The organism is Pseudomonas sp. PS02290, from assembly GCF_029960075.1.
Lineage (GTDB): Bacteria > Pseudomonadota > Gammaproteobacteria > Pseudomonadales > Pseudomonadaceae > Aquipseudomonas.
In genome coordinates this window covers 55053-107823 of record NZ_JASCOY010000004.1, presented here as the reverse complement: position 1 = coordinate 107823, position 52771 = coordinate 55053, and the positions used below count along the sequence as shown (strand labels likewise).

The following is a 52771-nucleotide window of genomic DNA, read 5'->3' as shown; positions in this document are numbered from 1 at the left end:
TTCATGCGCTGTGTTGCGCATCTCCCAGTACGAAGATTACAACCTCCCGGAGACGCCCTCATGAATCTGCTGAACGCTAACGATCTCACCTGGCCAGAAAAAATTGCTTTCGACGATTTCAAGATCTTCGAAGGTCGAGTTCCCTGCGAAGGTGTTGCCTCAGCCGAACGATGGCTCGAAAAAAAACGCAGCGAGTTCATCGCCCATATCATGCACGTCAATGAAGAGGCAAGTTACATCGCTTTCCTCGCACGATTGAACAACGAAACTCCATCGCCGGCGGTCCGCCCTGCTGAACTGGTCGCAAAGCAATGAGAACACGACTGCTGGTGCTGGTCTCGATAAAAGGTAAGCCGCAGATGACACATGTCCGTGGCCTATTCCGGTTAGCGATCACCGCACGCAGTACAGACGAATATTTGTGCTGCGTGGTTTCTTTTCAATAAACGTACTACCCACCCCGACCATCTCTATGGTCGGGTTTTTCTTTGTGAAAACCGTAGGTTTATCAGCAAAAGGGCAATTTAAAAACGGCTTTGACAGGTGCCTTAAACGCACCTAAAATGATCTCATAGGCATTTCTGTGGAAAAACAGCGATGAGCACACCTACTGCATTTCAAGCCAGCAAAATATTGCCCATTAGCACCCACGCTATGCCACCTAGCCAGACCAGGTGGACGCTATGCGAGCAGGACAACAGAGTAGCTGTGATGAAAGATGACAAACCAACGTTCATCAAAGATGTTCGAGTTGTCCTCGGCAGCGAGTCCGGCACTGTTGGGTCGTGCATCGGCTGCGGTGAAGAAAAGGTGCGTGACGGTGCACTGGGTAGATTGAGCATTTGACCACAGAATGGTTGTGCAGGGCCTGCTCCGAAGGCCCACCAGCAGCCAACGACGAATGAAAGGAAAGACGTGATGAACACTCGTAACAGTTCCCGCTTGATTGATGCCGATGGCCACGCAGCTTGGGTTACTCGCGAAGCAGCAGCTCGCTATCTGCGCCTTGGTCGGCAGCTCGGCTATACCTGGCGTCAAACCGAGTTTGGTTGGAAAGCCAACTGATCAGGGAAAAGCCGCTGAACCTCAGGCCTTGGCCCACTAACTTGTGCCAAGGCAGCGAAGTCAAATTAGATTTTGAGCTACCCAGGAACAAAACGGAGCAGTAGCCAAGCAGGCCGGGTTCGGTTTCGTCTGGTGTGGCAGATCGAAGTTAAGTAGGAGAACTACGATGCCGATGAAACCACTTTGTCTTTGCTGCGATCGCTGCCGTACGCAGCAGCCAACGGCCAGAAGCTACATGACGGCCGGTGTTTGTTACACATTGTGCGATCCTTGCCGTGAAGAGTTTGATCGTCCAGCGACGCCGGATCGTCCTCTTGACGAGCGCAATGCCTCCCTTAATTGGTTGTTTTAAACTATCCGTCCCTTGTGAGGAGCAACAATGAAGACTGACATTCGAATCGCGGCGGTGAAAATGATCGGCCTCGCCTTGGATGAGGTGAAAGCCTTCGACGGCCTGTTACCTCCCGCTGATCCGGAAGTGAGAAGTGCCGCTCCGCAGACTTTCCTCGATCTGGTTAAGCAATACTCCGGCGATCGATTACCAGAGCATGAGTTGGTTGTTGCGATTGATGCGATAGCGCCCCTGTTCCCTTTCTATCAGTTCGCCTGGAGGTAGAGGGGGGGGGCGCCCAGGTACACTACAAGCCCAGCCGTCAAACGTTGGGCTACCCAGTAAAAGGATGCTCCTCTGGCGTCCACAACATCGAAGGAATGACCGGATATGACCACCAAACCTGATACATCGTTGCGATGCTCCCCGATTGCGTCACGCTGCAACTTAGAAACGGACAGCTTCATCGCGACGCCGGCCCTCCTGATTCACTGCGGCTGAGATAAGGGTATAGACCGATGGCGGATCAGTTTAAGCATCACCTACGGCTCAAGCGTCCGTGCGCAAATTGCCCGTTTCTCCCGAAGGGTGCGATTGAGCTTGCATCAGGGCGACTTGAGGAAATCATCAGCGAGCTCCTCGAAGATGACCACAAAACGTTCCCTTGCCATAAGACGGTTCACTCGGCAGGCGGGGGCGAATGGGACGATGACGGCAACTATATGCCGTCTGGCCATGAGGCCATGTGCGCAGGCGCAGCGGCCTTCCTCATGAAGCACCACCGACCAACTGTCGGCATGCGCTATGCATTCGCAACTGGGGCCGCTTCACCAACCGATTGGGATGAAGCCAAGACTATGACAATTGAGTGAAAGGAAACAGGCTGTTTGAGTAGAGCCGGGGAGGAGTAGGACTGGTAGCCCAAAATTAGAGAAAACTCGATCGGTTACATCCAAGCCCTGGCCTAAAAACTGGGGCCAAGTCAGTGAAGAGGCGCGGCTTTCGTGTCTGTCCAAGAAAGGAGATCATGTGAGCACTAATGCAGATTCCGTGGAGTTGACTCTGATTTACGGAAAGCCGGGCGAGTTGGGTCGTACGTCAGAGCCCCAGAAATATTCAGTGTTGATAGGGCGCCTAGATAGCTGCTACTCGGTTCTCATCACGCCTTCAGAAATTGGCATTGAACTACTTAAGGCACCTGGTCTTTCTCGCGCACGGGTCAAGCTTACAGACGGTACTGTGCTTGAGGGTGCAGTGCGCGCTGTTCAGTACAATTATTTCGAGCTGGTCGAGGACTGGCGTTCAGCGTAAGAACTGCACAGAAGGCCAAAAGCCGAGGTCAATTAGCTTGCGTTTATTGTCAGCACGCCGCCTTGCGGGCTTCGTCAGTGAAACAAGGCGCTTTCGGCGCAAGGGAAGAGAATGATTTTCAGCGAAGAAATAACCGGCCAAATCTGCAACGCCGTCCCAGGCATTACGCCCACCGTGTTGCGCTCCGTACTCAGCGTAGCGGGGGAGGGGAGTCAGCTGCTGTTCATCCAAGGTCAAGGGAAGCAGGTAATCGATGAGAAATCGAAGTATCCCGACTATCTTCAGATTGAAATCGGCGACGCTCAAGAGGCGATGGCGCTGTCACGGCGGCTTTTAGAAGCGTGTACTGCTGCCATTGGAAACGGCGGTGCCCTACCGTCTCCAGTCACCTTGTTGATTGCCGGACAAGCAATCATCAGCGAGTAGGAGAAGCGCATGCTGATCAAAATACGAGAGGGAGACGTATTCCCCCTGAATCGGCCTCAGCAGGTCTGGTGGGGAGATAGTCCCGAGGTGATGCAAGTCGCTCGTTTCGCAGGCCAGGAAATGCTCGCGATTACTGATGATGCTGGTGCTTTCGAGTTGGACTATTTGGGCCATATTGGAAGCGGTTTTGTCAGCATCGAAGACGCTAAAGCGGCAGCGCCCGAGTTTGCTCGGAGCGTCTTAGAACGGCTCCGCAATACTGTCCAGGACGTTTAGAACCCTAGCTGCCTAAAAAAAACCGTCCCGCCCATGCCCCGCACTAAACGTGGGGCTGATTCCGTAGTGGAGGCTCGCTTTAGTGACTCCGATCGAGTAGGTAAAATCATGAAATCCAAGTTTTTGTTTTTGCTTTTCACAATTGCATTTGGCGCTCAGGCGGAGATGAAACCAGGTACCCCAGAAGCAGCTGGTGCAATGGCCATACCGTATTTGACCAACCGATTCATTGTCGTTGCGCCTCCGGAAGTTGAAGGCGATGAAGCAACTGTAAAGGCGCTGATCATGGGGCAGGAATGCACGCTGAATATGGTTCGAGCTCCAAACTCACAGAATGCATACGGTTGGTCTGTTTACGGATCGGTCTGCGGAGCAAGAACCGCTGCGCAGCAAGAAAAGTGGTTGAAGGATTACAACGCCAGCAGTATGTCGCACCATGAAGTGGGCGTTAAACTGAGCGGTCCAGGTGCTAGTTCTGAAACCGCTGAGAAATGAGCTGTCGCCGGCGGCATAACATGATGCGACCTTCGGTAAAGCTGTACGAACCTCATTTTCTTGATCGGTGTTGGCCATCTCATTCCACACACCAACTCGTCAGGAAATACACGCCATGCGAAAACAACCCCAACTCGTTTTCAAAAATGTGACCGGCATTGAGGCTGCAAAAGCTCTCGCTGAAAAGCTTTTGGAGGAGTCCGCTTTTTATCAGGTAACACCACTACCAGCAGGTGAGTATGAATTTGCTGTCAAACTTGACCGCCAATGCATGTTCGATGATGGTCAAGAAACAGAATCTCGGACTTACGAGGATGCCGACTTCTCGACCATGGACATGAATGGGCTGGTCAAGTGGTACATCAAAAATGTCGGGTACGACCCAGTTGAAGATGACCCATCCACAGACGTGGAGGAGCTTCGGGCGCGTTGTACAGAAATGCTCGAAATTGATCGCGCAGGCGGTCTCGACTCTGAATGAACGCCGTGGCACCTTCATTGAATAACGCAACAAAGCCCCCGGCCGAGCCCGGGGGTTTTTTTTCACCCATGGATTCGTGCTCGAACATCTATCAACTGGGCCGTTAATTTCCGAGACTTTCGGAATGGTCTGACATCATTGACTATTTGCACGCTTTATACTCGACCAGCCCAATCTATAGGACAGGAGTCTCAACATGAGCGATCACAACCAGGCTGTGCAGGATATGGAGGCTGAAGAAATGCGGCGGCAGCACATGGATGTCGCGCTCGCCGGTGCAGACAAAGTCCAATTGCGTGCCTTGTGGACGCGCACGGAGGATCTGCGCATGGCTAAGGACCAGGATGGTTTCAGCGCGAGCATCCTGGAGCTGTATTTCACCATTCGTGATCACGTCTTCAGCCGGGCAGTTCAGGATAAGGATGGTGAAGGGGCTCATCTGGAACATGTCGACTTAGCGCTCGGTGGCGCTGATATTAGCCAACTACGCGGCCTATGGGCGCACGGGGAAAATCTGCGCTTGTCTAAGGACGAGGAGGCTTTTGGTGCGTACGTATTGGAGCTGTATTTCAACATCCGCGATTACGTCTACGACCTGCCAAAGGTACTACTTCCCGATCTTGACGAAACATGCATCTCTGAGGTCTCTCCGGTTATGCACGGAGGCAGAGAGGAGCAGCCTAATGTCTGATGAAAAACGAGATGGAATGGAGAAGGCAGATGCCGTCGACACATTGGCCATAAAGCTGCCGGCCTATGAAGCCCGGTTCGAGGATGATCGCTCGCGCAAAGTCGCGCTGATCGTTCAAACGGATCGGTTTCGGCAGGCACTCAGGTCTTCACAACCACAAGGCTCGGCTGCCTTGGGAGGGCGGTATACGCCGATCACCACAAAGTGAGCTAGGCGAAAACCTGATAAAAAAAGCCGCCTTGGTGGGCGGCCTCGATCAAACGTTATTCGGGTATCACACCTCTGAAGGCTGATTTATGTTTTCTGAGCAAAGCCATTCATGAAGAGAATCTAGCAACGCGCCGGTCCATTTCACTCCTGATTTACTGCTCTCGCCGTGATACACGTTGAAGGTCTCACCTTTTTTGATGTCGGGCGGAACGCATGCCCTTCGCAGTACACTGTGCCCTTTGATGTCGTAGTCTTGATAGCCATGATCTGACGTGAACAAGACAACTTCAAATCCCTCGGCGTCCTTCACCTGGTCTGCACGCATCATGCTGCTGTCTCCGTTTTTCGTCCAAGGTACAGTTTCCGGGCATAGGACATGTCCACCTCCCGATCGACGCGAGCGGCGAAATCAAGTGTTCCCTTTTCCAATTGCTCAGGTGTCCAGGAATTGCCGATCGTGAGCCAGGTGGTACTCAGTACATTTCCACCCTCGCTCAAGTAATTGCCCATCGCTTTGAAACCGCCCTCAGATGTCGGAATGAGAGAGATCTGCGCGGTTTTGACACCCACCTCTGTTTCGTAGTCCTTCGAAGAGACAGCGATTGTGTACGCCATATCAAATTCACAAGGGGTCATCCAGCCGGCGGTGGCCAGGTGAACCGCAAGTTGCTTTTTCAACGCAGTGTATTGCTCAGTCATGTGCATGGTTACGCCTCTGTTTGCATGGTTCTGTGATATGCAACTCAGCCGGCAATAAAGAACCGTGGGGCAGCGTTCATGGAAAAATATCGTGTGGAGGACGGGGTGTCCGACGGGACATGTCATATCAAATGGTGTGTATGAATTTGGCTTTGACAGGTGCGTTAAACGCACCTATAGTGCTCCCAATAAGTCACTCGTTGGGATTGCTCATGAATTATTACGTCGTTGCCACAGAATCTTGCTTCTTGGACAAAACCGTGGAGGAGGGCGAGATTGTTTCCACCCATACGGCCTCTCACACTGCAAAGGAAAAGGCTGCAAAGCTCAACATTCGTAAGCTGTCATCCGGCAAAGGCCAGTTTGTTTCTGTTCAATCCGATACAACTTATCGTAAGGGTGATATCGCGATGGACCTCGTTGAGAAGCATCATGCTGATCAACGTGAGAACCTTTGCATGCGACTCATGGAGGCAATTCTTTCTGTCGAGCTGACTGGCATTGCTGCACGAATGGCCGACGACGCAGGCTACTACCTGCAAGATCTCGGACTGAGCATCGAGGAGCTTCGCGCCCAGTACGAACCTGTCGTTAGAAAGAACCACCAGGACGCTATAGCGTCTCGCCAAGCTCAGGCTCAGAAAAACGCTCGAGCCTATGTAGCGCAAAAGAGCGTAGACGAAATCAGAAGTGAGCCCTGCTTCGCTGTTCCAGCAGTCCGTGGCATTCAGTCGGGTGAAGAATATTACCTTGCCCAAGTACCCTATCCGATCCTCGCCAAGCTTTTTGTTTTCGACGAGGAGTCGGTCCCCGCTGAGTTGCGAGCTCAGCGCAATTTGAACAAAAAACGGGCGGAGGACATCAGCGACTACATCCTTGCCAATAGGCACGATTACGTTTTGCCGGCCCTGACTGCAAGCGTTGACACTGCGATGGCTTTCGAACCAATGGATGGGGGCAAACAGCTCGGAACCCTACACATTCCGATGAGCGCCATGATGCTCATCAACGATGGCCAGCACCGGCGTTTCGCTATCGAGCTGGCGCTGAAATCTGATCCGTCACTACAAAACGAGACAGCTCCGGTTCAAATACACTTCGACCAGGGGCTTCGTCGATCTCAACAAATTTTTGCGGACATCAATAGTAAAGCCGTCAAGCCTTCATCAGCGCTGAACGCACTTTATGACCACCGCAATCCTTACAACGCCTGGATTCAAGAAATTCTCAAGGCCATGCCGGAAATTAAGAAGCGGATCGATTTCGAGAACGCTACACCCGGTCAGCGTTCATACAAGCTCTGGAGCCTGGTTGCGTTTAAAAAGTTTGTGACACTGCTCACCGGTGTCAGCGAAAAGACCATTGGCCAGCAGGATCCGCAGCGATTGGCCGGCATTGCGGAGATGGTGAAGCGCTTCTTCGATGAGTGCGCCGAGCACTTGCCCCAGTGGGCGCATATGGTCAGCGGAAGTATCCCGGCGTTCGATGTGCGGGAAATGATGATCATCGGTCACGCCGTATTTTTGGAAGCGCTGGGGATATTCGGCCGCGAAGCATTGTTCACAGGCAATCGGTTACTGACGTTCGATCGACATGCCAAGGTTTATGATCCAGGTTTCGCCAACTGGGAGGTGATGGAGCGCTTGAAAGGGGTCCAGACCGGGAAGGTCGATCGGATGTGGGAAAATCGCTGCGTGGTCCTGGGTAAAATGCAAAAGACCACAGATGGCACTAAATCGACCGCAGCAAAACTTCTCGAAGTGACCGGTGTGCCACTGCCAGCTGATCTGGCGGAAGTGAACGCCCGCGTCGAAAGCTTGGCCTCAAGCCCTCGATAACCAGAATTTTCGGACATCAAAAATGGCAAATTTAAAGACAATTCCCCATCCCAAGCTAAAACGGGACTACACAGGGAAGCGGGTGCGCACTGTGCGAGAACTCTGCAACGGCTGGGGTATTATCCCGGCAGGCTCTCTTGCGGTGATTGACCATCAGAGTCCTAAAGGGTCCTCGCTGATAATCGAGGCCTGTAACTGCTGCGGTGTTAAACCGATCATCAGCGCCGTTAGTGCATCCGACATTGAATTTGTGGAATGACTCGGCCAGGTATTGTACCTACCATGCACTGCTGCGTATTACCCGGGCGTGCATGATCGATGAGTTAGAGGTAGCAACAATGGAAACGGTTGTACTCGAAACGAAAGACGCCCGCGGGAAGGATCTTTGGATCGCCATGAAAGAGGACGGCCATCCGGTCCTTTTCTGCTTAGACTGTAACTTTCACTCGCAGGGTGGTCGTGACTACGACGAGCTCCCCCGCTACTACCGAACCGAGCGCGGCGCACGCATGGCGGCTGCTCGGCTTACGGGAGAAAAGCTGGTTTGGACAAGAGTCGGTTCTGCATATCCCGCAGAGAGAAAAGCATCGCCAACTAGTAAAACCGTTATGAGGCCTCGGCGTCCCCGCAAACCGACCCAACTACAGCAAGGCATTTTGTACGCCGCAGCTGATTTGGCCCGGTTTATCGTTCAGGTTGAAGATGCCGCCGCTCTTCTTCAGCGCCAGGGCTTGGCCGATGCCGACTGTTCAGACATCGAAGAAATGGATAAGGAGCAGCTGAGGGTGCTGCGCGATGATTTTGGTCTGCCCCTGCGCGGTCTCGACTGAGATATTCGTTATTGCTTCAACGGTTTATTCACGCCCAGTCATGCTGGGCAGCGGCAGTAGAGAGGCACGGCTGCGCGCCCGCGCAAAGCGACCTCGCGGCAAAACACTCCAAAATTCTTTTCAATGATTCACGGTCTCATCAGGAAAGCGGCAGATGAATAATCCATTTTTCACAAAGTTCGAGGCTAGAGTGACCGTCGAGGGCGCATTTTCATCGGACGCCAAGGTTTTCAACCCAAAGTCACTATTAGAGTTGGCCCTTCAGTATGCACTGGTCAACATGTCTCCCGATGAAGTGTCGAACCTTGTCGGTGACGTTTCCAAAAAAATGCTGCACTCCTTATCGTGCAAACGTCGCCGCGAGGGTGACATTGTGCGCGTTGACCCAGAAGGTGACTCGGGCCTGTATCTGATTTCGACTGGGCGAGGCGATCCGGATGAATGCACAAGCTGTGGCAATCCTCTTTGCAAAGAGTGGCCAACTCTTGTTGAGTTGTCACCAGATGGCGCAGCGACTGGCGAGTTCGCATACCACGTATCCGAGTGCCAGATGCTTGACCCTGAGGTAAAAGATAAGGCTGCGCTTGAAGCGATTGGTTGTTCAGTGCTTTCAAGCATTCGAGGTGCGATAAATTCGGATGAAGCAGTCGTTCAACAACATCCTGGAGGCGGTAGCAAGCTGCTGATTTTGCAAGATGAGTTTTATGACCTCAAATAGGCTTTCACCTGCAATCTCGCTCGATAACCAACCGCTACAAATCCAAATGTGTAATCTGCTCGCTTATACCAGGTGCTAAAGCTTCAGGGAGAAGGCGCGCATTAGGCACTCATTCATTTGAAAAAAAGGATCATGTGTTGTACGACGAAAGCCTCCCATTCGACATTGAGCAGCTACAAAGATGGCTCGAGCCCCTCGCCGATTCTGCAAATGTAGAGTGCGACGGGATGACCAGACTGGTTGCACATCTGCTGCGCAGGAATGGGATTGAGCATGTTGTTGCAGTAGGACTTCTCGCGGATTCTAAGCGCATGAACGATCCTGCCGTGAGCCTTGATGAAGAATGTGCGGTGACGCACTGTTGGATTGAGTTGGGGTTCAGTTACATCGTCGACTTCAGGGCTCGCATGTGGATGGGGGCTGAGGCACAGCACGGCGTATTCATCCCGGCCGGAAGATTCGAATACCTTACAAAGGACCGATTTCAATTCGAACCGGTATCCGAATCGGTGCTAGAACTCATGGCGGGCGTGAGGGTGAGAGATTGGATACCGTTCCAAGCCATTGCGTAGGTGACTCTCTCCTCTCTTGTGCCCTCGCCTGATTGTGGCTGAGGCGCAAGTCGCTATACACGGGGACAGTGCAGGCGTTTCCGACTAGGTTCTTTTTTGCGAGCCCTTGTGATCGCTCTGAATGCGGGCGAGGGTTCATGGCCCATGTTTGAAGTAGGTGCATTCATAGCACCAGCGAGAAAATTTAATGACCGATGTTGTGAGCTACCCAAAAGGAGATCTACGCCGCATGCTCTCAGTTTTGGCTGCACTCGAATCCATGCCCGAGGCGACCTTGGTAAAGCTCGTGGCCAAAACCGGACTGGATAAGAAGACCGTATCCAATCTAATCATTCAGGCCGGCGAGCAGGCGGGCGTACAGATAAGCAAATCAGGCCCAATCTACAAGATTCAAAACTGGGGCCCAGTTATCAAGCGAAGCGGTGCAAAAATGGCTTTGACAGGTGCGTTAAACGCACCTATAGTGCCCGCGTAATCACACGCTTGGGAAAAGGTCATGAGTGCACAACTATCGATGTTGTTCGGCAATGACGCCGCAAACCGTCCTTCGTGGGAAGGTGAGATCGATCAATTAATCGCCGACGGCGCCCTGTTTGTAGCAAATCATTCAGGCGGGAAAGATAGCCAGGTGCAACTGATCCGCCTGTTGGAGCGTGTTCCAGCTTCCCAGTTGGTCGTCGTTCATGCCTCGCTTGGGGCTATGGAGTGGCCCGGTGCTATGGAGCTGGCTCGGGATCAAGCGTCGGAGGCTGGCTTGCCGTTCGTAGTTGCCACCGCGGCGAAGACTTTGCTGGAAATGGTCGAGCGGCGGTTTCAGGCACGTCCAGAAGTACCCAGTTGGCCATCCGCCTCAACCCGCCAATGCACCAGTGATTTAAAGCGCGGCCCGATCCAGCGGGAGGTGCGGCGTTATGCCAAGGCAAACGGGTTCAAGACTATCGTAAATTGTTTGGGGCTACGTGCCCAAGAGTCACCAGGCCGGGCCAAGCGCAGCGCGTTCAGCCGCATGGCAATCAGCAACTCGGTCCACACCTGGTTCGAATGGCTGCCGGTTCATGACATGAGCTCGGCAGAGGTATTCGACGCGATTGCAGTTGCCGGTCAGAAACCTCATTACGCCTATGCTTTGGGCAATGATCGCTTGAGCTGTGTGTTCTGTATCATGGCTTCCAAGACAGACCTCAGAAATGGGCGAGTAGAGCGGCCGGAGCTTTTTGAGCAGTACGTCGACTTGGAAAGGCGTACGGGCTACACCATGCATATGAATCGGATCCCGCTCGTTGAGCTGGTTGCTTAACTAATTCACAGCCCTTGGAGTTTTTCATGAGTCAATCACTTTGGCTTGGAACCTCAAGCACAGCGGTGATGTTCATTTCTGTTCAAAGCCTGCTCATCAGCGGTACTGGGTGTGCAGTGGAAAGGGAAAGCCAGGCTGACAGAACAGGTCCACGCTGAGTGCTTCTAGATCAATTCATTTTGCGTTGCTAATATGCATACGTGTTATGAATTATACTGCTTGAAAGCGTGGGCGGTTTTTTGACCACACCAGCCCTTTGGTAAGGTGCGCAGTTGACCTTATTCATCAGGAGGAAGCTGCACGCAAAGTCACTCTCAAGCCTAGCTCATAGCTGGGCTGCCGACGTAGAAGGGGCCGATATTCGCGCCCGCGAAACTCACAAGACCATCATGAAAAGTGATTCTGAAATGCGAAAACTTTCTAGTCCTGAGATCAGTTGGCCGGCTGGGCGGACGATGGATGTCTCGTGTCCCAAATGTGACTGCACCGTTACCACCCAAATCACTATGGTGCGCGAAGACCATATGCCGCTGAGGCCTGAATCATGTGATATGTGTGGCGCTGATTTTGAGGTGTATCCGGATGGCAAAACGACGGTGGTATCGATTCCGGGGAAAGGTGATTCTGCGGAGCAAGGCAAGATAAATGCTCGGTTGTTCCAATCGCTCACTTTTGACCCGAACGGTGCCCGGGACTGGCCGTATACCACCGAGGTCGAAGCACTGCTGACTGTCGCTTGGTTGCACGTTTTTGAAGATGGAACTCAGCAGTTTATTGATGAGGACCAAGCGCCATCGCAAATTTACAGTCCTCGCCTAGGCCCTGAAGAGCTCGAGCTCTTTTGCAAAGTGAACATCGATTCATACCGTAATTTTCACTCCGAGCATGAGGCTGAACTGGACCATCGTAAGCCCGTACAGATGACACCTTTCTGGTAAAAGGAGATCGGTTTTGGTCGCGACGAAAAATCGAAACAGAAGCAAAAAATCAGTTCTTCCTGGGATTGACGAACTTCTTAGCTCTATTTCACCAAGGCGATCGCCGGCCCTTTCCGCCAACCTTCATCGATGGATGCGACGCCACGGTCGCGATGGCGACACCGTTTACAGCCTGGAGGCAGGCGGCAAGTTTTCCACTATCTACGGTGCTGGAACACTCTTTCTTGGACAGCCTTACATCGCCTACGCCGGCGATACGGACTTTTCGGGTGTGCTGCTCATGGGGGTGCTTTGTAACGGTACTAGCGCGCCCCGTGTATGCCTTGCAGGTTTGTCCACCTCGCTAGTCGAAGTCACGGGTTTTTGGCACCGTTACCAATCGATAGGTAGATGCGCTATCGACGAGAAACATTCAGTAGGGTTCCGAGACGATGCCCAACGGTTTGAAGTGATAGATGGGCAGCCGGTGTGCACCTGGTGCGCAGTATCGGTACCGTCACGACGAGTTCAACTGTAGGGCTCTACATTCCCAGGTCTGCACTTAGGCATTCAGATGCACCAAACGGGAGATCTACCGGCGGCCGATGAGCACATCATTTACGGTACCTGGGAAACACGTGTGCGCTTGACGGTACCCATTCATACATCGTTATGATTGGTGCGCCTATCGGCGAACGATCCCAATGATCAATGTACAGGCGGCGCCAGTCACCAACGTGTGCGAAAATAGCAGTGCACTTTATAGGCTGGAGTTTTACGGTTTGGTTATTCACTACTCAACAGGCGACAGTGATGTCGCATGCGGACGCTGCCACAAATTTTCGTCTGAGAGAGATTGGCGCTACAGCTCATCGCATGGCCCCGCCCGGTGTCGACATCGGGCGAGAGCAGCTACGTCTTGGAGTCAACGTTATGAGCAGTGATTTAACCGAGGACGAAATGCGCCAGGCTTTAGGACTGGGCGGTACGCCTGCGAGTCCAGCCGACCCCAGCGCGATCAAAACGGCGCGGTGTACGGCTGCGAAGGTGGTTCCAGGGAGGAGGGCTGGCACTAGTAAACTCAAATCCCGATCTCCGAAGCTCCGAGTTACCTTGCTTGTAAGTAAGGAGTTTGAAGGCGAATCAGTCGTTTTCGTCCATGACGCCGATACCTTGAGTCGGTTCGATGCTGAGCAGGAGGCCAAGACGTTGGCCAAGAAGGATAAGTACCGTTTTTTTGAAGTGGTGTCGATCAAACCCATCGGGTAGCCCAGCTACGAAATCTTCTAAGCCCCCTCCAGTCATTCGATCAAGGGTAAACCAATGGCTCCCGACACCATCACTTTGTCTCGTGCTTTGGTTAAGCGTGCCTACATTCAGCTCATACATGCGGCGTCGGCGATCAAAACTGCCAAGCCTGTTCGTGATGAATTACGTGCCGCGCTGGCTGTGGCTCAAAACAGTACGGTACCTGTAGCGGCAGTGACTGCGAGCGATTCTGTTAACGCTACCGATGAGTGCGTTGCGAGTTATCCAAAAGGTGATTTGCGGCGGATGCTCTCAGTGCTGGCGGCAATCGACTCTATGCCCGAGCCGACACTGCTGAAGATTGCTAAAAGGACTGGGCTCGACAAGAAATCGGTCACGCACCTGATCACTCAAGCGTCCGAGCAAGCAGGGGTAAAAATATCCAAGGCCGGGCCGGTTTATAAGCTCGACGATTGGGGTTTCATAATCCAATCCGCCGGCGCCAAAATGGTTCTCGCTGGTTACTAGCCTGGATTCTTTGTGATGAAAAAAAGCCCGCAAGTGCGGGCTTGAAGAGAGGTCCTGAGCATTCAATGTGCGCCAGCAAGATGTTTACGTCCTTGTTGAAACCACGACCGCGCCTCATCGTAGTTTCCCTTTTCAAGTGCAGTCATGACATGTGCCAAGCTGCCCACAGCGCGATCCTTGGTGGTTTCACCTGACTTGTAAGCTTCGAGCACATGCCCGAGGAAAGCATCCATGTTTTCGTGGTCGCGGTCGGTGAGTTCGGTTTTGCTGCTCATGCTTTTTCCTTCTTCAGAAATCAGGTCCCTAAAGGCGGCCTGCTTTGGTTTGCGGTGCTGAAATTCAGCAATCCGCGTGATCTGTTCGTGAGAGATGCTTTAAGCTATTTGCAAACCGAAGTTGAGCGCCAACCGCTCGATATAGCTCTCCAGTGTGCCTTTAAGCCCGATTGACTTGAGATCGACCTCTTCCTGGGCCAAGCGAAGCAAAAACGCTTTCATGTCGTTCTGAATGCTTTCCGGCAGCTCGATAGGGTCGTCCGTCAGTTGGCCACTGAGCACAAGCACGTCCTGACGGTGTTTTTTAATGTTCCGGCTGTCGACGTGCTCACCTGCGGCCTTTCTTGCCGACAGATCGAGCCATGCGTGGGCTTTGAGCGGGATCAGCCGGTCGGCGCCGATGAAAGTCAGTTGCTCGTTACTTTGTCGCCCCCCGAGCAGGAAGTAGTAGTAGGGGTCGTCAAGCAAGATGGCCGACAAGCTTGAAACTGATTCATCAGTCGGAATGGGAGTAAGCGTGGCATCAGCCGGATGGTCAATACCGTCGGGCGACCGCGAGAACAATTCAAGTTGGGCTGGATAAGCCTCGTTCTCCGGATTCTGGAATCGGTAGAACACCGGCCGTTTTCCGTCATTGTCACCAATCTGCCGGATTGTGTACCCCCCAGCTCGTACAAACTCCCAGAAGGCACCAACGAATTCCGCGTTAAGAGCTTCGATGACCAGTACGATGTCAAGATCCTTGGTGGCCCGGAACGACTGGCCAGCTTCGTCCATCGTCAACCAAGAAGCGACGCCACCGATTAACACAAATTGTTCTCGATATGCGCTAAATGCGGCGCCGAAAACCTCTAATCCTCTGATTTGAGCCATGACTCTGTCTCCCTAAGGTCGTCTAAAGCCTGCTGGACGCGTTCGTCCGGGTTGTCTTCCAAGCTCAGCAGCAGTGATGCTTCATCTGCGATATTTTCCTTTTCTTTCAGGCAGCGATAAGCCCAGATCTCCACCCATGCTCGGGTTTGATCAACGGAGTCGGCTACCTTGAATTTTTTCGCTTCAACCATGGTGTCGAATTGCTTTTTTGTCATGCCGAATACCGGCTGAGACGGGTCAGCGAGCATCGTGCATTTGGCCAGCGCAGTCTCGCCGGCGAGAAAGACTCCGTTGCCTGCATGAAGTACCCGATCGATCGCTACCTTGCGTTTCACGGGAGACCGCAAATAGTGACGGGCTTTTTTGAAAAGCTCGGATGGTGGTGCATCGAACGAATAGTAATTTTTGAATCCTAGGCTTTGTGCAGGGTGGACGATACCCAGCTTCAGCAACTGATCAATCACCTTAGCCAGGGTTACGCGGCTGTACTTGAACTCTCCCAACAGCCCGTTGGATGGGAATACCGTGTTGCTGTCCCATCCCTCATAGAGCCGAGTCAATAGCATCGCTTGTGCCGCAGGGAGAAGGGCGGTTACGTCGCCTTCATTGCGCCGGGTTTTGACACTCTCCCGCAGATCCATGGCCAACTCAGGAATGAACAGTTGATAGCCAGGCTGGATAAAGTTGATATGACTATTGATCAGGCTGCGCCGCTCTGGTGCTGACAGCGCCGGGCACGCATACACAACCACTTTGTCCGTGAATTTTTGTATCTGAGAAATATGCTTGCCAAGGGTGACAGCGCCCGGGTATTCGTCATCAAGGGGCAGCAGCAGCATTAACGAAAACTTCGATTGCCTGGCTTCGCTGCCCACCAAAAGCACCATGTTGACGAGTTTGTAGGTATCCTTGATGAAGTGGGGAACCTTCACGTCAGATGCGGGCTTCAGATGCGCTTCAACACCCAATGTCGTTTCAAGGTAAAGCCTGATGTCGTTTCGTAGAACCGGCATATCGCGGTACTCTGTTAACCTGTTTTTTACACTGTAAACCTAGAAGGTTAACAAGTCAAAAAATAGGTTTACAAGGTCCATTTTTTAGCCAGCATGCCGACGAGCAGGTGCGCATGTCTATGCATCAGGTGCTCAGCCGGGATGCGAAATCGGTCGTCCAACGGATGGCGGATCCGCCCGTCGTGGCGCATCGCCGTCTGTTTTTACAAGGGAGAAAAGCAATGATGAAGAAAGGTTTTATCGCACGTCTACGAGAGGACTGGTCCAAGGGTGGATTTTCGTTGAGAGAACAATGCTGCAAAGCATGGGCGTTGTTCCGGTTGGTGATTAAAGATCAGCGAAATAATATTTATTTTTTTTCCTTCCTGGGTTTAGCCCTAACTATAAGCATGGTTGTGTTGCCTAGCGGGCTTTCTAAGGGCTTGACCGCTATATACAGTGAGCATCTAGCGTTCAAAACTATTGGGTTGCTATTCGCCGTATGCGCAATTCTTTGGGCAGTACTCTATCCATTTCAACGAAAGAATGTCTATGTTGAAGGGGAAGAATGGTTTGCTTTCAAGGTGATTAATGTACCGGCGAAATTCGGCGAAGACCTGTGTGCCGTAGCATTCGGGATGCTTTTGGTACCCGGTCTGGTAATGGCCACACAGGATGGGCTTCTAGAGGCGATAAAGATTCTAGCGCTTCAATGCTCACTCCTCATTTTCGCTACGTTATTCAGGAAGACGCCAAAATTTATTTACTCGCAGGAGTTGAAAACTGACCATCCCAGCATCGACTTGTGTTTTTACGCGGTAATTATGGTCGGAGGCTTGTTTACCGCATATCAAGCGATTGTCATGACGTGACTCGCCAGGCGCCGAATTACACGTAGTTCGGATGCAATTGCGAAAGTGGATCTATATCGTTGCTTGGAGCGCTTGCTCCTCCCGGCGAGCGACATTAATCATTTTAGGATTCTGCAAGAATGCAAATGTCTTTTCGTTTTGCCGCTGCCATGGCAATTGCCACAGTGGCTGGCTGTGCAAATGAAAATATCACCCCGCGAGATTCGGTGGTGGTCAGTATATCGGCGTATGGTCCGGATAACTTTGGTGTGCATGAGCACGGTGTTGGAGCGCGTTACGATGTTGAAGATGGCGCTGGCGGGACGCCGCTAGCCTTTCCGCCAATGGATCTGCGTGTATGTAACGCTTCCAACACGGAGTGTGCACTTGGAATTGGCGTGATTGATGGCTCGGCCGTGATCGCCTCGACTAGTGAAACCAGTGCGACTGTTACTATTAACCTCAAATATCAGGTGGGTAGAAGCTATTCTTTCGATTCCAATGGCCAGAGGTACAAGCAGGAGGTGCCAGCAGATATCAAGGCATTGAATGCTCACCAGGTAATCTCAAAAAAAATCGAGGTGGCTTATGGAGCGGTTGTTCGTTTACCGCTTCAGTACGGTGTGGAAGTTGCGCTCTGCGCCATGAAACAGTCCGCGGGGGAATTCACGCCTGATCGGAACGTCTGCCAATAGCACCGCTGATTTAAGGTTCATCCAGGCTGCATCGGTAAAGCGTTCAAGTACTGTCCCCTGACATATTGTTAGGGCATGAACGCTTTCCAATGCAGCTTGGAATGAACGCATGCATGCATGCGGAGATTTACCACAGTTGCAATCGTCCGAGAAGCTTAGCGTGAAGAGGACCTGAGCGCATCAGTGAGTTTGCGACTGTTTTACGAGAAAATTCTGACCACATATCACGTTTAATCAAGGCTCCTTTGCCACTCGCACCAGTACCAATCATATCGTCGGCGCGGCGTCCCAATGTCACACCAGTCAATGCCCACAGCGGTCTGCGTATGATGGACAAGAAAATGATTAACTCAAGATCATAGGTGCGTTAAAGGCACCCGTCAATTCTTTTGCCCCCTCTCTCTCAAAATAATTCAAAGCCACAAATTAACCGTTGAATGTCGGCTGATTTTTCATTTACGCTTTGCCGTATGCATACGTGTTATGAATCTTAACTTTGGGTCCGAGTATGTTGTCCTTTGGCCTTGCCTTACAAGAATTCAACCGCCGACGAGGGGTATCCATGACTGCTTTACACAAGAAGCACCAGTTAGATTTCAAGACGCAATACGGCCTCAGCTTCAACCCTCAGGATGACGAGATCGTTGTCGATTTCTTCTGCGGAGGTGGTGGTGCAGGAACGGGCCTGGAGATGGGGCTGGGCCGGCCTGTAAATGTGGCGAAGAATCACAGCCCGCAAGCTATCAGCATGCACACAGTGAACCACCCGAGTGCCAGACACTTCACCACCGATGTGTTTGATGGTGACCCGGATACCGAGTGCGGAGGAAAGGCGGTTGGCTGGTTTCACATGTCGCCTGACTGCACCCATCACAGCCAGGCCGCAGGCGGCCAACCGCGTAAACGCGAGATCCGCAACTTGTCCTGGATCGGGATCAAGTGGGCAGGCATGAAACGTCCGCGGGTAATCAGCCTCGAGAACGTGAAGCAGATTCTCCAATGGGGCCGACTGATCGCCAAGCGCGACAAGGCCACCGGCCGCGTAGTGACCCTGGATCAAGTACCCCACCCGACCAAGAAAGGAAAGACCACCAACCGCATTGCTTCACCCGGCGAGCGGGTTCCAGTCTCAAACCAATTTCTGGTACCGGACCCGAAGCACCGCGGCCGGACGTGGCGCCGATTTGTGGCGCTGCTCGAAGGCATGGGGTACGTCGTAGATTGGAAGGTGATCAAGGCTTGCGATTTCGGGGCCCCTACCAGTCGGGAACGACTCTTCATGATTGCTCGTTGCGACGGCCGGCCGATTGTATGGCCAGAGCCTACACACGCGAAAATTCCAGTCAAAGGTCAGCAGAAGTGGAGGACTGCTGCGGAATGCATCGACTTCAGCGACTTGGGCAAAAGCATCTTCGGTCGCAAGAAGGACTTGGCCGAAGCGACGCTACGTCGAGTAGCGAAAGGCATGAAGAAATTCGTCATCGACAACCCGACACCTTTCATTGTCCCGATTGCGAACTGGTCAGGGGAGACAGTGCAGTCGGTTAATGATCCGTTGCGCACCGTAACGTCCTATCCGAAAGGCGGTGCCTTCTCGGTGGTCAGTCCTATCATCGCGCCAGCAACACATCAGGGCAGTGACCGTATCAATGATCCGCTGGCGCCATTGCCCACTATCACGTGCGCAAATCGCGGGGAATTGACACTTATCAGCCCGACTCTGATTCAGTCCGGCTACGGCGAGCGCGAAGGTCAGCAACCGCGTGTACCAGGGCTGGATAATCCCTTGGGCACGGTTGTCGCTGGCGGTGTAAAGCACGCCCTCGCCAGTGCGGTAATGGTTGGTGCTGGCGGGCCTGAATACGCCGGCAAGCCTGTGCCGCTCGATCAACCGGCTGGTACGTTGATGACGCAGAACCACCGGGCTCTCGCAGCTGCTCATCTTGTAAAGTTTCGATTCAACGATGAAGGCAAGCAACTCGACGAGCCTTTACCAACCATTACCAGCGGCGGCAACTTCCAGCGACCGGCTGGGGCAGCGCATGCCATGGGTATTTCTACCGTATTCATGGCCCAGATGAATGGTGGCTTCAATACTACCGCCGCCAAGAGCATTGAAGACCCGATGACCACGGTGACCAACACAGGCAGCCAACAGCAGTTGGTGTCGGCGAATCTGGTACATCTGCGTGGTAACTGCGATGCGCGAGACGTAAATGACCCATTGCACACGATCAGCGCCGGTGGCCAACATCACGGTATGGTCAGCGCATTCATGGAGCGTGCCTTCGGGGGTAGCATTGGGCAGGGCTTGGACGATCCGGCACCAACAATCACCGCTGGCGGTGGCGGCAAAAGTTCTCTTGTGTCACTCACTCTTTCCCCAGAACATGAGGCGGGCGCTCTGCGTGTTGCCGCGTTTCTGATCAGCTATTACGGCACAGAGAACACCAGCGCTTGTGATGCGCCGACGCCCACTATCACCACCAAGGATCGCCTCGCCTTGGTGACTGTTATGGTGCAGGGAACTCCATATGTGATTGTTGATATCTGCCTGCGGATGCTCAAGCCCCCAGAGCTTTACAAAGCGCAGGGCTTTCCGGCCGATTACCGGATTAGCCATGGCGCGGATGGCAAGCCTTTCACAATCACCCAGCAGGTGCACATGTGCGGTAACAGCGTAAGCCCGCCGCCAATGGCTGCCATTGCTCAGGTCAACGACCCTTGGCGATTAACTGATCGCCGTTCCGAAGCTGCCTAACTCGATTAACTTGCCGGGCATGTCCCGGCATAGGATCCCTATGCCTAGCAACAACCTCACTTTGAAACGTCAGCGCTGTGAGCAGGTGAACCAGGCTATTCAAATCATTGCCACGCATGGCCGCCGTTTCTTCTACAGCGCGACCAAGCAGACATATGCATATATGGAAGTGGACGATCGCGGCAGGGTGTGGTTCATCGATTACAGCTCCCGCAAGCGGATCTATACGCATCCAACCCCCTGGAACAAATGGCGCGGTTTCTCTAGCGGTGGCACATTAAGAAACGTGGTTGAGGGTTTTCGTGACTTCATTCTGACCGGTAAACCGATGAACCCGTTTTATCTGGGGCCAGAGCGTTTCGGCGGTGAAAATATTTGGGGGTACCCAGAAGACGAAATGCAGAAAGTGCGCGAACTGGCCGGCGCTTTGCCCGTATTCCAGCAAGTGAAGGTGGCCGCATGAACATGGACTCCGTGATTGACTGCCCGGCGCTGCACAGTCGGAGCGATGGCTATCCATTCGGTAACCGCGTCCCGCGGACTGTACGTATGGTCAAGACGGTGACTGCCGATCCAATGCCGGTGCTTGGGTACTCGTACATTAAAGGTGCTGTCCCTACCGCTGTTATCAGCCAAACCTTTCCAGCTTGGACAAATAAGCATGGCGCCGTTTCAGCTGTCATGCCGGACGGGCAAAAACTAGGTCTCAAATGCGGTGAATTCGAGGTCGCCTCCTGGCACGATGAAATTCCACAAAAATTCATTTACTTATCGGGGCCCATGACTGGACTCCCCGATCTGAATTTCCCGGCATTCCACGCTATGGCAAAACGCTTGAGGGCCGTTGGCCATGCCGTGGTAAACCCGGCCGAGCTCGATCACCCTACAAAGGAGTGGAGCGAGTGTTTACGCCGGGACATTGTGGCCTTGGTGGCTTGCCATTCCGTGGCCACCTTGGCCGGCTGGGAACATTCAAAAGGCGCCCGCCTTGAGGTGCTTATCGCCGACCGCCTCGGAATGGAAGTTGGAAGTGCACTGGATCTTTTGTCTGTGGCAACGGTGGCACGCATGTCGTCATGACGGACGCACCGTCCGGCATCACGCCAAGCCAACGGTGCCCGTCTCATCTTGGCAAGGCTGCAAGCCGTATGAGGTAGAGGGTTCGCTTACGCGTGAACGCCCTATCATGTCCTGCTATTATGTGTACGCGTTATGATTCATTGGTGAGGCTTGCGCTTTCCTGCAAGTTTGTCGAGGGCGCCTTTGGCGCCCACATTAACGGGTGAAAAATGAAAACTATCGTTGGTTTGTTTTGGGGTGTTTTTGCTGGTGCATTTTGCGGGATTGGCATAATTGCTTTCATCACGGTTCTGGGTGTGGGAGCTGAGCAGTTGGGTTTCACAAAATACACTCTCTACTATTACGTCATCTCGCTGTGTTTGAGTGCAACGCTACTGATCGGATCTAAGGCAGCACGGCAGCAAATCAAATTCATGTTGTTCTTCGTTATCGCGGTGCTCATGGTGTTTTCCATTGGCTTTGTGACGTTCAACGAACCCTCCACCGGCAGCGATCAACTGGCGCAAATACAAGAAACTTTGCTTAATTTGGCGCGGTTTTTGGCCATAGCATTCATGTATGTGGTGCCCGGCGCGTTGACGATTTACTACGCGTACACCGCCTATGATGGCTTGTCCCGGAGAGCCGTGGCGGCTCAAGCTATTTTCAAACAGGCCGAATAAGGAAGCGCTCATGAGGCTTGGCAATCAGTCTCGGAACATTCAAGAGCAACTGCTATACGGCAAGATCTCGTATTCGTCAGCATTGATGCTCACGCGCTTGGCTTACCTCGTGTCGAAACGAAGGCTGATCGAATTCTACCTGCCGGTGCTGGTACTAATTATCGTCGTGCTCGCCGGTTCATACTTCCTTCTCAACGAGGGCCGTGAACCAACCGACTACATAGGGATACCTATCGTCGTGCTCGCGTTTTTTTCCTGGTATTCCGTGAGGTTCTACTGGTCGGCAAAGGGTGGGGAATACTTAGAATGGGTGGAACACATGTTCGGTCCGAAAACACGTGACCGCGTACTGGAGCAGTTTCTATCAGGTGAGCGTTATGACGTAATACAGGCAGCGAAAAAGGAGGGAGAATACGCTTCCTCTCGGTACTGCATGGCGCTTAGCCCGGATCGTGTCAGTTGAGGCTGTGAAGTATTTGTAATTTTTAGGGAAGCGAAAGCATGACGGTTTTTGAGCTCGTTTCACCAGCCTTGGTTTGGGCGTTTGCCGTGGTGTCGATTATCGCTGCATTGGTGCACCGCATCAGCGGAAGTCATCAAAAAATTACGCTGACATTTGTAGTCTTGGTGGCCGGAAGCCTTTGGTGCGTCAGCGGTCCTAACGATGAGCCATTTCCAGGCGCTCTCACTTTCATTGTGAGTGTTTCGACTGCAATGCAGACCATCATGGCTGGAGTGTCTTACTGGGTACGTGATGTGAAGCTATAGGGCAGGGACGTCGAAAATTCTCTAATCTTTCGATTGGAGTTCAGCGAAAAATAACCTAACACTCAATAAAATTGGGCGCATCGATATGACTTTGACAGGACAGTTTTACGATCTGGATGACGGTGAAAGCATCACCTCAGCCGTCCGGCGCAGTGAGGGTAATGAGATAGCGTTCGACCTCACACACTCTGATGGTTATAGCTACACAGTTGCACTCAAGCGATTGCAGGGAACGCTCTTCAAAGGCACTGCCATGTCGCAACCTGGTGGTGAGGTAGCCGAACTGTCCTGCCGAGTGTACGAAGACTCAAGCGAAGGCATTACGTTGATCGTCGGTTCGGGATGGCGCTATCCAGGCAGCACACAAAACTACCGGTGGCAGGTTGAGCTTCAATCCGAATGACATAATCTGCTCGGTCATCCGCATGAACAGGGCCCGCTGAGGATAATGGTTCGCTGGAAACCGATCTGCCTCGACAAGCATCAATTCACTGGAGAGACACACCGTGAAGTCACCGCTAATCTCAAAAGTCAGGAAATGGCTCGGCCTGATCGTATTCTGGGGCCTATTGTATACCTGTGTGTTTGGGCTCCCGTCCGAGCTCAACGGGCTTTTGAGAGTGTCAGAAGTCTCTGCCGGCGCAAAACTGAATGGCCCTAACGATATGACATTGCTAATTCGCCTGGTCGTTGGTTTGGTATTGGGTGTTGCAGCTCAGGGTCTTGTGCTGACGGTATTTGGCAAGCTCTTTCCTGTCTCAGTTCTGAGATCACGCAGCTCAGCAAAAATGGGCCGAAAAGAAGCTTGAGCAGTGGCGGTGACCTCTTTACATCATTGGCCAGACGAAGTGCAATTTTGGCTCTGTGCTTTCAGGAGCTCGAGTGGCCTGGCCGAAATTATCGGAATTTATTGAGGTAAGGCTTTAATGTCCCGGAAAGACAAAGACTCAATCACTCGGCCCGAAACCTACACGCCTGTACCAACGTCCGTGGACGGTCTGGTAGATGCCGCGTTCCGGATGGTCAAAGATGGGGAGGATCCTAGTGATGTTTTGAAGATGGTCGGTTACGCCTTGAAAAAACGTCTGCCTACTCCTGATCAAACGTCGGACTCTTAGCATGCGTCGCGTGCGCGCTTCGACATAATTCTGCACCCCACGAGACACATCGATCGGCAGGCCGATCGCGTCACCCTTCTCAGCGGCCGCCTGGCTGTGCAAGTGTTAGCCCTCAATCAACCCCGTCCTCCCTACCAGAATTGCGCAGCCATTTCTTCGTGATACTACGGGCATCAAAAAAGGCCATCATGTCGCCTTCACAAAATATGCGTACGTGTTATGATTTTGATAAATCCCCGCCACGACATCTTAATTGGCGCAGGGAGCGCTTCAATCGACAACCAGATGACTACAGGATTGTTCAATGGCCTCAGAAGAGTTGGTGAAAGATCGCCTGGTGGAGCGCGTAGCGCCTGACGGTTTGAATGGTGCTGTGACAGTCGACTCGCTTAAGTCGACTGTTCTTCCTGATCTGTTCGCAAATACGTCCCGAATCGGCGAATACGGAAGCACGCGACAGTTCATCGATAAGATGGACGAGCTTTCCGATTTGATGGAAAGCGGCTCTGTGAGCGCATTGTCGTCAAAGATTGCCGAAATCATCACCGCTTTGGGTGACGCTTCGCCCGAGCAAATAGCGAAAGCTCCCACCTGGTTTCAGCGCTTGACTGGCGCCCAGGTTGAAAAACAGGTTCGGTACCAAGTGGCCCGTAAAGGCCTTGACGTGCTTATCGAAGAGGCAAAGGTTCACGCCCAAGGTGTCCGGGACACACTCTCGGCGATCAATAAGCTGATCGCCGGTAATGAGCAGGAAGTCGAAGAACTCAGAATCTTCATCCAGGCCGGCAGAGAGTTTCTTGACGAGAACCCTGGCACAGGCGTGTTGCCGGAGGGCGATCTTTCTTTCGATAAACCGCGGGAACGCTTTTCTCGAAAGCTGGCCAACCTGGAAACACTTCTATCCTCGCACCAACTGAGTGTCGCTCAGATGAAGCTGAGTAGAGCCCAAGCCTTGGGCATGCTCGATCGCTTCGGTGAGACGGACACGTTGCTGGTACCGATCTGGCGACAGAATACGCTTGCCCTGATTCAAACCAAACATATGAGCCCAGCGGTAGTTAATGCCGCCACCGAGGCGCACCGCAAGTTGATGCACAGCTTTGCTGAAAGCCTTAGCGCCACCCAACACTAGGAAATGAGAAATGACTCAAGAACGTAATGCTGTAGCCGCCAAATCCGGCGTCGCCATTAATCTCTCCGAGTTTGGTTTGGTCGAAAGCGATATCGACGAGATTCACTCGCTTGCGCTGACAATCAAGTCGAACGATCCGATGTCCGTTGCCGAGTTTGGCCGCGATGCTGATCTTCAGTCTGGTAGTTTCTCCGACGAACTTCTGAGCCAGGTTCGAAACAAGGACCTCGACGATGCGGGAGAAAAGCTCGGTGAAGTATTGGCGGTAGCTCGCTCGGTCAATATGAATGCGCTCACGGATCGCCGATCGAAATTACCTCTGATTGGCCCATTGATTGATAAGGTGACCCTCCGGTCCACTAAGGTCCTGAGTCAGTTCGACACGACGCGTGAGACCATCGAGAAGCTGGTATCGGAAGTGAGTACTACCCAGGAAGGGATGGTGGAGCGGAATAGAACCCTCGAAGAAACATTCAACTCGGTGCGCAGCGAGCACCGTGCCTTGGGTTTGCACATCGCTGCCGGTAAACTCCGCCTTATCGAGTTGCGTGCCGAAGCTGATGCGCTTCGCAGCGAGTTCGACGGTGGGCCTTCAAAGGCTCAGGAGCTGGCGGACCTGAATACGCTCATTGCCACACTCGATAAGAGAGTCGGCGATCTCCTTGCGTCGCAGCAAAACGCCTATCAAACACTGCCAGCTATCAGGATGGTTCAAGGGAACAACCTGTCTCTGGTAGACAAATTCCACTCAATCCGTTCAGTGACGATTCCGGCTTGGAAGCGATCTTTCATGCTGTCCCTTGCGCTAAATGAACAGCGCAATGCTGTAGAGCTCGCTGGGAATATTGATGACACCACCAACAACCTACTCAAGTCTAATGCCAAACTCCTGTATCAAAACTCGGTCGATACTGCCCGGGCAAACCAGCGAGCCGTTATTGATGTGAGCACGCTTGAAGAAGTGCAGGGGACTCTGATCAAGACGCTCGAAGACGTCTCTCAGATTCATCGCGAAGGTGTTCAGATCCGCAAGGACGCCGAGAAGAGAATTCTGTCCATGCAGAGCAACCTGGATCGTCGCCTGGCGCAGGGCAATCAGCAGGAAGCATTGCACTGATGAACATCAAAAAAATGCCTCTGCTCGACGACCTTGCCCACAGCATTAATGCCATTAAAGGCCACTTGCCGACTCAGACGGCCAAAGATCTCACTGGAATGGTTGAGCGCAGCGCCAAACTCAGCAAACTGAGCAAAATCGGCTTTGCGGCTATGGGCATTTGCTCACTGATTGCTCTCATCTTCACCGGCATGGCTCATTTATTCGCTCCTTCTGCTGGCATCGCGGAGTTTGACGTTCCTCGAATCCTGATAGATAGCTTTTCCAGCACCAGCGAGATTAGGACTGAGGCTATCAGCGGCTCGGTATCGAATATGAGTGGTGTGCTCGCCGAGTTTTTCGACGGTCCTGTGATGAAGGCTTTTCTGCTTTTAGCAATGATTGTGGCTGGGATGCTTGCGGTATTTCGCCAGACACTAATTCCTTTGATGATGGTGGCTGCATTTGGCGGTTCAACAGTGGTGCTGGGGCCGGCCTTGAACTTAGCCTCCCCAGACCCAGGCTACGATCGGACTGAGCCAAGTACGAGTGAAAAAAGCCCCCGAGAACTATTCGAGATCGCTATCCGTGATCATGACTCAGCCACTTTGCAGGCCATGCTGAAAGACAGTTCGCCGGCCGGGACCTATCTTAAAGCGCAAATTGCAATCAGGGACGAAACGCAGGCACCCTCCGTAATCGATTTGGCCGCCAAATCTATTGCTTCGGGTGATTTGGGCTTCGCACCGAATAATCAGGTGGCCTATGCGATTGAGCACTCTGCGGGAGTTAAGCAACTCTCCGCCGCGGCCAGGTCGTATGCGGATCCTGCGATCGCAAAGTCTGATTTTTTTGGTTTCCTCTCCGATTTAGTCGTGATCGCTACGTTGGTTTTCGCGGTGCCGGATATTGCAGTGCTGCTACTGCATATCTCGATACAACGACGCATTCGTCGTATCGGTCGTGTAGGTCTCGTGTTGCTTGGCTAATGGTCGCTGGGGCCCTTGGCTTTGAGCGCGCCAAGGGTCTCCGCGAAGCCGAGCCAAGCGGGACAGGGGATGCTAATCTTTCGACCGGGTTGGTAAGTCACCGGCCGGGCGTTTTTGTTTACCTTTCCAGCCGCACACTCTAATTCGTAAGGCCAAGCGCTTGAGCGACCAACTGCACGTTTCAGCTGATACTCAAATTCCATTTGAAAGGGATCTTCCTTGCTCAGTCGAAGCTGAACAGGCGGTAATTGGTGGGCTGATCCTGGACAACAGTGCGTGGATCAGGGTTTCTGATCTGGTAAGGGAAAACGACTTTTACCGTGATGAACACCGTTTGATTTTCAAAGCCATCAGTAAGCTGGCTGACATTGGCCGCGCTTTTGATGTAGTGACACTTCACGATTTGCTTTCTACAGAGGGGGAACTCGAAGGCGCCGGCGGCCATGCGTACCTTTGCGAGCTGTTTGAGAACACTCCTTCTGTCGCCAATATTTCCACCTATGCCCGGATTGTCAGTGAACGGGCGAGCCTACGTCACATTGTGGGTATCAGTGATACGATCCAGAAGAAGGCTCTACAACCGAACGGTAAATCAGCAGATGAGTTAGTGCACGAGGCTGAGCAGCTGATCTTGACCGTGGCCAGCAGCCGACCAAAGGCTGGCGGTCCTGTCGAGATGAATCAGCTTTTGAGCCAAGCGGTCAGCAAGATCAAACGTATACAGGAAGAAGGGGGCGAGGCCGGCGGGCTCTCTACCAGCTTTCATGATCTTGATAAAAAGCTCAATTACCTGCGACCGTCAGATCTGATCATCGTGGCCGGTCGCCCATCCATGGGTAAAACCACCTTTGCCATGAATGTGGTTGAGAATGCCGTCCTACGTTCGGACAAAGTTGTTCTGGTGTACTCCCTCGAGATGCCGGGCGACGCCTTAGTTACTCGTATGCTCTCCTCGATCGGTAGCATTGATCACACCCGGGTACGGTCAGGGCAACTTTTAGACGACGACTGGTCCAAATTGACCCGCGCAGCCAACTTGATCAGTAAAGGTGGAGAGGGCAGGTTCTTTATCGACGACACCGCGGGATTGAGTCCTTCGGAGATGCGATTCCGAACCCGCCGTGTGCGACGCGCATACGGCGAGATTGGCCTGATCATGGTCGACTATCTGCAATTGATGCAGATCCCAGGATCGTCCGGTATGAACCGTACCAACGAGATTTCGGAGATTTCACGCTCACTTAAGGCGCTCGCCAAAGAATTTAACTGCCCGGTGGTTGCCTTGTCCCAGTTGAACCGTAGCGTTGAGCAGCGAGCCAATAAGCGACCAGTCAATTCTGATTTGCGGGAATCCGGAGCGATTGAGCAGGATGCAGATGTAATCCTGTTCGCTTATCGCGACGAGGTCTACCACCCGGATTCAAAGTTCCAGGGCACCGCTGAAATCATCATCGGCAAACAGCGCGAAGGGCCGGTCGGGTTTGTGCGCCTTGGCTTCGTTGGCCGTTTTACGCGCTTTGAAAACCTCGCACCGGGATCTCATGATTTCACAGATGAAGAAATGGGTGCCGAGAGGATTGATCCGAATCCCCGCTTGGGCAGGATTGGCGCTCAGCAGCTCGCTACGGGGGTCAAAGAGAAAAAGGAGGGCGCTCGGCAGTCAGCGGGCCGGCGCCACCTCCGCAGGCCTCCTTAGTCGCGTAGGGTTAGTCGACTTTCCCCATCACCTGTACCACCGGCTCTTGTCGGAACAATTAGATGGTTTTCCCAATGAATGACATCTCTCATCCAGAGCAATACGATTTACAAACAGCCGCACTGAAGGTGCCGCCGCATTCCATCGAGGCCGAACAAGCTGTCCTCGGTGGTCTGATGCTGGATAACAACGCGTGGGAACGCGTGCTCGATCAAGTGTCCGACGGCGATTTCTACCGACACGACCATCGACTGATTTTCCGTGCGATCGCCAAGCTGGCTGACCAAAACTCACCGATCGACGTTGTAACCCTCGCGGAGCAGCTGGACAAGGAAGGTCAGACGTCCCAGGTCGGTGGTCTCGGTTATCTCGGGGAACTGGCAAAAAACACGCCGTCCGTCGCCAACATCAAGGCTTATGCGCAAATCGTCCGTCAGCGTGCGACGTTGCGCCAACTGATCGGCATCAGCACCGAAATCGCCGACAGCGCTTTTAACCCGGAAGGCCGTACCGCCGAAGAGATTCTGGACGAAGCTGAGCGTCAGATCTTTCAGATTGCCGAAGCACGGCCCAAGACTGGGGGCCCAGTCGGCGTCAATGATTTGCTGACCAAAGCCATAGACCGCATAGACACGCTGTTCAATACCGCAGATTCGATCACTGGCCTGTCCACCGGTTACACCGACCTCGACGAGAAAACCAGCGGCTTGCAGCCGTCTGACCTGATCATCGTCGCGGGCCGCCCGTCGATGGGGAAAACGACCTTCGCGATGAACTTGGTAGAAAATGCCGTGCTGCGCAGCGAGAAAGCGGTGCTGGTTTACTCTCTCGAGATGCCCGGCGAATCGCTGATCATGCGTATGTTGTCGTCGCTCGGGCGTATCGACCAGACCAAGGTTCGATCGGGACAGCTGGAGGATGACGACTGGCCGCGACTCACCTCAGCAGTGAACCTGCTCAACAATCGCAAACTTTTCATCGACGACACCGCAGGTATCAGCCCGTCTGAAATGCGAGCCAGGACTCGGCGCCTTGTGCGTGAGCATGGCGACATTGGCCTGATCATGATCGACTACTTGCAGTTGATGCAGATCCCAGGCTCCAGCGGTGATAGCCGAACAAACGAGATTTCCGAGATCTCGCGTTCCCTGAAAGCTTTGGCCAAGGAATTCAATTGCCCGGTGGTGGCGCTCTCGCAGTTGAACCGCTCCTTGGAAAACCGACCAAACAAGCGCCCGGTGAACTCCGATTTGCGTGAATCCGGAGCGATCGAGCAGGACGCTGACGTCATCATGTTCGTCTACCGCGACGAGGTGTATCACCCGGAAACCGAGCACAAGGGAATCGCGGAAATTATTATCGGCAAACAACGTAATGGTCCGATCGGTTTCATTCGGCTAGCGTTTATCGGCAAGTACACCCGTTTTGAAAACTTAGCACCAGGTAGCTATAACTTTGACGATGATGAATAACTTAACGAAGGGCAAGGTTCTAGGCAGCTAAATTTTGGAGGTTTCAATTGGTCGGTAATAAAACAGTTTTCGAAAATCAACTGAATGCGATGGGCGAGCTCGCGAAGTTCGACATCACTGGAGATTTAAGACATCTAGAAGTCGCGCATTACCTCGCATACCAGTCCGGCATGGACGGAGATGAGAAAACCACCATGTTAAATGAACCTAGGCTTTCTGAATGGTATAACGAAGGGTTATATGATCGAGTAACAGATCATGCAATCGGGGAGATGGAGCATACTGATAAAATGTCCCGCATCACGGTGAAGGCTTTGCCTGGGCAGACCTATATCGGTAAGATTATAGATGCAGGAAACCGGTACAACGTTGATCAGGCAGTAGTAAAGGAGGGTGTTGAAGTTGTTGTACGTCATGATGTTAAACGGCTGATGAGCACACATTCAGGCTTAATCAACATTGGCAACACAGTAGTAGTTTTCTATCCGGTTCCAGAAATGGGTCTCGTCGAGCAAGCCAGTGAAACAGGCACTGCATAGTACTATGCGTCTTGCTTGAAATTCTGATGAGGCTTTCCCGACCAATGACTGGCTTTTGCCTTGGCAGGTTAATCTTGCTTTTCAATCTGGGTTGGGCCCTCTGTCGCTAGAAGTTTCAGGCGTATTTTAAGGGCTATGTAGAAGCAAGCTGTAGTGCAAAGACCTGCAATGCCAGTAAACATTCCAAGGGCGTCAATGGTTGCCATCATCGACCCAGGAGCTGCATCAGAAGTTGCGCTCATCATAATTAATATGCCGCCAGGGATGATAGCCAGAGGTGTAACGCTGCAAGCAAACTTCACCTTGTCTTTGTAATGTTCGGAATCTTGGGACATTTTTTCACCGTTTGTGCAGTTGTCATCACTCATTAGAAATCCTCAAGTAAAGCCGTTCTCGGTGTAATTAGTGGACGAAACGTCAACTAAGCTACGTGGGTACATATCCCCATTGAATAAATTGTGAAGGGACAGGCTTCGCATCTTGTGCCAGGAAATGCCCAATCATCGTTCCCTCTGACTCGAAAAGGTCGCCGACATGATTACCATGCCTGAGTAGAGCGCGTAATCCATTGCCGTGCTCAGATGGGTCATCGACTTTAAGACCCAGTGCTTCGAGCTTACATCTAGAAATGGTTTCCTCTGTACGAACTGATTCACTTGCCCGAGATTTGAATATCAGTACGAAGAACTCAGGTGTCTCTATGGAAATCTCTTTATTCATCCGACCACCTCATTTCACTACGTTTTTTGGCCGACAGGGCAGGTGAATTGCCTTCCCAAAAATGACCAGCTATGTGTTGCGCCTTGAAAGCATATCGCGTACATATAATACTGCTATCTGTGATTTGACTCAAATCATATGGCTCATGGGCACTTCATGCCCATTCATTGCGATCTGTGAGAGACCCCGGAACGGCGTCGGCCATTTGTTTCATCAGCACGGGGCTGTTGAGTTTTCTTTAATCAAGTGTTCGAGCATGTAGTCAGGGGAGTGGGCGTATAGGGTTTCTTTGGATAGTGGCTTAAATGGAGTTTTGAGAAAATCGCGCAAAGCACTCTCGTCCCACTTATCACCGGCACCGATTACGAAAATATTGCTCGGATCGTATAGCTGTGTGTCCTTGACCGAATCATTGTTGGTGATGAGCTTCTTTCCAAAATAGGCTGCCTCAAGCGTTCTGAGTGTAAATCCGGCCTGACCTGGCTGATTTATTTCAATCAACACATCCGCCGAAAGCGACAGCTTCAGGTTTGATTCGTAGTCGAGCAAGACGTCGGAATGGAAGCGCGATTCAGGTGTGGAAGTAATGTCCCGAACGATTCGGAAATCCACTACACATCCTAGCTGCTCTAGAGCGCTCCCCAGTCGGTCCAGTACCGCGGATCTGCCCTTGTCACGCCCTAAAAAGAAGCAGTGTGGTTTGGAAGTCTTCTGGATCGGTTCGGCCGCCGTAGCTTGCTCTGCTTCAGCGAAGCCCAGCGGGAAAAATTGATTCAAATACTGCATTCCAAGCGTGTGACATTGGGATTGATCGAAGCTATAAATGCGATCGAAGAAAGGGGACATTTCTTCGATGAATGCGGAATCCACGAGATCTCTAACAAGCAGTACCTTGCGCCCCGGGAATGCGCTGATGATCGAAGGAAGAACGTTTCGTCTGACATGTCCTTCGTTGCAAATTAGCATGTCCGAGCGGTCAAACCCCTTGGCGGCGCTATACAGACGGCCTAGTAATAATACGTGTCGATCCTGGACGCGGTCTGTCTTGCTGAATACTGTCGCAATTCGATGAAGGCGTTTGAGTAGCTTTGGCACTTCTAGTCTGGAGACGTCGTAGCGGGTTGCCAAATATTGTATGAAATGCCGCTCGTACTCTGCTGTCCAGCCTAGAAAAAAAGTCCTCACTGTGCTCTCCCTAAATTCAAACGTGCCTTTACAGGCGATAATGGCCGTAATTATCGCAGGCATCGGCAACGAACTCGAGAATTTATATGTGATCACAAATGCGAGGTGACTTGCAGCCGCGGCAGCATGATCGCCTCGATCTCGTTGATCTTCTTGGCGTCCGCTTCCAACTTGGAGAGTCGCTGTTTGGCTTCAAACGCTTCGTCACGTGCACGCCAGTCGATACAGGCGCCTTGGTCCTTCCAGCGATCAACGAACATCACAGATGTCCAAGCCACGGGCTTTGCTGTCTGTGAAAAGTGCGCCCCGATAAACACCACCGATCACATTGCTGCCTTTCAGCACCTTGGCTTCAAAAACAAAGCTGTCGGCTATGCGACCTTCGACGAGACGATAGATTTCTGCACCTGGCTTGCCACTTTTCAAATCGCGCCGACCTGCGTAAACAAAATCGAATGGCAGAAACTCAGGAGCATCAGACTGCATGGTCATCGGATATTTTCCTTGGCTATTGGGCTGCAAGCCGCACGTCTAACCCACAATCTTCGCGGGGAGTATCAAGGTCAACATCGAGGTTACGCAGCGCTTCAAGCACTGCCTCGGAATGGTGACACGCCTGAATACCCTCAACCCACTTGCCGTCTTTGAACACGTCCCACCGTTTCATCGCCATGCCTCCGCTTCCCAGATTACGAATCGGTATTCAATGTGCGTTAAACGCACCTATCAAGAAAGTTTCGTATCCTCTACTCCCGGGAGGGGCTATCAAAAATGCGATCCGTTTGTCAGGTTGATCGAACATTGAAATTGACCGCAGGCCCTGACCAACGTTAACTGTATGTCCATACAGTTATCAGAAGTCGTGCGTTATGAGCTATTCCATACATGGCAAGCTGGTGGTTGGCGGTGTCCAGCTGCCCTATTACCTGTTCAAAATACCTGCCGGATTCCCGTCGCCGGCCGCTGATCACATCGAAAAACAGATCTCGTTAGATGAGGTCTTAAATATCCGGGCGCCGCACGTGTACCTGGCCTCGATCAGTGGGGACAGTATGCAAGGTGCTGGGATTTTCGACGGTGACCTCGCCGTCGTGGATCGCTCGATCGAGCCCATACACGGTCATATCGTCGTGGCTCTGCTCAACAACGAGCCTGTCTGCAAGCGCCTGTGTAAGCGTGACGGCAATGTGATTTTACTTTCTGAAAATCCTAAGTATCCACCGCGTTATGTCCTGGAGGGCGATGAGCTGGCTATATGGGGTGTGCTGACGGGTAGTGTGCGCCGCCATGTCTGAATCGCCGTTGTTCGCCCTAATCGATTGCAACTCGTTTTACGCGAGCTGTGAGCGCGTCTTTAGGCCTGACCTCGCCAAGACGCCTATCGTGGTGCTGTCCAATAACGACGGCTGTGTGGTTGCGCGTAGCTACGATGCGAAACCGTTCGTGAAAATGGGCGAGCCGTATTTCCAAATCAAAGACAATCTGCGTCGCCACGGCATCGTGGCCTTCTCTTCCAATTACGCGCTTTATGGCGATATAAGCCAGCGGGTTATGAGCGTGATTGAATCGATGGTTCCAGCCGTCGAGGTCTACAGTATCGATGAGGCCTTTGCGGATATGCGGGAGATACGTGACCCTGAAACACTGGGTCGGGCGATCCGCCAGCGTGTGCTGCGAAGCACCGGCATACCGGTCGGCGTGGGCATCGCGCCCACCAAGACCTTGGCGAAACTGGCGAACCACACCGCCAAACGGCTTCAAGCGCAAACCGGCGGGGTGGTCGATATCTGCGACCCGTTTAAGCGTGATTGGGTGTTGAGGAACACGGATGTGTCAGAAGTGTGGGGGGTTGGCCGACGCATGAAAGCGCACCTGGAAGAAATGAGCATCAAGACTGCCATGGACTTGGCCAAGGCTGATCCACGGACGCTGCGCAAGAGATTCAGCGTGGTCATCGAAAAAACCGCCCGCGAGTTGGCCGGCCTATCGTGCTTAGAGCTTGATGAACCCGATCCGCCAAAACAGGAGATCTGTTGCAGCCGGATGTTTGGCAAGCGACTTCAAGCGTTGCCGGCTATCAAAGAGGCGGTGGCCACCTACATGATGCGTGCGTCGGAAAAGCTTCGGGCACAGCGATCGCTGTGTAAAAAGATTCGGGTCAGTATCCGCACCGGCATGTTTAATCCTGCCGAGGCACAGTATGCGAATGGGGTTGTGGTGGACTTGCCTTACCCAACCGATGATGTGCGGGTGCTGACCAGCGCCGCCGGAGATGCGCTGGAACGCATCTTCCGGCCGGGGTATCAGTACAGCAAGGCGGAGGTCATGCTGCTGAACCTTTGCCAACCAGGTGAATTCACTGAGGATCTGTTTGCGCGATCGCAACCCGGTGAAGCCTCAAAAGTAATGTCGGTGCTCGATGCCGTGAATGGTCGGTGGGGTCGAGGTACGTTGCGTGTGGCAAGTGTACCGGCAACACCCGAATGGACCATGCGTCGAGAGCTGCTGAGCCAGAGCTACACCACTCGACTCGACCAGCTATGGCAGATTCATTGCCGATAGTGCACTGGCTTGATCCAGCATGGCTCTCAGCCGTTTGACCAAGGGAGTTCGTATGGTTGAAGCTTTAGGAGTCATCCACCAAAACTACGACGCGCAAGACCTTTTGACGGGAGTGCGTCGAGCAGCTCAATGAGCTCGGTGCCGACACCTATTTCTCGAAGTGAGTGCTTCGTCGACCGGATGACCCAAATCATGCAAAGCGATATGCAGCCATAAAGAATGCCCACGCAGCAGACACCGATGCCCATCCAATTGAGGAAAGGGGCTAGCAAGGAATCAGATCTGGCAAACGATCTGAGCACGAGCATTGCTAAGCCCAACATCGCCATCCCCCAAGCGCCTCGGACAGCCAGATCCCGCTGTATTCCACGCAGATCGCAGTACAGAAGAACCTTTGCCCCTTGCTGGGTATTGAGTGTCTGTAACGCCGATCGCAACTTTGTCATCACTCGCCTGCTTGGTTCGGGGTTGTCACGTCAGTACCAATGGAAGGAGTGCTGAGTGCCTCCTTAATGTGCCGCTTGAGTTCAGCTTCCAACCAATCGCTGGTCAGGTTCTCACCAGGTTTTTGGAGATTCGTCACGCATTTTGGCTCACGCGCAATGGTGATGATCTCGGCACGGCGAATAAGCTCATGAAAAATTTCGTGGTCGACAGGTTGGACCGATTGACGTGTGTTGAAATAATCAAGATCGATGTCAAGTACAAACGGTGATTCATATAAGCCTGGGACGCCGGCGGATTGAGTGATCTCTTCGATCAACCCCAGGTGCCGTCGAAGAAAGTCGGATTCCAGCGCCTGGTCCGCATAGTCTTTGGATCGAGGTTGGGCATTCGAGATCACCTTCTGACGTGGTAATTCGATGATGCGCTCTGTTGGGACGGAGTACGAGTAAGGCGGCGGGGCGATTGGCTTGGGAACCCAGGGCGTGTCTTTCGTTCTTTTGCGCCATTCCGCTTCAGCGGCATTCTGTTCGTTGCTTTGGTATTCGTTCGCAATGAGTCCGCCGACTATTGCGAAGGCGATATCAATGATCCCCGATTGCACGGCCGCACTTATGTGTTCGTCAAAACGCAGATTCACCACCGCATCATGCACGGTTTTCACCTCGCGAAAATCTATCTTTGCCACCTCTGCAGCTGCTCGCTCTTCCCATCCATCATCGTCCATGGCGTCTGCAATGTTCACAGTGCTCAGGGTGATGAATGCAGGGCGTGTGTCACTGTGGTAGTCAAGTGTCAGGAGGCGCAGCGGCGGCGCATCACCGACTGCAACCGCACATTCGGCCCAAGGCAAAAGCGCTTCATGATGGCTGTCAAAGGTGAACACAGGCTTGCCGCAGATGTGTTCACTTTTAACATCTGGATTTTGAATCTGACGCATACCTGATCCTATCACTTTAAGTGGTTATCGAATGGGCTTAGCGATCTCGCTTTCTCCCAACATTGGGCCACATGCTACCGCTGAGGCCTCATTGAATACACCCGGTGGTCAGCATAGTAGCAGTTTCAAATATTTGCATAACACGTACCAATACGATAAAAGATGCTTACAGTATTCTTGGGGTTTCTGTATGTCTCACCTTTGGCACCTGGCTTTCCACTCTGGGATGTCCGCAAGCAGCGATCTACGCGCTGCGGTGGATGTGGGCGTGCCTATTGGAGTCGTTGCGCCCCTGCTTAGCCTTTCGAAGATATTTCTCGCGCTGCCGAGACACCTTGATGCTGGAGGTAGTGTCTTCATGGACTCTGGGGCCTTCGCGGCCTTTCAGAAGAGTGAGGGCATTATTTGGGAACGAGTATTTACTAAATATGAGTCAGTTATTCTGATGACAACCAATCCGCAAGGACTGAGCATCGTCGCTCCGGATGTCATTGGTGACCAGATAGCAACCTTAAAGCTCTGGACTGAACACGCAAACAGGGTCAAGCGCTGGATCGACCAGGGCGTGAGGGTCATCGTCCCCTTGCAACGTGGAAATCTATGCGCTGCGGAGATGCTTGAGCTGGCTAAACAGACTTTTGGCACGGATCGATTCTGCGCTGGTATTCCTAGCAATTTGGAGGCTATGTCGGCCGAGGATTGCTCAACTCTTTTCCATTCGGACTTTCACGTCCTCGGCCGCGTGATCCTTACCGAAGAGCTGGAGAGGAAGCTTGGCGCTCTGAAAGCGAATAACCCCGAGGCGAACTATACGGCTGACGCGAACTGGCTTCGTGCCCGAACTAAAAAAATCAGCGTGGAAGCCAATAGTCTTTCTCCTGACCGGTCGATGGGGCTGGGTGACACAAAGCGCACCCGAGCAGTCAGAAATATTTTGCGGCAAGAGGCGTACGTCTCGTTGCTGGCCTAAACGCCTTACGGACTTGTGTTCCACATCCCTGAACACAAACCAACCGCTTAAGGGCGACCGCATGAAAAAATCAAAATGGGTGCGGACGTTGTTCCGTATCGCCCACTGCTGTGTGATTGCTTTGGTGATTGCTGAGAACGTGACTGCCGGGGAGCGCGATATTCCTCGCACAGAATCAGCCACGATCACGTTGATTCCGAATCCAAACCTTTCAGGAATGGTGGATCTCTACCTAGACGGACGCATTGATGTACACGTAATGGCGCGGCTGAACAACTTCGCTTACCTGGAAGGCCGCAAGGGCGTTGTGCTTCACCTAAACTCTTTTGGCGGCAGTACGCGTGCGGGACTTGCGCTCGGACGTCGCATTCGCCAGCTAGGATTTTCAACTCAGGTGAGCGTGAAAGCTGAAGGGTCGGCCCAAGATCGAGCTGGAATTTGCGAGAGCGCTTGCGTTCTCTTGTTCGCAGGCGGGCGCTTCAGGTTGATCCAGCCAGATTCGCTGGTTGGAGTTCATCAGTTTGCTGCTACCGACCAGGTTGATTCACATGAGGCAATGGCTGATGCGCAGATCTTTTCGGCCGCAACAGTCAATTATTTTCGCGACATGGGCGTGAGTACTCAGTTGTTCAGTTTAATGGCGATCACGCCGGCTCGTGAGATGCATCCGTTGTCAGTGACCGACCAGGTCGATCTCGGATTGGTGAATGCAGGGAAAGAGGACGCTGTCTGGAGTATTGAAATTGACTACGGCGGAGCTCTAGTTGTGAAGGGAGTGCAAAGCACCATCAGCAGCTCTGTCGAGTTCCAAATGTCATGCACAGCTGAGCAGGCAATCGCATTGGGAGTAATAGTCGACAGCGGTACAGCTGGCTTGAATAGCGCTGACCTTCTGACTGATGTTCGAACCCTAACCGGAGTGCCTGGTCAGTCAGTGCGGACAACTGTTCAGACGACGGAAATCGAGTTCCTACCCGGGGCTGACCAGTTGCATAAGATAGTGGGCGCCAAGTCCTTTGTCGTGAGATTGCACTACGTTAACAATCGCCAGTCTGACTACGCAATTGATGTTCCAGCGAAAGCTGGTGCTCTGATGGCCGGCTTCGTGCGGATCTGTCACGGCATGACAGCAAAGAATGACCCGCGCTGAACTGGTTACCGATCGATGTTCTGCATTCCCAAAGGCCAGTAACGCCTTCCAGGGAAATGACAATGAATATTGAAGGTATGCACACCCAAGACATCAATGATGTGCTTTCTGCGGGTCGATTGTGCCTCTGCGACACAGTAACCAGCATCCATACCGAGATGTTCCGATCGCTGTTCGGCGGAGTGATAGTCGGCGGATCAAAACCATTTGGTGAGAGGCTTGATGCCTACACTGCAAACAAGCATCGCGTGCCGGAAGTGCTGGCGGCTCTAGCCACCGAACTAAAACGCCGCGGATTCTAGGGAGAGATAAATGATCGGTAATGTAAGAGAATTTGTGCTGTGTCACCCAGGTACACCTCCCTACCCGTGGCAGTGGACCAATGAGGTAGCTGGATTTGAGAACGTCGAACAGCATTACGCAAGCGAGCCACCTGAAGATGAAACGCAGGTGTGGGGATTGGTCTTTACGCTTCCCGAAAACGGTGGATATCTGGCTGGGTGGAGCTGCGGCGAAATGGACCAGTCTGGCGCATCTGACTACGTGCATTCGAGTCTAAACGAGGCGGCAAATGCTGCGGAGCAGATGGCAAAAGAACAGGCTGAAAAACAAAGAGCTCAGTCTCTCGACGATTGAGCGAAAAGGAATTTGACCATGTCTCAGATCAATAACAATGCAGTAAAAGTAGGTGTATTCCGCCGGCGCGTTGATCATCTGTACCGCAAACTCAGCGACTACCACGCCTGCTGTTCGGCCGATGAGGTTCGCGATTGGAAGCGTGTAACTGAAGATCTGCTGAAGGAGGTTTCTGCTCTCAAGTGTAGCCGGGCATCCATAGAGGATCTCGAGGCGCACAAACATGCTCTCGAAGCAGTGACAGAACGACTCGCCGCGGCTGACAAGCGCATTGAGGCTTATGAGCTGAAGTCCGCAGTCAAAGCAGCTGCACAAACGCCGGGCCGGCCTCACCTGAGGCTGGTGCTTGGTGGAAAGCATCACTGAGACTCACCTACGGGGTGAAGTCTCACGAAACCCCGTTCAGCTTACGCTGGCGGGGTTTTTTTATTAGCTGCCGTTTGCCAGGAATAGGACGGCATCCATAGAATGAATCTAAATCACTCAGGGAGTCTTGTATGCGCTGCAACATCGAATTACTGGATAGTGAAGGGAAAGCGTGGTTTTCGGGCGTTCGAGATTTGCCAAGCCAATACATTCTGGACTTGGCTTCTAAGCGCAAGCCTGCGGTCTTGGAGAAGGGACTCGAGTTTGCACAGGGCGCAATACCGTACTTTGGGGGTGAGTTGGTCAAAGTTTTGAGGGCAAAGGGTTCTGACGAGGCAATAGACAAAGCTGTAATTGAGTTCGCCCTCGCCACGGTGGTAGTCGATAGCTGCCTCGGTGTCAGCGATGAGGTACTGTTGAAAAGTGATTTCAACCTGGTTGTCTATGGCAACGGCACCGTTCGTTATGACCGGCTGAATGCAGTAGTGAACTGAGCAGATAGGGTGCGTTCAGGCACTTTAAGGGATTGAGCCAAACGCTTTCGTACTACACCTCACCCACTGGGCCTTTGTAGGGCCCGGTGTATCTGCTGAAGACCAGCGTCGGTAGATCCGCCTTTCCCCACCGTTCTGATTTCCGCGATCGCGTAGGTTTGAGATCTCTCAGATCGTTCTTACGTCTGAAGCTCACTTCTAAAACACATTTGAATACTGATGTTTTTCTATTATTATACATACGTGTTAAGTGTGGGTTTGTCGCTCCTTGGGAGTGGTGATCTCGAAGCGAGAATTTCATGACATGGAATGAAAATGACTGACCGGGCTAGCCAGAGTGAGACCAATATGATGCACGAAGCGAAGCTGGGTATTGCCAAACCAATTGAAAATCGCGCGTACATTCGCAGAGTACCTTGGCTGGCAATGCTACTGCTCGCGATTGCATGGACGGCTGCGTCTGGCATCTTCATGTACAGCGGTTGGCCAACTCAAAAGCTAGAAAAAGAGGCAATACCCGAATTTCCTCGATTAGAAGATTGTTACCCCCGCGACTACCTAGAGTGCTTCGGAGCCGTGGCTCGGCATAGGCAGGCACTCGAGTATGTGCGTAACCTTTATGCCGACACATATCATGATCGTATAATCTCACATGTTGTAGAGAGTTCTCTTTTTTGGGCGATTCCGCTATTGATCGCCATAATTTTTCAAAACATTCTGTTTGGTAAAGGTGACAAATTGATAGTCAGAACATTGGTGAGAACCTTGGTCATGATTATTGTGCAAATGATGGTGAACGCCGTATTGTTTGATGAGTCTTTCTGGACGAGGGTAGCAGTTGGTATTTTATTAGGGTTGGTTATCGTGACCGCCTACGATTTCTTTTTCCCTATAAAGGTGAAAGCTGATGAGAACTCGCAAGGAACTAACAAAGAAAAGTGAAACTGGCCATCACTATTTTTTGGCGTTTAAAAAAGATTTACTTCAGTTCGGCGGGCATAGCTGACCGTTGAACTGGGGCGAGGCCGATCGTTTATTTGCGCGTGTAAAGCATTACCGATGCATTCAGACCAACACGCATCGGAGCCTCAAAATGAACAACACGAAACCGACTGTCATCGCCTTGTTGCGCAACAAAGCCCTGATCTACGTGGGGCAAAGCCGATTCAGTGATAGGCCAGTCTTCCTGGCCGAAGCGAAAAGCGAAAACCTTGTCTATGAGCTGCGCGGTGATGCGACTACGGATGACCACTTTGCATCACTGGTGGCTGAGTTTGGCGACATCATCAGCAAGCCGGGCCCTGATGCAGAGTTGAATTCGATCGAATTCAACACCGGCCGACAGTATTCAGCGGAGGGACAGTTCGTGGAGGCATGGGTAGTAGCAATAGACCAGTCGATTCCCGAATTACCGCTCAAAGTTGTGTACTTCAAAGACCTAAGCAGAATGATTGACGGTCTGGTGCGCGTTCGCTCACTAGCGGAAAAGGATGTGATGGAGGAATACGACCACGGTCGTTATAGCCCGGCCTGATCCAGCAACCTACAGGAGAGTGTCCATGGATAATTCCAATCAACGAATGCAATTCCTCCAATACCACTCGGTAAAACTTACCTATCCAGAAGATGTACGCAGAATGCGTGCTGTTCTTGCTGGTGCGGGTTATATCGCATTTGAAATCGACCTAGAAAGACTCTGGGACGAATTCAGCCAGGCAAATAACCTTCGTGGGAAATGGCGTGATTTGCCAGACGACGACATTGTGTTGCTCAGAATCCTGCTGACTGGCTTTGGTGTTATCGAACAATGGTACCCAGATGACCCCGATGCTCCGCATGCCTGCTATCCCAGTCACTGGCCAAGTTTGTAACGTCTCACCAGGCCCCGGCGATGCCGGGGTTTTTTTTGTCCTCGATTCGCATCGCCTGTTTCACATCTCCCTCAGCAAGTTCAAAACCTTCAGGAGATTCATCCTAATGAGCGCCGATCACTTCACAACGACCAACAATACCGTCCACCAGTTCTTGGCAGCTTGCGACAGAGCATACGAACGGGGAGAGATGCAACTCACGGAGCAAATAGAAATTTGTACCCGAGGAAACCCGCTGGCCGACTCCAAATACGAAACGGTTGAAACTCACATCAACATGATCCGTCCTGGCGACACGGTTCTCCACAACGGCGAACTGCGCACCGTTGGCAAGTCCGACATCAAGCGCGGTGGTTTCATGGTCGTGACATTGTTTGGTGACAGCTATCGCTTGGGCAATGTGCTCGTGCAGCTCGCTCGCGTCCGACGAACCGACTAATCCGGTTTATACCTGTCTGCTCTGCATTACCTGAAGACACGCAAACGCAAACTTCAGGAGATTGAATGATGGGAAGCTTCACCACGATGCCGGCCAGTGCTGGCGCCATGCCGCTCGCCGTTTGGCGAGGCGAAAAAGGTCAACGTTTGCGCCGTGTATTGTCACGCCATGAGCGCATGGTGACCAGGGCGTGCTCTGATGACAACGCAACAAGCGAGCGGCTCAATCAATTGAACAACCGTTATGACCGAATCATCCTGGCCGCCATTACATGGGTTCCACGATAGGTCTACGGTGCCAAAGTCTGATAACCAAGCTTCATCCCAGACCCCAGCCTACCGGCCGGGGTCTTTTTTTTAATTGTTGCTATGGATTCCTAACGCGTAAGTATATTATTGGCGACACTTATTGTGCCTTGAGAGAATCGTCATGCCCATCAAGTCCTGCGTCATCCATACCATCGACAAAAAGCCAGATGGCAACCCGGCAGTGCTGCATCTTCGAGATACCGAGCTACCGCAGACGGACGTCCTCGAGAACCTGTTGCACGACTTCAATGTTGCGTACAACGGAAAGCAATCCAAAGGGTGGGGCCTATTTCATGCGGAGTCCGGTGCCTACCCTTTCAGCGGTTGGCTGAAGGCCTACTTCGAAGGCAAGTCCGATTTCATGAATTTCAGCCGGCACGCTGTAGAGCACCTCACCAGACTGATGGAGGAGTCAAGCTTGACCGTGGGGGGGCATGTACTTTTGGTTCACTACCAGCAAGGTCTGACCGATTATCTGGCGATCGCGCTGCTGCACCAAAGCACCGGAGTGAGCTTGGACGAAGACATGAACGTGGTATCTGCACCGCATTTGGACTTCGGGCATGTCCACTTGGCTGCGCGGGTGAACATTTCTGAATGGCAAGGTAACCCAGAATCTAAGCAGTATATTTCTTTCATCAAGCCCAAATTGGGTAGAAAAGTCGGTGATTACTTTCGCGAATTTATCGGCTGCCAAGAGGGCGTCGATTCCCCTGGAGAAACGCGAACGCTCTTGAAGGCCTTCAGCGATTTCGTTGAAAAAGAAGACCTTCCCGAGGAATCCGCTCGAGAAAAAACGCAAATGTTGGTTCAGTACGCCAATAGCCAGAACAAAATCGGGCAGTCCATCGGTTTGTCTGAATTGTCTTCTCTGCTTGATGAGGACAGACCGGAGGCGTTCATCGAGCATCTGCGCTTGAAAGACTATGGGTTGAGCGAAGAGTTTCCAGCTGACAAAAAGGTACTGAATAAATTCCAGCGTTTCACCGGCCGTATTGAAGGGCTTTCCATTACCTTCGAGCAGCACTTGCTTGGCAACAAGCTTGAATTTGATGCTGAAAACAAAACCCTGCTGATTCGGAATCTGCCGGTGCAGTTACTGGAGCAGCTCACGCTGGCAACTGAAGCCTGATTATGTTGCCTGTAGATGAGTTCAAAGGGATCAAGGAGCGGGTGACTGAGTGCTTGCACTTGGCCTCCGCTCATTTTGGCGAGACCTTTCCAGAGATCCCTATTAAGTTTGATCTTACTGGTACTGTCGGAGCGCAATACTGTTATCGAAGGTGTCGAACTACAGGTAAGGAGACTCGGTACTTTCGCTTCAACCGTGTGCTGGTGCGCGAAAACCTTAAGGAATATCTTGATCAGATCTGCCCTCACGAAGTCGCTCATTACATTGCGAGAAGTAAGTGGGGGCGAGGAATCAAACCTCATGGCGTCGAGTGGAAAAGCGTGATGATCGACGCCTTCAAATTGGCACCTGATCGCTGCCACACGATGGATACGTCCAGCGTCGAAAAACTTCCATTTGTATATCGGTGCGGCTGCAAGGAGCATCGATTGAGCAAACGCAAACACCATAGGATTGTGCGCGGTTCCATTTACAAGTGTAACTCTTGCCGTAAGGCCATCTCCTTCTTGCGCGAAGAGGATGTGATCATCAAAGAGGTTAACGTCATCCCAAAGCTTTTCGTCAGTACAGGGAGCGCACCTCTCAGTGAGGCCCATATCCGTCAGATCGCCGGCATGATCGTTGAACACCAGGTTCTGACGCTGGTGGCGGACCCACTGATGAAAGCGGATGCAAAACTTGGGGCGTTGGGGAAGACCTTGAGGGTTTCCGCGTCTGCGGTCATTCGACACCAAAACCCAAGTACCCTGCCAGGTGGCGTTACGCATGCAATCATCTTCGGCGATAACCAGCTTGAGCGTCAGCAAAGGGTCGCCAAGGCATTCGAGCAGCGAGGTGTGATTGTGCGAAAAGTAAAGGTTACTAAGGTCTGAATTTTCGCTCTTTACAGAGCAATGTACGGCATCTCTTGGTACTAAAAAACGCTCAGGAGAGCAACCAATGAACGCATTGACTCAAGCCGCATCTATGGAAAACCAAGTGACAGGCGTAGCAGACGATTGGCAGGCCCCGGAATTTTACCGGGAACTTGATCTTGAGAAAGCAAGGCTGGTGGTGAGGTTTGGCGACCTCGCGCACTTATTCCTACGTGACTTTGAAAGGTTGGTTCAAGCTCAACGTGCAGATGACGCTATTTCAATGTCGGCTGCTTTTTGCAGCCTGGAAGAAGCCAACGCTGAGCTGCATGGCAAGGTCGAATCCCTGAAATGGGTCGTTGAAATGATGAACCTTGCAGGGACATCTACTGACTATGCTCTGAGCTCCTATCCAGAGGATGCGGCATTTGTCATCGCGTATCGATCGGTCGACTCCGGCCAGCTCCGCTTGTTTCGAACTGGTGGTGGTAGCCCCGGTGCTGCATTGACCTGTTTCGCTGACAACCACCCACAGCATTTCAAAGGTGTTTCTTCGATCTACCTCGACGTCAGAAGCGTAAAGCACCACCTGGCGGCTGCGGTATAACGTTCTCACCAGACCCCCATCACACTGTGATGGGGGTTTTTTATGCGCGGTAGAAAGAGCAAATGTGCGGCGATTATCAAACGCGAGAACCAGTAACGCGTATGCATAACTTGCTGTTGCCTTGACATGATACTGCCAGTATTATCAGTTGGTGTTTTACTCAAGCGGCGCACTGGGATTTTTCGGCAGCCAGTGCAGGCAACGACTACATGGGGGACCCCGAGCGATGACACCGCAGCAATTACTCGACCAGCCAAAAGATCAGTACATGCAACCTCAGCAGATCGCATACTTCCGAGATATTTTGCTATCCCAGCGCCGCGAATGTATTTCGCGCATCGAAACGTTGCGCGGAGACATGGCGGGCCTCGAAAAAGCGGCAGACGAGGTGGATGTAGCCCTCAACGAGCAAGAGCGACAAGGCTTGCTGAGCAGTATTGACCGCGAGAATCAAAACCTGCGTGAAATTAAGCTGGCGCTCGACGCCATTGAAACTGGCGAGTATGGCTGGTGCGAAGAATCCGGTGAAGAAATCGGCCTCGCACGTTTGCTGTCGAACCCCCGGTCGTTGCTGACAGTGGAAGCGAAGCAGCGGCGTGAGATTCAGGCCCGACACCGTCGCGTAGCGTAATCATCCTCCTTCAATCAAGCCTCCAATGGCTCACTTCAATAGAGAGTACTCCATGTCCACTTCCTCCCGTACTGCTGACAAGTTCGTGGTGCGCTTGCCTGATGGCATGCGCGACCGTATCAACGAAGTCGCACGAAACAACCACCGATCAATGAACAGCGAAATTATTGAACGCCTGGAACGGACGTTGAAGGAGGATGCAACGGGCATCCTGAACGTAGAGCTGGTTGAGCAACTGGGCAATCGCTGCAAAGAACTCGAGGGGCAACTTGAGGCGATGAAAGACCAACCATCAGTAGAACTGCTAAAGCGTGCTCTTGATCAAGTCACTTCGCGTTGCGAGGAGCTTGAAGCGCGTGGGTCAGGTGCAAAACTGAAGATCGCCCGCTGCTAATCGTAATCAGGAGGCCGGTATGGGAATGCAAAGACCGCCCGTAGACGCCAATCGTATCAGTTCTCAAGCGGACGCCGGATCTGCTTACATCGCCGCCGCACTGCGTTACTTTTGGCTCCGTGAGCAGTCGCTGCTTACCGGACACGCCAACGTGCCAATGGTCCGTATGGGCATGGGGGACCCGCTGGATGGATTCGACCTTGATTTAGAGGTCGACGCAGCGATGGCAAAATGGCCCCTTTCGGAAAAACTCTTTCATATTGAAGCGCCGGCGCCGGCGCACGACTTCGAATTGACCTCAGTCGAGGCCGAGTTTCTGTCGAAAGTGATTGAGGCGTCAACGCAAGAGCGCGAAAAAATACTTTCGCGTTACGCCAACGCCGCGGGTATTAAAGATGTTGTCAGGCTCTTCGCTCAGATGGTTGGGTGCGCCAATGCCGTAATCGAAAATTGCCGGCTTGGCGCGATCGACCTATTAATCACCGAGGGTGGGCTACACCCTCATGTTGCGGAAGATATTTACCTACCAACCTTGGTCGGTGCGATGTCAGGCGTGAGGCTCTGTACTGGCGTTGACCCCCGTGGACTTTGTTCGGGACGCGTTTACCGACATGAGACTCACGCCAATCAATCGGCAGTGACCACCGAAGACGCCGAATACAGCGCTTGCCGCAGACGGAAGTTCATGTGCCACGAGAGCCTCGACAAACAGGGTAGGGCCACTCAGGTATGCATAGGCCACGCAAAAGCGCTTAAAGCGGCCGACGAGGCGGAATGCGAGCATCCACGTGTCAGTGTCAGCGTTGTACCTCAACGCTTCACCGAAGGCTTCCCTGGGCATGCATGGACCCGAACCATTCCGGATCGACCTGGGAGCTACTGGAATTGGGGCGGCCAGCCTGGAGTTGCTGCTGACCTTGTTCAGGTGCGCCGAGATGCTGCCGCCGGATGCTTCAGTGTCAGCGAAGGACAGTTGGGGTTAGCCAAAGCTGTGCCGTGTGCTCAGTGGGGCGGATGGTGGGCCCCAGTGCAAATACCTGACGCATATTCCGAAATCGCTGGGGCCAACTCAGCAACGAGCATAGTTGGATAGCCGTAAAGCGTAGTGAGTAGCGACTCCTGATCAACCCAGCGGCAAATTCCTAATTCAAAAATTTACACTCCTCCCCATGGGGGGGCGGTATGGCGTTATTCACTGAGGAAAAACCAAATGTGGTTCAAAAATCTGTTGGTGTACCGGCTGACCCAGGAAGTTCTTTTTGAAGCGTCTGTATTGGAGGAGGCGCTCAAGAGCAAACGCGCCCGTCCATGTGCCTCGCAAGAGGTAGCGACGTACGGCTTTATTGCCCCATTCGGCAAAGGTGAAGACGCCCCGCTGGTTCATCAGAGCGGTGAATTTCTCCTGATCGCCGCACGTAAGGAAGAGCGCATTCTTCCTGGTTCGGTAGTGCGCGATGCAGTTAATGAAAAAATCGAAGAGATCGAGGTTGAGCAGAGCCGCAAGGTTTACAAGAAAGAACGCGACCAGATCAAAGATGAAGTGATTCAAGCATTCCTCCCGCGAGCGTTCATTCGCCGAACATCCACTTTCGCAGCAATCGCGCCGAAGATGGGTCTGATACTGGTAAATAGCGCAAGTCCTAAGCGGGCCGAGGACGTGCTCTCGACCCTCCGTGAGGTCATGGGCTCACTTCCTGTACGGCCGCTCACGGTGAAAATCTCACCCGTCGCGACCATGACCGAGTGGCTCAACACGAAGAAGGCCGCAGAGGGGTTTTTTGTCCTAGACGAATGTGAACTTCGGGACACACATGAGGACGGCGGCATTGTGCGCTGCAAGCGTCAGGATTTGACATCTGAAGAAATTGCTACCCATTTGGGCATCGGCAAAGTAGCAACTCAGCTTGCGTTGGCCTGGCAAGACAAGCTGTCGTTCATGCTCGATGACAAAATGATCATCAAGCGTCTGCGTTTCGAAACCCTTTTGGAAGACCAGGCGGCAGCGGACGGGGGGGATGACGCGCTCAGTCAACTCGACGCCACCTTTACCCTGATGATGCTCACGTTCAAGGAGTTTTTGCCATTACTCGTTGAGGGGCTTGGGGGCGAGGAAATTCCGCAGTCAGTGTGATGCTCGTGGGCTCCAGACCCGCCCCTATCGGCCTGCGAACAGGTGCGTCTAAGTCCCTGTGGAATATCTCTCGGAGCCAACGGCCGTTGTGGCCAGCCAGGCATAACCAGCACATTGAGCCCCCGCTTACCGGGGGCTTTTTTTGTCTGTCAAAAGTATCGCCCTGTGTTTCGCATTCCCAGGCACGAGGACAACACAAATCTCATTTTCCCGACTGGGCACAAACCCCGTCAGGGGAATGTGTCGTCAAACAGGAGCATTACATGACGACAATTATCAACGCGAAAATCGGAGAATCCAAAGGGCTTCCAAGAGTCTGGATGGAGGGTCAGAAGCTGCACCATGGAGGCGTTCAGATCGGGAAAAAGTATGCGATCAAAGCTGATGTCACTGCCAAGCGGCTGGAGCTGATCGAAGTCCCTTTCGACTTTTCTGGAAAGCACTTAACGGTCTCAAAGCGTGAGCGAAACGGGGTGATACATCCTGTGATCGATCTTCGCAGCGGACAAATTCGTGAGGTTTTCGAAGAAGACGATAAGGTCCGGATTGCTCTGCGCCGGGGACGCATCGTTATTACAGCACTTCAAATTCAAACCAAAATCCGTGAGCGGCTCAAACGCATCAAGGACAAGCTGGATCGTGGAGAAAAACTGCCAGTGGCAAGTCTCTTCCATGGCGGGGGAGTTCTTGATCGGGCAATACACTCTGGAATGCTCCGAGCTGGAGTGGGCACATTCATCCAGGTTGGTGTTGAGGTCGAAAGCGAGTATCTCGATGCCTCACTGAGAAATAATCCGCAGTTATGGGCAGAAAACTCGATAGCGATTAGTTCAGACATCCGAGATGTCTACCTAGGAGATAACACTCCTGAAGTGTGTATTCTCATCGGAGGGATTCCTTGTACAGGAGCTTCTAAGAGCGGAAAAACCAAGAACAAGCTGAAATGTGCTGAAGATCATGATGAGGCTGGTGCTTTATATATTGATTACCTAAACTGGGTTCGTGCGTTAAACCCTGCTATCGCTGTTATAGAAAATGTAAGCGACTATGCGAGCACCGCCTCAATGTCCGCAATTCGCAAGGTCTTGACACATTTGGGTTATGAGCTTCATGAAACTGTGTTGAATGCGTGGGACTTCGGTGCTCTTGAGCGCCGTGAGCGAATGGTACTGGTAGCACTCACTAAAGGATTAGGCACAAGCTTCTCTTTCGATAATTTGAAAGTGAACAACGTTAGGGAATCCTGCCTTAACAACATCCTTGATCCAATTCCGCTTGATGACGAACGGTGGAAGCCGTATGAATATCTTGCAGACAAGGAGATCCGTGATAAGGCAGCAGGAAAAGGTTTCCGGCGACAGCTTTTAACCGGTAAAGAGGACGGTTGCGGTGTTATCGGCCGCCACTATTTCAAAGGTCGCTCAACAGAACCTTTCCTGATTCATCCTGTTCGACCTGAATTAAGCAGACTGTTTACCAGGGGCGAACATGCGCGAATCAAAGGGATACCTCAGGAGATTCTCAATGGTGTGTCAGAAACTACTGCTCAAGAAATAGCTGGGCAGTCAGTTGGTTTTGGGCAGTTTGAATCGGTAGGAGAGGAAATGGGAGCATGTCTTGCGACAGTACGTAACAACATTTTGAGATTCCCGAAACCTCTACCGGTTGGAGAGGAAATTGAAGACGATAAACAATCGGATCCATCGATGGTACAAAAAGGCACCATGTCACTATTCAACTGATCTCAACCTACGTCTTGACGGTTAACGCTACACCCCACCCGATGCGCAGTGCGCATCGGGTTTTTTACCCTTCGGCCTCACCAGCAAGTGTTTCACTTGCCGGTATCAACTGAGTTTGCTATATATGGTATTGCTTTTTCGGTTTCAGGTAACACAGGAGTTACTGCAATGAAAGCGACCTTTTACTCAGAATTCATGCTTGCTGCACGTGCGGCTCCTCGGCTCTATTTCGCGCCTTTGATTGGGGCGGGCAGGGCGATTAGGGAAGAGTTTCGCCGGGTACAAGAGGATGCGTCGGCGAAGCCGGCGCAAGCCCCAGCAGCCAAACACTAAAAAAACGCTTTCCACTGAACCCGCCTACAGGCGGGTTTTTTGTTTCCTCTGTCATCGGTCCGGGATTATAGCCCCACGTCGAGCATCACCTGATACCAAGTAATTCCCTCAGGAGACACAACATGGTATTGGCCATCAATGATCCCGCAGTACAGTCTGCACTGATCCAGGCAGGCGCCGCAGTGTTCAGCACCGTAACTGCCGCTGTATGTGCAGCGTTGATCGGTAAACGGTTTACCGATCGCAAGAAGCTCGAGTCGAAACTGGAACTGAGTCAAAAAGACATTGAATTTCTGCTGAATGTAGAGGCGGAGCATGTGGCATTGCACAAAGAAAACGGATCGACGCCGAGTAAAATTAAAGTGCGTGATATGGTCCGGAAGAAAGGCCTTTCTTTCTCCGGTCAATTCACTCCCGGTCGGGTTCGTCATCCTAGATCGAATTGATAATTGAGAACAAAATCCAGCCAGGCTACGGCCTGGTTTTTTTGTGCCCCAAATTACGGTTTCACGTTACGCATCTCCATGCGCTAGGACTACTCGCAAGTATGGCCTATGCGTTCACTTAACGACCTATCAGGTCTTTTCAGGAGTAACTATGTCAAAAACCGCTAAAAAACCTTGGTGGAACCCCATCGCACACTTTGCCGCACACTGCTTTGTAGGCTTCATCATTTTCATCATTATTGGCCTCCCGGCCGTAGCACTTTCGTTTCTGGTGCACAAACTGGAAACGCTGGGCGTCGTGAATCCGTTGACAATCTCAGTACTGACTTTTTTGGAGATGGCACTAACAATTGCTGATGCAACCCTCTTCTTAATTTTCTTGTGTCTCGGAATTTTCAAAGCACTGAAGGAGTTTTCCGAATGAATACAACGTTTGGATCAGAGTTCGTAATTGCGGCAAAACAAGCACCACGTTTGTACTTCGCTCCTTTAATAGGTGCGATTAACGCCGTAAAAAGTGAGTTCATACGCGTACAGCGTGGTACTCGCCGTAACATCGAGCAGATACAAACAAAATAAAAGCTCTTAAAAGGGCGGCTTTAAGCTAACGCTTCAATTGACCCATCAACACTTAATGTGTTGATGGGTTTTTTTGCGTCTGTAGGAAACCGTGAAAGCCAGGCTCTACGCGACGATGGTCTCGGCAAGATTCTTCACTACACCTAGGTCGAATCAGCGTGTATTATGCCTACGTGTTATGTATCATCCAAAGCGCGCCGGCACCTTGCCGGCTAAACCTCAGGAGAAGCTCATGGGTAACACTGATCTTGAAGTCGGGGCGGGTTACGAGGTGTTCAACCCGCCGATCCTCGAAATGCAGCCTGGCGAACCCAATCACCAGCTCGGACGTTTCTTTACGGTAACTGCCGTTGAGAACGGTGGTGCATGGGTTTACGACGGTGCCTACGAAAGCGGGGTGTCTACCGTGTTTCTTCCAGCTGACATCATCGTCATGTTGCGTTACCAGAAGCTGGACAAGACCGGTGAAACGCAATTTGCTGAGCTTATGACTGCCTTGATTTCTTCGGCTGCTGCTGCGAATGAACAGCGGACCCTCGTGGCGGCTCATGGCACTGCCGACGAATCAGTTGAAGCGTCTCATCGCTTTTTTACTCAATTTCTCTCCGGTCAAGTCAAAGGTTTAGCGGCGAAAGGAGTGGTAAACCCTAACCTCGCTGTCGTTATGACGGAGCTCGCAACGGGGGTGTCGCTTGCGTAAAAGTGGGACTTTCCGTCCTTGGAATAGCCGTTCGATTGCAGGTATGGCCACTTTGACAGCCGGCGCCTTGGCTCTCGGTGCGCTACTGATTTTGCCGCATTCAAAGCCTGCGTCAACGATCGTGGGCCAAAACTCAAAAGTAGTCGGACGGTACTGTCTGATTAAACCAGGGCAGACTCGACCACACTGTGATGGTGGCGGAGAG

73 protein-coding genes are annotated in these 52771 nt (G+C 52.3%); 62 read left to right on the top strand and 11 right to left on the bottom strand.

Going from position 1 to position 52771, the window contains the following annotated elements; all coding sequences use genetic code 11:
* Window positions 1-60: 60 nt before the first annotated feature.
* From QMX88_RS04020 to QMX88_RS03970, 12 genes are all read left to right on the top strand, one after another.
* Window positions 61-315, top strand: coding sequence for a hypothetical protein (locus QMX88_RS04020; protein ID WP_282366580.1), 255 nt, complete (start codon window positions 61-63; stop codon window positions 313-315).
* A gap of 396 nt (window positions 316-711) precedes the next feature.
* Complete coding sequence (locus QMX88_RS04015; RefSeq protein WP_282366578.1) at window positions 712-846, top strand: hypothetical protein; 135 nt, start codon at window positions 712-714, stop codon at window positions 844-846.
* A gap of 72 nt (window positions 847-918) precedes the next feature.
* Complete coding sequence (locus QMX88_RS04010; RefSeq protein ID WP_230691940.1) at window positions 919-1065, top strand: hypothetical protein; 147 nt, start codon at window positions 919-921, stop codon at window positions 1063-1065.
* Window positions 1066-1444: 379 nt separating this feature from the next.
* Window positions 1445-1681: a hypothetical protein gene (locus QMX88_RS04005; RefSeq protein ID WP_282366576.1), complete on the top strand. Its 237-nt coding sequence runs from the start codon at window positions 1445-1447 to the stop codon at window positions 1679-1681.
* A 134-nt stretch (window positions 1682-1815) separates the two neighbouring features.
* The gene (locus QMX88_RS29575; protein ID WP_442969429.1) at window positions 1816-1902 is read left to right on the top strand and encodes a hypothetical protein; all 87 of its coding nucleotides are present in this window, start codon (window positions 1816-1818) and stop codon (window positions 1900-1902) included.
* 12 nt (window positions 1903-1914) lie between these two features.
* A complete protein-coding gene (locus QMX88_RS04000; RefSeq protein WP_230691946.1) occupies window positions 1915-2268 on the top strand; it encodes a hypothetical protein in 354 nt (117 codons plus the stop codon).
* Between the two features lie 550 nt (window positions 2269-2818).
* A complete protein-coding gene (locus QMX88_RS03995) occupies window positions 2819-3133 on the top strand; it encodes a hypothetical protein (protein WP_282366573.1) in 315 nt (104 codons plus the stop codon).
* A 9-nt stretch (window positions 3134-3142) separates the two neighbouring features.
* Window positions 3143-3409: a hypothetical protein gene (locus tag QMX88_RS03990; protein WP_282366571.1), complete on the top strand. Its 267-nt coding sequence runs from the start codon at window positions 3143-3145 to the stop codon at window positions 3407-3409.
* Between the two features lie 108 nt (window positions 3410-3517).
* On the top strand, window positions 3518-3904 hold the full coding sequence (locus QMX88_RS03985; protein WP_282366569.1) for a hypothetical protein: 387 nt from the start codon (window positions 3518-3520) through the stop codon (window positions 3902-3904).
* A 115-nt stretch (window positions 3905-4019) separates the two neighbouring features.
* Window positions 4020-4385, top strand: coding sequence for a hypothetical protein (locus QMX88_RS03980; protein WP_282366567.1), 366 nt, complete (start codon window positions 4020-4022; stop codon window positions 4383-4385).
* A gap of 196 nt (window positions 4386-4581) precedes the next feature.
* Entirely contained in the window at window positions 4582-5076 is a 495-nt protein-coding gene (locus tag QMX88_RS03975) for a hypothetical protein (protein WP_282366565.1), read from the top strand.
* Entirely contained in the window at window positions 5069-5284 is a 216-nt protein-coding gene (locus tag QMX88_RS03970) for a hypothetical protein (RefSeq protein WP_282366563.1), read from the top strand. The genes QMX88_RS03975 and QMX88_RS03970 overlap by 8 nt, the downstream gene beginning before the upstream one ends.
* Window positions 5285-5350: 66 nt before the next feature.
* On the opposite strand, the gene QMX88_RS03965 is transcribed toward QMX88_RS03970, so the two are convergent.
* Entirely contained in the window at window positions 5351-5614 is a 264-nt protein-coding gene (locus QMX88_RS03965; protein WP_282366561.1) for a hypothetical protein, read from the bottom strand.
* A complete protein-coding gene (locus tag QMX88_RS03960; protein WP_282366558.1) occupies window positions 5611-5985 on the bottom strand; it encodes a hypothetical protein in 375 nt (124 codons plus the stop codon). Before QMX88_RS03960 ends, QMX88_RS03965 begins: the two co-directional genes overlap by 4 nt.
* A 212-nt stretch (window positions 5986-6197) precedes the next feature.
* Here QMX88_RS03960 and QMX88_RS03955 point away from each other — a divergent pair, with 212 nt between their 5' ends.
* From QMX88_RS03955 to QMX88_RS03915, 9 genes are all read left to right on the top strand, one after another.
* A complete protein-coding gene (locus tag QMX88_RS03955; protein ID WP_282366556.1) occupies window positions 6198-7823 on the top strand; it encodes a DNA sulfur modification protein DndB in 1626 nt (541 codons plus the stop codon).
* Between the two features lie 311 nt (window positions 7824-8134).
* Complete coding sequence (locus QMX88_RS03950; RefSeq protein WP_282366554.1) at window positions 8135-8653, top strand: hypothetical protein; 519 nt, start codon at window positions 8135-8137, stop codon at window positions 8651-8653.
* Window positions 8654-8807: 154 nt separating this feature from the next.
* Window positions 8808-9371 (top strand): hypothetical protein, encoded by a 564-nt coding sequence (locus tag QMX88_RS03945; RefSeq protein ID WP_282366552.1) that lies wholly within the window; start codon window positions 8808-8810, stop codon window positions 9369-9371.
* A 137-nt stretch (window positions 9372-9508) separates the two neighbouring features.
* Window positions 9509-9943 carry a hypothetical protein gene (locus tag QMX88_RS03940; RefSeq protein ID WP_230691956.1) on the top strand — a complete coding sequence of 145 codons (435 nt, stop codon included), beginning with the start codon at window positions 9509-9511 and terminating at the stop codon, window positions 9941-9943.
* Window positions 9944-10130: 187 nt separating this feature from the next.
* Complete coding sequence (locus QMX88_RS03935; protein WP_282366550.1) at window positions 10131-10418, top strand: hypothetical protein; 288 nt, start codon at window positions 10131-10133, stop codon at window positions 10416-10418.
* Window positions 10419-10439: 21 nt separating this feature from the next.
* Window positions 10440-11240, top strand: coding sequence for a phosphoadenosine phosphosulfate reductase domain-containing protein (locus QMX88_RS03930; RefSeq protein ID WP_230691958.1), 801 nt, complete (start codon window positions 10440-10442; stop codon window positions 11238-11240).
* 272 nt (window positions 11241-11512) lie between these two features.
* Window positions 11513-12178 (top strand): hypothetical protein, encoded by a 666-nt coding sequence (locus QMX88_RS03925; RefSeq protein WP_282366547.1) that lies wholly within the window; start codon window positions 11513-11515, stop codon window positions 12176-12178.
* 912 nt (window positions 12179-13090) lie between these two features.
* Window positions 13091-13426 carry a hypothetical protein gene (locus tag QMX88_RS03920; protein ID WP_230691962.1) on the top strand — a complete coding sequence of 112 codons (336 nt, stop codon included), beginning with the start codon at window positions 13091-13093 and terminating at the stop codon, window positions 13424-13426.
* 54 nt (window positions 13427-13480) lie between these two features.
* Complete coding sequence (locus QMX88_RS03915) at window positions 13481-13933, top strand: hypothetical protein (RefSeq protein ID WP_282366544.1); 453 nt, start codon at window positions 13481-13483, stop codon at window positions 13931-13933.
* Between the two features lie 62 nt (window positions 13934-13995).
* On the opposite strand, the gene QMX88_RS03910 is transcribed toward QMX88_RS03915, so the two are convergent.
* From QMX88_RS03910 to QMX88_RS03900, 3 genes are all read right to left on the bottom strand, one after another.
* Entirely contained in the window at window positions 13996-14208 is a 213-nt protein-coding gene (locus QMX88_RS03910; RefSeq protein WP_230691964.1) for a hypothetical protein, read from the bottom strand.
* Between the two features lie 99 nt (window positions 14209-14307).
* Window positions 14308-15081, bottom strand: a complete 774-nt coding sequence (locus QMX88_RS03905) for a hypothetical protein (RefSeq protein ID WP_282366541.1) — start codon at window positions 15079-15081, stop codon at window positions 14308-14310.
* Window positions 15060-16094, bottom strand: a complete 1035-nt coding sequence (locus QMX88_RS03900) for a hypothetical protein (RefSeq protein WP_282366538.1) — start codon at window positions 16092-16094, stop codon at window positions 15060-15062. Before QMX88_RS03900 ends, QMX88_RS03905 begins: the two co-directional genes overlap by 22 nt.
* A 113-nt stretch (window positions 16095-16207) precedes the next feature.
* On the opposite strand from QMX88_RS03900, the gene QMX88_RS03895 reads away from it, so the two are divergent.
* The 16 genes from QMX88_RS03895 (at window position 16208) to QMX88_RS03820 (ending at window position 30932) form a co-directional block, all read left to right on the top strand.
* Complete coding sequence (locus QMX88_RS03895) at window positions 16208-16945, top strand: hypothetical protein (protein ID WP_282366536.1); 738 nt, start codon at window positions 16208-16210, stop codon at window positions 16943-16945.
* 125 nt (window positions 16946-17070) lie between these two features.
* Entirely contained in the window at window positions 17071-17619 is a 549-nt protein-coding gene (locus QMX88_RS03890; RefSeq protein ID WP_282366534.1) for a hypothetical protein, read from the top strand.
* 562 nt (window positions 17620-18181) lie between these two features.
* The gene (locus QMX88_RS03885) at window positions 18182-20380 is read left to right on the top strand and encodes a DNA cytosine methyltransferase (RefSeq protein WP_282366703.1); all 2199 of its coding nucleotides are present in this window, start codon (window positions 18182-18184) and stop codon (window positions 20378-20380) included.
* Window positions 20381-20420: 40 nt separating this feature from the next.
* The gene (locus QMX88_RS03880; RefSeq protein WP_282366532.1) at window positions 20421-20843 is read left to right on the top strand and encodes a hypothetical protein; all 423 of its coding nucleotides are present in this window, start codon (window positions 20421-20423) and stop codon (window positions 20841-20843) included.
* On the top strand, window positions 20840-21460 hold the full coding sequence (locus QMX88_RS03875) for a DUF4406 domain-containing protein (protein ID WP_282366529.1): 621 nt from the start codon (window positions 20840-20842) through the stop codon (window positions 21458-21460). Before QMX88_RS03880 ends, QMX88_RS03875 begins: the two co-directional genes overlap by 4 nt.
* Before the next feature lie 209 nt (window positions 21461-21669).
* Window positions 21670-22122, top strand: coding sequence for a hypothetical protein (locus QMX88_RS03870; protein ID WP_282366527.1), 453 nt, complete (start codon window positions 21670-21672; stop codon window positions 22120-22122).
* A 10-nt stretch (window positions 22123-22132) separates the two neighbouring features.
* Window positions 22133-22585, top strand: a complete 453-nt coding sequence (locus QMX88_RS03865) for a hypothetical protein (RefSeq protein WP_282366525.1) — start codon at window positions 22133-22135, stop codon at window positions 22583-22585.
* Between the two features lie 38 nt (window positions 22586-22623).
* Complete coding sequence (locus QMX88_RS03860) at window positions 22624-22890, top strand: hypothetical protein (protein WP_282366523.1); 267 nt, start codon at window positions 22624-22626, stop codon at window positions 22888-22890.
* 85 nt (window positions 22891-22975) lie between these two features.
* Entirely contained in the window at window positions 22976-23293 is a 318-nt protein-coding gene (locus tag QMX88_RS03855; protein WP_282366521.1) for a hypothetical protein, read from the top strand.
* A 103-nt stretch (window positions 23294-23396) separates the two neighbouring features.
* The gene (locus tag QMX88_RS03850) at window positions 23397-23699 is read left to right on the top strand and encodes a hypothetical protein (RefSeq protein WP_282366519.1); all 303 of its coding nucleotides are present in this window, start codon (window positions 23397-23399) and stop codon (window positions 23697-23699) included.
* Between the two features lie 613 nt (window positions 23700-24312).
* Window positions 24313-25140, top strand: coding sequence for a protein KlaA (locus QMX88_RS03845; protein WP_230691976.1), 828 nt, complete (start codon window positions 24313-24315; stop codon window positions 25138-25140).
* A 10-nt stretch (window positions 25141-25150) separates the two neighbouring features.
* Window positions 25151-26257 (top strand): toxic anion resistance protein, encoded by a 1107-nt coding sequence (locus QMX88_RS03840; RefSeq protein WP_230691977.1) that lies wholly within the window; start codon window positions 25151-25153, stop codon window positions 26255-26257.
* Entirely contained in the window at window positions 26257-27225 is a 969-nt protein-coding gene (locus QMX88_RS03835) for a hypothetical protein (protein ID WP_230691978.1), read from the top strand. The genes QMX88_RS03840 and QMX88_RS03835 overlap by 1 nt, the downstream gene beginning before the upstream one ends.
* 160 nt (window positions 27226-27385) lie before the next feature.
* Window positions 27386-28921, top strand: a complete 1536-nt coding sequence (gene dnaB, locus QMX88_RS03830; protein WP_282366512.1) for a replicative DNA helicase — start codon at window positions 27386-27388, stop codon at window positions 28919-28921.
* A 74-nt stretch (window positions 28922-28995) separates the two neighbouring features.
* The gene (gene dnaB / locus QMX88_RS03825; RefSeq protein WP_282366510.1) at window positions 28996-30393 is read left to right on the top strand and encodes a replicative DNA helicase; all 1398 of its coding nucleotides are present in this window, start codon (window positions 28996-28998) and stop codon (window positions 30391-30393) included.
* A gap of 47 nt (window positions 30394-30440) precedes the next feature.
* Window positions 30441-30932 carry a hypothetical protein gene (locus tag QMX88_RS03820; protein ID WP_282366508.1) on the top strand — a complete coding sequence of 164 codons (492 nt, stop codon included), beginning with the start codon at window positions 30441-30443 and terminating at the stop codon, window positions 30930-30932.
* A gap of 68 nt (window positions 30933-31000) precedes the next feature.
* Here QMX88_RS03820 and QMX88_RS03815 read toward each other — a convergent pair whose 3' ends face one another.
* The 5 genes from QMX88_RS03815 to QMX88_RS03795 form a co-directional block, all read right to left on the bottom strand.
* Window positions 31001-31300: a hypothetical protein gene (locus QMX88_RS03815; RefSeq protein WP_282366506.1), complete on the bottom strand. Its 300-nt coding sequence runs from the start codon at window positions 31298-31300 to the stop codon at window positions 31001-31003.
* A 58-nt stretch (window positions 31301-31358) separates the two neighbouring features.
* Complete coding sequence (locus QMX88_RS03810; RefSeq protein WP_282366504.1) at window positions 31359-31652, bottom strand: hypothetical protein; 294 nt, start codon at window positions 31650-31652, stop codon at window positions 31359-31361.
* Window positions 31653-31865: 213 nt separating this feature from the next.
* Window positions 31866-32900 carry a hypothetical protein gene (locus tag QMX88_RS03805; RefSeq protein ID WP_282366502.1) on the bottom strand — a complete coding sequence of 345 codons (1035 nt, stop codon included), beginning with the start codon at window positions 32898-32900 and terminating at the stop codon, window positions 31866-31868.
* Between the two features lie 29 nt (window positions 32901-32929).
* Window positions 32930-33097 carry a hypothetical protein gene (locus tag QMX88_RS03800; RefSeq protein WP_282366499.1) on the bottom strand — a complete coding sequence of 56 codons (168 nt, stop codon included), beginning with the start codon at window positions 33095-33097 and terminating at the stop codon, window positions 32930-32932.
* Entirely contained in the window at window positions 33087-33329 is a 243-nt protein-coding gene (locus QMX88_RS03795) for a hypothetical protein (protein WP_282366497.1), read from the bottom strand. The genes QMX88_RS03800 and QMX88_RS03795 overlap by 11 nt, the downstream gene beginning before the upstream one ends.
* A 377-nt stretch (window positions 33330-33706) precedes the next feature.
* Between QMX88_RS03795 and QMX88_RS03790 the strand changes: the two genes are divergently transcribed.
* Entirely contained in the window at window positions 33707-34132 is a 426-nt protein-coding gene (locus QMX88_RS03790) for a LexA family protein (RefSeq protein WP_282366495.1), read from the top strand.
* Entirely contained in the window at window positions 34125-35399 is a 1275-nt protein-coding gene (umuC, locus tag QMX88_RS03785) for a translesion error-prone DNA polymerase V subunit UmuC (protein WP_282366493.1), read from the top strand. Before QMX88_RS03790 ends, umuC begins: the two co-directional genes overlap by 8 nt.
* 445 nt (window positions 35400-35844) lie before the next feature.
* Here umuC and QMX88_RS03780 read toward each other — a convergent pair whose 3' ends face one another.
* A complete protein-coding gene (locus QMX88_RS03780) occupies window positions 35845-36783 on the bottom strand; it encodes a hypothetical protein (protein WP_282366491.1) in 939 nt (312 codons plus the stop codon).
* 190 nt (window positions 36784-36973) lie between these two features.
* Here QMX88_RS03780 and QMX88_RS03775 point away from each other — a divergent pair, with 190 nt between their 5' ends.
* From QMX88_RS03775 to QMX88_RS03665, 23 genes are all read left to right on the top strand, one after another.
* Window positions 36974-37753 (top strand): hypothetical protein, encoded by a 780-nt coding sequence (locus QMX88_RS03775; RefSeq protein WP_282366489.1) that lies wholly within the window; start codon window positions 36974-36976, stop codon window positions 37751-37753.
* A 61-nt stretch (window positions 37754-37814) separates the two neighbouring features.
* A complete protein-coding gene (locus QMX88_RS03770) occupies window positions 37815-38903 on the top strand; it encodes a hypothetical protein (protein WP_282366487.1) in 1089 nt (362 codons plus the stop codon).
* 62 nt (window positions 38904-38965) lie between these two features.
* Window positions 38966-39205: a hypothetical protein gene (locus tag QMX88_RS03765; RefSeq protein ID WP_282366485.1), complete on the top strand. Its 240-nt coding sequence runs from the start codon at window positions 38966-38968 to the stop codon at window positions 39203-39205.
* A gap of 10 nt (window positions 39206-39215) precedes the next feature.
* Complete coding sequence (locus tag QMX88_RS03760) at window positions 39216-39539, top strand: hypothetical protein (protein WP_230692436.1); 324 nt, start codon at window positions 39216-39218, stop codon at window positions 39537-39539.
* A gap of 18 nt (window positions 39540-39557) precedes the next feature.
* Window positions 39558-39905: a hypothetical protein gene (locus tag QMX88_RS03755; protein ID WP_282366483.1), complete on the top strand. Its 348-nt coding sequence runs from the start codon at window positions 39558-39560 to the stop codon at window positions 39903-39905.
* A gap of 131 nt (window positions 39906-40036) precedes the next feature.
* Entirely contained in the window at window positions 40037-40399 is a 363-nt protein-coding gene (locus QMX88_RS03750; protein ID WP_230692438.1) for a hypothetical protein, read from the top strand.
* Between the two features lie 309 nt (window positions 40400-40708).
* On the top strand, window positions 40709-41341 hold the full coding sequence (locus QMX88_RS03745) for a hypothetical protein (RefSeq protein ID WP_282366481.1): 633 nt from the start codon (window positions 40709-40711) through the stop codon (window positions 41339-41341).
* 151 nt (window positions 41342-41492) lie between these two features.
* On the top strand, window positions 41493-41933 hold the full coding sequence (locus tag QMX88_RS03740) for a hypothetical protein (RefSeq protein ID WP_282366479.1): 441 nt from the start codon (window positions 41493-41495) through the stop codon (window positions 41931-41933).
* A 25-nt stretch (window positions 41934-41958) separates the two neighbouring features.
* Window positions 41959-42270, top strand: a complete 312-nt coding sequence (locus tag QMX88_RS03735; protein ID WP_230692441.1) for a hypothetical protein — start codon at window positions 41959-41961, stop codon at window positions 42268-42270.
* Window positions 42271-42376: 106 nt separating this feature from the next.
* Window positions 42377-42709: a hypothetical protein gene (locus QMX88_RS03730; protein ID WP_230692442.1), complete on the top strand. Its 333-nt coding sequence runs from the start codon at window positions 42377-42379 to the stop codon at window positions 42707-42709.
* A 65-nt stretch (window positions 42710-42774) separates the two neighbouring features.
* Window positions 42775-42996, top strand: a complete 222-nt coding sequence (locus tag QMX88_RS03725) for a hypothetical protein (protein ID WP_230692443.1) — start codon at window positions 42775-42777, stop codon at window positions 42994-42996.
* Between the two features lie 142 nt (window positions 42997-43138).
* A complete protein-coding gene (gene yejK / locus QMX88_RS03720) occupies window positions 43139-44149 on the top strand; it encodes a nucleoid-associated protein YejK (RefSeq protein WP_282366471.1) in 1011 nt (336 codons plus the stop codon).
* Window positions 44150-44151: 2 nt separating this feature from the next.
* Entirely contained in the window at window positions 44152-45021 is an 870-nt protein-coding gene (locus QMX88_RS03715) for a SprT-like domain-containing protein (protein WP_282366469.1), read from the top strand.
* Between the two features lie 67 nt (window positions 45022-45088).
* The gene (locus tag QMX88_RS03710; protein ID WP_282366466.1) at window positions 45089-45610 is read left to right on the top strand and encodes a hypothetical protein; all 522 of its coding nucleotides are present in this window, start codon (window positions 45089-45091) and stop codon (window positions 45608-45610) included.
* 226 nt (window positions 45611-45836) lie between these two features.
* Window positions 45837-46241 carry a TraR/DksA family transcriptional regulator gene (locus tag QMX88_RS03705; RefSeq protein WP_282366464.1) on the top strand — a complete coding sequence of 135 codons (405 nt, stop codon included), beginning with the start codon at window positions 45837-45839 and terminating at the stop codon, window positions 46239-46241.
* A 52-nt stretch (window positions 46242-46293) separates the two neighbouring features.
* Window positions 46294-46635 carry an Arc family DNA-binding protein gene (locus tag QMX88_RS03700; RefSeq protein ID WP_282366462.1) on the top strand — a complete coding sequence of 114 codons (342 nt, stop codon included), beginning with the start codon at window positions 46294-46296 and terminating at the stop codon, window positions 46633-46635.
* A 19-nt stretch (window positions 46636-46654) separates the two neighbouring features.
* Window positions 46655-47728, top strand: coding sequence for a hypothetical protein (locus QMX88_RS03695; protein ID WP_282366460.1), 1074 nt, complete (start codon window positions 46655-46657; stop codon window positions 47726-47728).
* A 117-nt stretch (window positions 47729-47845) separates the two neighbouring features.
* Window positions 47846-48766: a recombination-associated protein RdgC gene (gene rdgC, locus QMX88_RS03690; RefSeq protein ID WP_282366458.1), complete on the top strand. Its 921-nt coding sequence runs from the start codon at window positions 47846-47848 to the stop codon at window positions 48764-48766.
* Window positions 48767-49029: 263 nt separating this feature from the next.
* Entirely contained in the window at window positions 49030-50508 is a 1479-nt protein-coding gene (locus tag QMX88_RS03685; protein WP_282366456.1) for a DNA cytosine methyltransferase, read from the top strand.
* 455 nt (window positions 50509-50963) lie between these two features.
* Window positions 50964-51287 (top strand): hypothetical protein, encoded by a 324-nt coding sequence (locus QMX88_RS03680; protein ID WP_282366454.1) that lies wholly within the window; start codon window positions 50964-50966, stop codon window positions 51285-51287.
* Window positions 51288-51438: 151 nt separating this feature from the next.
* On the top strand, window positions 51439-51711 hold the full coding sequence (locus tag QMX88_RS03675; RefSeq protein WP_282366452.1) for a hypothetical protein: 273 nt from the start codon (window positions 51439-51441) through the stop codon (window positions 51709-51711).
* Window positions 51708-51866, top strand: coding sequence for a hypothetical protein (locus tag QMX88_RS03670; RefSeq protein ID WP_282366450.1), 159 nt, complete (start codon window positions 51708-51710; stop codon window positions 51864-51866). Before QMX88_RS03675 ends, QMX88_RS03670 begins: the two co-directional genes overlap by 4 nt.
* Before the next feature lie 232 nt (window positions 51867-52098).
* Window positions 52099-52566 (top strand): hypothetical protein, encoded by a 468-nt coding sequence (locus QMX88_RS03665; protein WP_282366448.1) that lies wholly within the window; start codon window positions 52099-52101, stop codon window positions 52564-52566.
* Window positions 52567-52771: the final 205 nt, after the last annotated feature.

What these genes read in the sequence shown, in the direction of transcription:
- dnaB (WP_282366510.1), top strand. Translation starts at nt 28,996, where the DNA reads ATGAATGACATCTCTCATCCAGAGCAATACGATTTACAAACAGCCGCA.
- QMX88_RS03730 (WP_230692442.1), top strand. Translation starts at nt 42,377, where the DNA reads ATGAGCGCCGATCACTTCACAACGACCAACAATACCGTCCACCAGTTC.
- QMX88_RS03735 (WP_230692441.1), top strand. Translation starts at nt 41,959, where the DNA reads ATGGATAATTCCAATCAACGAATGCAATTCCTCCAATACCACTCGGTA.
- QMX88_RS04015 (WP_282366578.1), top strand. Translation starts at nt 712, where the DNA reads ATGAAAGATGACAAACCAACGTTCATCAAAGATGTTCGAGTTGTCCTC.
- QMX88_RS03810 (WP_282366504.1), bottom strand. Translation starts at nt 31,652, where the DNA reads ATGAATAAAGAGATTTCCATAGAGACACCTGAGTTCTTCGTACTGATA.
- QMX88_RS03950 (WP_282366554.1), top strand. Translation starts at nt 8,135, where the DNA reads ATGATCGATGAGTTAGAGGTAGCAACAATGGAAACGGTTGTACTCGAA.
- QMX88_RS03795 (WP_282366497.1), bottom strand. Translation starts at nt 33,329, where the DNA reads ATGACCATGCAGTCTGATGCTCCTGAGTTTCTGCCATTCGATTTTGTT.
- QMX88_RS03790 (WP_282366495.1), top strand. Translation starts at nt 33,707, where the DNA reads ATGAGCTATTCCATACATGGCAAGCTGGTGGTTGGCGGTGTCCAGCTG.
- QMX88_RS03695 (WP_282366460.1), top strand. Translation starts at nt 46,655, where the DNA reads ATGGGAATGCAAAGACCGCCCGTAGACGCCAATCGTATCAGTTCTCAA.
- QMX88_RS03930 (WP_230691958.1), top strand. Translation starts at nt 10,440, where the DNA reads ATGAGTGCACAACTATCGATGTTGTTCGGCAATGACGCCGCAAACCGT.
- QMX88_RS03800 (WP_282366499.1), bottom strand. Translation starts at nt 33,097, where the DNA reads ATGTTCGTTGATCGCTGGAAGGACCAAGGCGCCTGTATCGACTGGCGT.
- QMX88_RS03985 (WP_282366569.1), top strand. Translation starts at nt 3,518, where the DNA reads ATGAAATCCAAGTTTTTGTTTTTGCTTTTCACAATTGCATTTGGCGCT.
- QMX88_RS03710 (WP_282366466.1), top strand. Translation starts at nt 45,089, where the DNA reads ATGAACGCATTGACTCAAGCCGCATCTATGGAAAACCAAGTGACAGGC.
- QMX88_RS03895 (WP_282366536.1), top strand. Translation starts at nt 16,208, where the DNA reads ATGTCTATGCATCAGGTGCTCAGCCGGGATGCGAAATCGGTCGTCCAA.
- QMX88_RS03880 (WP_282366532.1), top strand. Translation starts at nt 20,421, where the DNA reads ATGCCTAGCAACAACCTCACTTTGAAACGTCAGCGCTGTGAGCAGGTG.
- QMX88_RS03975 (WP_282366565.1), top strand. Translation starts at nt 4,582, where the DNA reads ATGAGCGATCACAACCAGGCTGTGCAGGATATGGAGGCTGAAGAAATG.
- QMX88_RS03865 (WP_282366525.1), top strand. Translation starts at nt 22,133, where the DNA reads ATGAGGCTTGGCAATCAGTCTCGGAACATTCAAGAGCAACTGCTATAC.
- QMX88_RS03885 (WP_282366703.1), top strand. Translation starts at nt 18,182, where the DNA reads ATGACTGCTTTACACAAGAAGCACCAGTTAGATTTCAAGACGCAATAC.
- QMX88_RS03750 (WP_230692438.1), top strand. Translation starts at nt 40,037, where the DNA reads ATGCGCTGCAACATCGAATTACTGGATAGTGAAGGGAAAGCGTGGTTT.
- QMX88_RS03715 (WP_282366469.1), top strand. Translation starts at nt 44,152, where the DNA reads ATGTTGCCTGTAGATGAGTTCAAAGGGATCAAGGAGCGGGTGACTGAG.
- QMX88_RS04010 (WP_230691940.1), top strand. Translation starts at nt 919, where the DNA reads ATGAACACTCGTAACAGTTCCCGCTTGATTGATGCCGATGGCCACGCA.
- QMX88_RS03765 (WP_282366485.1), top strand. Translation starts at nt 38,966, where the DNA reads ATGAATATTGAAGGTATGCACACCCAAGACATCAATGATGTGCTTTCT.
- QMX88_RS03890 (WP_282366534.1), top strand. Translation starts at nt 17,071, where the DNA reads ATGTCTTTTCGTTTTGCCGCTGCCATGGCAATTGCCACAGTGGCTGGC.
- QMX88_RS03960 (WP_282366558.1), bottom strand. Translation starts at nt 5,985, where the DNA reads ATGACTGAGCAATACACTGCGTTGAAAAAGCAACTTGCGGTTCACCTG.
- QMX88_RS03905 (WP_282366541.1), bottom strand. Translation starts at nt 15,081, where the DNA reads ATGGCTCAAATCAGAGGATTAGAGGTTTTCGGCGCCGCATTTAGCGCA.
- QMX88_RS03845 (WP_230691976.1), top strand. Translation starts at nt 24,313, where the DNA reads ATGGCCTCAGAAGAGTTGGTGAAAGATCGCCTGGTGGAGCGCGTAGCG.
- QMX88_RS03780 (WP_282366491.1), bottom strand. Translation starts at nt 36,783, where the DNA reads ATGCGTCAGATTCAAAATCCAGATGTTAAAAGTGAACACATCTGCGGC.
- QMX88_RS03860 (WP_282366523.1), top strand. Translation starts at nt 22,624, where the DNA reads ATGACGGTTTTTGAGCTCGTTTCACCAGCCTTGGTTTGGGCGTTTGCC.
- QMX88_RS03990 (WP_282366571.1), top strand. Translation starts at nt 3,143, where the DNA reads ATGCTGATCAAAATACGAGAGGGAGACGTATTCCCCCTGAATCGGCCT.
- QMX88_RS29575 (WP_442969429.1), top strand. Translation starts at nt 1,816, where the DNA reads ATGCTCCCCGATTGCGTCACGCTGCAACTTAGAAACGGACAGCTTCAT.
- QMX88_RS03910 (WP_230691964.1), bottom strand. Translation starts at nt 14,208, where the DNA reads ATGAGCAGCAAAACCGAACTCACCGACCGCGACCACGAAAACATGGAT.
- QMX88_RS03855 (WP_282366521.1), top strand. Translation starts at nt 22,976, where the DNA reads ATGACTTTGACAGGACAGTTTTACGATCTGGATGACGGTGAAAGCATC.
- QMX88_RS03980 (WP_282366567.1), top strand. Translation starts at nt 4,020, where the DNA reads ATGCGAAAACAACCCCAACTCGTTTTCAAAAATGTGACCGGCATTGAG.
- QMX88_RS03935 (WP_282366550.1), top strand. Translation starts at nt 10,131, where the DNA reads ATGACCGATGTTGTGAGCTACCCAAAAGGAGATCTACGCCGCATGCTC.
- QMX88_RS03870 (WP_282366527.1), top strand. Translation starts at nt 21,670, where the DNA reads ATGAAAACTATCGTTGGTTTGTTTTGGGGTGTTTTTGCTGGTGCATTT.
- QMX88_RS03740 (WP_282366479.1), top strand. Translation starts at nt 41,493, where the DNA reads ATGAACAACACGAAACCGACTGTCATCGCCTTGTTGCGCAACAAAGCC.
- QMX88_RS03835 (WP_230691978.1), top strand. Translation starts at nt 26,257, where the DNA reads ATGAACATCAAAAAAATGCCTCTGCTCGACGACCTTGCCCACAGCATT.
- QMX88_RS03775 (WP_282366489.1), top strand. Translation starts at nt 36,974, where the DNA reads ATGTCTCACCTTTGGCACCTGGCTTTCCACTCTGGGATGTCCGCAAGC.
- QMX88_RS04005 (WP_282366576.1), top strand. Translation starts at nt 1,445, where the DNA reads ATGAAGACTGACATTCGAATCGCGGCGGTGAAAATGATCGGCCTCGCC.
- QMX88_RS04020 (WP_282366580.1), top strand. Translation starts at nt 61, where the DNA reads ATGAATCTGCTGAACGCTAACGATCTCACCTGGCCAGAAAAAATTGCT.
- QMX88_RS03995 (WP_282366573.1), top strand. Translation starts at nt 2,819, where the DNA reads ATGATTTTCAGCGAAGAAATAACCGGCCAAATCTGCAACGCCGTCCCA.
- QMX88_RS03805 (WP_282366502.1), bottom strand. Translation starts at nt 32,900, where the DNA reads ATGCCTGCGATAATTACGGCCATTATCGCCTGTAAAGGCACGTTTGAA.
- yejK (WP_282366471.1), top strand. Translation starts at nt 43,139, where the DNA reads ATGCCCATCAAGTCCTGCGTCATCCATACCATCGACAAAAAGCCAGAT.
- QMX88_RS03700 (WP_282366462.1), top strand. Translation starts at nt 46,294, where the DNA reads ATGTCCACTTCCTCCCGTACTGCTGACAAGTTCGTGGTGCGCTTGCCT.
- QMX88_RS03680 (WP_282366454.1), top strand. Translation starts at nt 50,964, where the DNA reads ATGGTATTGGCCATCAATGATCCCGCAGTACAGTCTGCACTGATCCAG.
- QMX88_RS03955 (WP_282366556.1), top strand. Translation starts at nt 6,198, where the DNA reads ATGAATTATTACGTCGTTGCCACAGAATCTTGCTTCTTGGACAAAACC.
- umuC (WP_282366493.1), top strand. Translation starts at nt 34,125, where the DNA reads ATGTCTGAATCGCCGTTGTTCGCCCTAATCGATTGCAACTCGTTTTAC.
- QMX88_RS03840 (WP_230691977.1), top strand. Translation starts at nt 25,151, where the DNA reads ATGACTCAAGAACGTAATGCTGTAGCCGCCAAATCCGGCGTCGCCATT.
- QMX88_RS03665 (WP_282366448.1), top strand. Translation starts at nt 52,099, where the DNA reads ATGGGTAACACTGATCTTGAAGTCGGGGCGGGTTACGAGGTGTTCAAC.
- QMX88_RS03745 (WP_282366481.1), top strand. Translation starts at nt 40,709, where the DNA reads ATGAAAATGACTGACCGGGCTAGCCAGAGTGAGACCAATATGATGCAC.
- QMX88_RS03755 (WP_282366483.1), top strand. Translation starts at nt 39,558, where the DNA reads ATGTCTCAGATCAATAACAATGCAGTAAAAGTAGGTGTATTCCGCCGG.
- QMX88_RS03965 (WP_282366561.1), bottom strand. Translation starts at nt 5,614, where the DNA reads ATGATGCGTGCAGACCAGGTGAAGGACGCCGAGGGATTTGAAGTTGTC.
- rdgC (WP_282366458.1), top strand. Translation starts at nt 47,846, where the DNA reads ATGTGGTTCAAAAATCTGTTGGTGTACCGGCTGACCCAGGAAGTTCTT.
- QMX88_RS03760 (WP_230692436.1), top strand. Translation starts at nt 39,216, where the DNA reads ATGATCGGTAATGTAAGAGAATTTGTGCTGTGTCACCCAGGTACACCT.
- QMX88_RS03945 (WP_282366552.1), top strand. Translation starts at nt 8,808, where the DNA reads ATGAATAATCCATTTTTCACAAAGTTCGAGGCTAGAGTGACCGTCGAG.
- QMX88_RS03705 (WP_282366464.1), top strand. Translation starts at nt 45,837, where the DNA reads ATGACACCGCAGCAATTACTCGACCAGCCAAAAGATCAGTACATGCAA.
- QMX88_RS03770 (WP_282366487.1), top strand. Translation starts at nt 37,815, where the DNA reads ATGAAAAAATCAAAATGGGTGCGGACGTTGTTCCGTATCGCCCACTGC.
- QMX88_RS03875 (WP_282366529.1), top strand. Translation starts at nt 20,840, where the DNA reads ATGAACATGGACTCCGTGATTGACTGCCCGGCGCTGCACAGTCGGAGC.
- QMX88_RS03920 (WP_230691962.1), top strand. Translation starts at nt 13,091, where the DNA reads ATGAGCAGTGATTTAACCGAGGACGAAATGCGCCAGGCTTTAGGACTG.
- QMX88_RS03900 (WP_282366538.1), bottom strand. Translation starts at nt 16,094, where the DNA reads ATGCCGGTTCTACGAAACGACATCAGGCTTTACCTTGAAACGACATTG.
- QMX88_RS04000 (WP_230691946.1), top strand. Translation starts at nt 1,915, where the DNA reads ATGGCGGATCAGTTTAAGCATCACCTACGGCTCAAGCGTCCGTGCGCA.
- QMX88_RS03675 (WP_282366452.1), top strand. Translation starts at nt 51,439, where the DNA reads ATGTCAAAAACCGCTAAAAAACCTTGGTGGAACCCCATCGCACACTTT.
- QMX88_RS03915 (WP_282366544.1), top strand. Translation starts at nt 13,481, where the DNA reads ATGGCTCCCGACACCATCACTTTGTCTCGTGCTTTGGTTAAGCGTGCC.
- QMX88_RS03970 (WP_282366563.1), top strand. Translation starts at nt 5,069, where the DNA reads ATGTCTGATGAAAAACGAGATGGAATGGAGAAGGCAGATGCCGTCGAC.
- QMX88_RS03725 (WP_230692443.1), top strand. Translation starts at nt 42,775, where the DNA reads ATGATGGGAAGCTTCACCACGATGCCGGCCAGTGCTGGCGCCATGCCG.
- QMX88_RS03670 (WP_282366450.1), top strand. Translation starts at nt 51,708, where the DNA reads ATGAATACAACGTTTGGATCAGAGTTCGTAATTGCGGCAAAACAAGCA.
- QMX88_RS03815 (WP_282366506.1), bottom strand. Translation starts at nt 31,300, where the DNA reads ATGAGTGATGACAACTGCACAAACGGTGAAAAAATGTCCCAAGATTCC.
- QMX88_RS03685 (WP_282366456.1), top strand. Translation starts at nt 49,030, where the DNA reads ATGACGACAATTATCAACGCGAAAATCGGAGAATCCAAAGGGCTTCCA.